Source organism: Nocardioides sp. LS1 (assembly GCF_003865225.1).
GTDB lineage: Bacteria > Actinomycetota > Actinomycetes > Propionibacteriales > Nocardioidaceae > Nocardioides > Nocardioides ginsengisegetis.
In genome coordinates this window covers 1,176,795-1,234,465 of sequence record NZ_BIFF01000002.1, presented here as the reverse complement: position 1 = coordinate 1,234,465, position 57,671 = coordinate 1,176,795, and the positions used below count along the sequence as shown (strand labels likewise).

The window sequence follows — 57,671 nt, the reverse complement described above, 5'->3', positions numbered from 1 at the left end:
CCGTGTTTGAGAGGACCATGAACTCGCTCGCCACCTCGCGGCGGTTGGCAGAGTAGTGAAGGCTGAACTCGAGCGACGTGCGGTCGCGATACAGGTCCTTGATGAAATCGGCGATGTCGTAGGTGAGTACCCAGTTGGCGTCAGCCAAGGCATTCAGCCACTGGGCGAGCGAACGATGCTGGGCGTCATTGAACGAGTTCAGGTAGAGCGCGCTGCCCTTCTCGTAGTACGGCGGATCGACGTACCCGAAAACGTTCTCCTTTGGCAGCCAGTCGCGGAGGCGACGCACACCATCTTGGTGAGTCACCAAGATCCTGGACCGGTGCTTGCCGACGGTCTCGATTCGCTTTCTCAGGGTCTCCTTGTTGAAGCGGGCATCGAGCTTGTACGTCCCCTCCTGCTTCAGGCCGCCGATCATGCCTCCGCGCAGAACGCCGGATCGGTTGGTCCGGTTGAGGAAAAAGGTTGCGAATCCAAGGTCTAGCTTGTCGAGTCCCGGTTCGTCGCGACGCCGATAGATCTCACGTTGTCGCTTCCACTCCTCGACTGTGAGAGGCACCGAGTCGAAGCGGTCCAGAAACTCCTCGTGCCGGTGGAGCATGGAGTCCCACAACGAGTAGACCGAGTAGTCGAAATCGTTGATGACTACACGGCCGACGACGCCTCGATACAGTAAGTCGAGTCCGGCCCCGGCGCCGCCGGCGTACGGCTCGACGTAGGTGGGCTTGACCAGCCCGAGAGACTTGATCGTGTCCTCAAAGAAGCCCGCGAGTGACGCCTTGCCCCCGGGGTATCGAAGCGGACTCGGATTGGAGCGTCGTCGAGCTAGGACATCGATCAAGGCACACCTCCGCTCCGCTTCGCTGGACGGAGACACGATACCGGCGTCCTCCGACGGTTTGCCGAGAGTTCCCGTTGCCGGAAGCGGACTGTCGGCCGGTGGGTGGGCGAGGCCACGCGCGACACGCCAGGTGGGCCGCACTGGGGCCGCAGACAAACGAGAAGCGCCCCTGACGCGGGAAGACGTTGGAAGGTGTCTTCGCAGTTCAGGGGCCGATTGAGGAACCTAGCCGTTGGCCATCACCCACCATGGTCGTCAGGTCCTCGCGGACGCGGTCGACCAGGAACGCCGGATGGACCACGCCGAAAACGTCCCTTAGCAACGTGACCAAGATGCCGGCGGTCTGGTCGGCGTAGGCGGGATCGACGGCCATCCATTAGTTGGTGTGCTCGTCGTCGGGTCGGCGCCAGCCTCGGCGCGGAGCAGGCGGCGCTCGTCCTTCCTGATACAAAATTGGGGGTTGACAACGCGGTTGCTCGACACCTCGGCGACAATGTCGTCACCGGTCCAGCCGATCTAGACGTGGGGACCGGTCGCTATCTCGTGCCGTTAGGGGACGTCCACTTCACGGAGGATGTGATCGTCATCGGCGTGGGAGAAGACCCGGTCCGCCAGTCCGGCGCGGAAGTCCTTCCACGCCTTCGCGGCACTCGCCGTCACAGTGTCTCGACCACTCATTTCACGCCGCCCTTCTCTCGTCACACCAGGAGGGCAAGGCTGGGGTCCGAATCAACTCCCTCTCCCTTTCATGCCGTGACCGGGCGAGTGAGCGCGCTGCGTCAGGTTGACGGGCTATAGCGCACGACGTACTCCCCGCTGGTGACCAGCGGGTCTAGGGATACCCCCGGGTCGATGTGACGGAACCGATCAGGTGCTCGCACTAGCGGCGCCCAGGTCCCATTCTCGTTACCGATGGTAGGCGTCGCAGCCGGGAGGTGAGGGGTGGCGTCAGTAGAGAGCCCAGCGCACCGCGTCCTCCAGTTGGGGGGTGTCTCGGAGGGCGGCCAGCGACTCCACCGCTTCGAGGGTGTCCGACCTGGCCAAGTTCGGCTCGTGCTGCGTGACGGCTTCCTGGACGCTGATGCCTGCGCGAATGTAGGTGGTGACGCGAGCGATCGGGACGCCGCTTCCGAGCCACGCCCAAACGGCGACCGCCGCCCGCTCGGAACTGGCATCGATGTGATCCGGGTGGTCGCCCGGCCGCAGGGAAAGCTGGGCGACGGCATGCGTGTAGGCGGCCACAGTCCGAAAGTCATCGGCCGTTCGACCCGTGTCCCACAGTCGCTGGGCAAGACCGGGATCCACGCCGCGTGCGAGCGCGTCGAAGAGGTGAGATTGGGGCACAGACGCGTTCAAGGCGTCGACGTATCGAACGACGAGGTCGCGGACTTCGTCCGTGTACTCGAGGCTCCACGGGTGGAATCGTTCTGCCAAGGCCGTCGGCACACAGGGGAAACGTTCGTCCACTTCCTCCGGCGGCAGGCCTGCCTCGACAAGCAGCTCGTGGACGAGTTCAAGCTCAAGCATCAGCGTGGTCGGTTCGAATCGAGGTCATGGCCTTGATCCTCTCGAATCCAGAACGCCCTGTCGCGCAAACCCCGGGGCTAACACACCTTGTCGGTTGTGACCGCTACGCTGACAGCGCTACACGAGTTGGGTGACTGGACATGTGCCGGTCGGGTGCCAAGACGGGCCCTCACCATGCTGCGCGACAAGCAGCCAGAACCTTCGGGGGACGGCCACGCGGCGCAGAGGTGGACCTACGATCGGCACCAACCCCTGGGTCCGGACCGATCGACCCCACGCTGTCCTGGACAGGCCGCAGCACGACGGGGTTCTCCGGTGAGTGCGTTGCGTAGCCGACACGCCTGTAGTCCACAGACAGGTTGACCTTCCGTTTCGACGGGATTCGATCACGGCCCTTCCGTACCCGGTGGGGCGCCCGCCCTTCCGGACCCACTAACGCAGGGCACCACGTCCGTGCGTTCGCAGAAGGGCAACACCAATGACTTCCTTCCCGACCGACCTGACCCAGCTGGCCGAGCAGCCCAGGCCGAGCATGACCAACCCATTCATGATTCCCGTGGCCACCAATGCCGCGGTACGAGCGCGTGTGGCGAGGGCAGTAGGCCCCGACATCGTCGGCACCGAACACCTCGCCGCCACGGGAGTGACGCTGCGCGACCTGTCATCGAAGGAGCTTGGTGAGGTCTCGATCACGCGCCTGGCGCCAGCACCGGTTCCGTTCCCGAGAATCAACCGGCTCGAGGCCACAGCCCTGAAGGTGTTCTCCAAGGTCCCCGACCTCGCGAACTACCCCTCCGGAGCGATCCGGTCCCTGGTACGCACCGCCCACGACCCGGTCCAGCTCATGGCAAGAATCGCTGATTCTGTCGATCTGGAATCGACCGTCGATGGGGAGGTGGTAACCATCTCGACTAGGACCCGGGCCAATGGGCTGTTGTTCCTTCACCAGCCTCGTAAGAAGGGTCAGGGGCGCGTCTACGACGTCCAGGATCCCAGGATTGACTCGTTGCCGGACGGCACCACGACCTTGGTCTATCGGAACCCGCAGCACTTGCACGACCAGCAGCGCGAAATCATCACCCGATCTCTGCCGGGAGGCATCAAGGCCGAGCGGCATGTTCAGATTGCCGAGAGTGGCGTGCGCCGCAAGGTTTTGGCCGAGATGGTGCTGATCACCTTCACCGACGGCAGCCCGGACCAATGGGTGCTGATGGTCCGTGACGGCATGACCCGCACCTCGGTCGCCCTCGCCTTCCAGCTGGGCCTGCTTGGTTCGCAGTCCGAGAAGTCCGCGGCTGAGGCCTCTCAGAAGATTGCCGACTACCTGGTGCCCGTGGAGAAGGTGCGGAGGGCTCGCTCGTCGAAGGCAATCGTGGAGTGGAGCGCCGTTGGCCACGATGCGCTGGCCAAGAGGTACGCCGGCATGTGCGACCCGCTCGAAGGCCCCTCAGCACAGGCGATGTTGCTTCAGCAGTTCGCGACTATCCCGGTGACCGTTGTGCTGCGCGCCTTTAACGGGGACCGCCTGGGACGGGTCCGGGATGCGATGAAGTCGTTGGTCGCCGACCAGCACACCGGCACTGAGAAGTGGCACGAGGACGACGAGGCCATCTACAACGTCGAGCGTGCCTTGGAGATGCTCGCCGAGATCGGTGCGCTCGATCCTGGTGAAGCCGACCTGTGGCTGGGGCGGCGTCCGATGAGTGACGTCGACGTGCTCTTCCCGCCGCCCACGGACGCGGACCCGGCCCGGGTCGGAGTCCGGTTCCTGGTGCAGCTGTTCGCGCGGCTGTTGAGCCCGGAGGTGTACGAGGCGCTCAAGCGCTGTCTGCGCCGCACCTCCGGCGGCCGGTTCACCTACGCCCGGGTGGTGGAGTCTCTTGCTCCACTAGCCAACCAGCACTGGGTGGGCCGCAAGCCGCTTGGCCGGCTGTGGAGTTATGGCGGCGGCGCCGCCCTCGAGGGGACTCTTCGGGGCGTTGGTCTGGCGCTGCGGGCGCCCATCGACTACCTCGACCTCGTGGAAGACGCCGTGGCTGGGGACGAGCACGCCCGTACCGAGCTCGCTTTGGCCGGAGGAGGGGCGATGCTGGCTGACGGTGTACTCACGACTCGCGTCGTAGGTGGGTCCGGCGGGTCAAAGGCGCTGCCGTTCCGGGGGGCCGTGCCCGAGCTGTTCCGACTGCTGTGCTCTACCCGAGAGGGCCTCGTCCAGCTTGCGGTCGCGGCGAACGCCTTCGACCCGGCCCAACCCGCGTCGTCGGCCCGCCTTCCTAAGGGCGACCTGAACAACTCGGCGGGTGGCTTCGTGGAGCGAGACACTGCCGGCGTGCGGGTGGCAGTGCTGGAGGAGGACGTCGCTGCCCTCGCCGCGGCCGCGACCGCAGCCGAGAACGCCGAGGGGGCCCGCTCCGCCGAGTCCGCTGCGCCCACGGAGTCCGAGCCGAGCGCCGAGGACTTGCTTGCGTCGGCGGCGAGCGAGATGCCGAGGAGGGTGCGGGATCTGCTCCACTTCGCCGACGAGGTGCTTCGGTTGCGTGAGGCAGTTGGGCATCGCGACGCGGTCTTCTCCGAAATCGACGCAGAAGCGATGACCTCGATGCTGGCAACGGTGAACAGCCGTATCGGAAAGCTGTCGTGAGCGCGCCGGCGACCTGGCAGGTTCCCGGCCTCGACCTCGAGGTTGATCGACTCCTGCAGGACTGGGTGACATGGCTGCGTCTGAGTAGTACCCCGCACCGTGACGGTGATCTGGGCGACGCGGTCCGAGTCTGGGCGATGTGCCGCGGCAACCTGTTGGAGCGTCGCCAGTGGCCACGTGAGGCTGGCCCGCGCGTGTACATGCCGATCGATGTGGGCGGACCGGCGTACGTGGGCCAGACCGTGCAGCCGCTTGCAGCACGGATGGCCGCCCACTTCGGGAACTTGCGCTCCCCCGCGCAGCGAGAGAAGGCGTTGTCGTGGGTCGGGGTCGTATCGGTGACGTTCAGCAACCTGCGCCACGGTGACCTCGGACGGCTGGAGCGTTCAGCGGCCGAGTGGGTGCTCCCATTGCACCGACGCGTCGGCCGTTCGTGGCCGCGCTGCTGAGCTATCGGCGCCTGGCGGCATCGACCCCGTGGCAGCTCGCTATCCGCGGGGTCGATGCGGCGGCACTTCCGGGACGGTAGGGCCAACGGATCAAACGACACAGCCGTCACTAGCTCGTCCGTGGCCGAGTGACAAAGGCACCCGGGTGAAGAGTGACGACACAGGGACTGGGTCCGGGGCCGCTCATAGGCCGAGTCGGGCGGCAACGTTGTCGCGCAGAATCTGCTCGCGACGCTCGTGGCGAGCCAGGCCGCTGAGTGTGGCGAAGTCGGCCTGAGCTGCGACTCGATACAAGGGCGAGTCGTCACGTATAGCCGTTCGGATGAAACCTGTGCGCAGGCTTACGAATCCGTACTTCCCGTGGAGCCCGGCCCCCGCACAAGCAAGGCGCACCGCCAGTCTGAGGCCTTCCCGAGATAGCCGCACCGGTGTCACGACGCTTCCCTGAAGATGAACAAAGGCAGGCCGGTCCGGGCCGACGAGCCCTGCTTGGGCCAAGACGTTCGTCCATTCCTGCCATGCTCGCACCGGGCATAGCCAGGGCCGGTCGTCACGCGGCAGGGCCGCAGGGCTGCGTCGTCCCGGCACGGCGATCAGCAGGCCGCTCGGCGCGGCCGCCACGGCCGCCTGGTCGAGGTTGAAGGCCTCGGTTGCACGCAGTGCGGCACCATAACCCAGAAGTAAGAGCGTGCGGTCTCGGATCTGCCTGGCTGCGGGTTCGAGGACGCTCTCGATCGCCGCGAGCAGCTCGGATTCTTGAGCTTTGGGCCGAAGCCAACTGCCAGTCTCCAGGGTTGGCAGGAGGGTGAGCCAGCTCCGCAGCCGTTCGACGTCCCACAGGTTGCCGGTCTTCCCGAAGAGGAGACCGGTGGAACCAGTGGCCAGTCGTGCTTGCCGCAACAGGGCAACGGGACAGACGCGTTCGTCGGGGCCGGCGCTAATGACGAGCGGCCGACCCGGCACCACTCCGGCCCGGCGGTTCGTGCGCGGTGGCGGCCGCACGACCGCACAGTTGCGTTTGATGGCGACATCGGCCCACCGCAGCTGGGCGAGAGCCGTGGCTGAAAGGTTGGTGGCATTGGTGAGGGCAATTGCGGCAGCCGCTAGCCGTTGGTCTGGCGTGGGCTCGGACAGTGTGCGGATGACGATGTGAAGGTCCTCTTGGTGCAGGGGGTCGACCTGCGGATGCACCATCCCCAGCTCCGCCGATCGGTAGAGGCCGCGAAGGAGACGGGATACCTCTGCTCGTTGAGACCAGGGGGGCCGCCCCGCCAGACGTTCCACGAGGTCGAGGGCCGCCAGCCGGCGTCGGATGGACCGTCCCGATTCCCCGCACTCCAAGAGCCAGGTCAGATATAGCGCTACCGCGTCGGGCCCGGCCTCGACACCAAGCCGTGTCTGTAGTTGGCGGAGCCGTCCAGCCTCCATTCGGGCGGCGTTCAGCCTTCGCTCGCTGAGAATCGCTGCAACTCCGGGTGGAGCTTCCAAGTAGTCGCTGCCGTCGCGTCCGGCGGTCTCGAGGCCGTCCATGGCTGATCCCCTCAGCTCGGATCACAGGCCAACTCGGGCAGCTGGGTTCCGGCGGAATGGGTTGTCGTCGCGTATGTAGACGGCCAGGGTGTCGAGCGTGGCGTGCCGGCTCTGACGGGCAATCGCTTCGAGTGGGATGTCTAGGTCGGCTGCGGTGCTGATGAAGCCGGAGCGGAGGCTTCGTCCACCCCAACGCCCCGTGATACCCGCCTGATTTGCCCGCAGCTGAATCATCATGGTCAAACCTTCTGGTGACAGGGCCCGCCGGTCCATGCGTCCGGTTCGACTAAGCGCGCAGAACACGGGCCACTCGTCGATCGCGCAACTGTCATCCGGGGTTTCGGCGTCAGGGTCGCTGTTCCGCGAGGTATCCACGAGCCCACCGCTGAGCTGCAAGATGCAGCGTTCTCGCCACCGCTCGAGGGCCGCAACCGGGCAGGTCAGCTCATTGCGCCCACGAGGGATGCCCACCACGCAGCCTCGGCCCGCAAGGTCGGTCTTTGACCTGCGAAGAGTGAGGATCGCGCCGTCTGCTGAGACCGCGATATCGGTCCACATCAATCCGGTGAGTTCGTTGCGACGGAAAGCGCCAGCAAAGCCGATCAGGATCATCGCTCGATCCCGGAGGACCACGCTCGGCGGGCCCTCGAGAAGCCGGATCGCCACCTCGGTCTTGGCCTTTTCGGGGCCCGGACTCAAGGCTTCGAGACGCGTCTTGCGCACCTGAAATACGCCCTTCGGGGTGAGTGGCTCTGATCCTGTCCTGCTCGACGTGGGAGTGGGCGTGAACACTGGCCGTGAGTCGTTGAGAGCTGGTCCGTCTGTGTAGCGGCGGAGCGCCGCGAGGGCGGCGAGGGCCGATTCGCCAACCGGCTGTCTTACGTCGGCTGTGATCTGTCGCGTTGGTCGCCCGGATCCAGCGCCACGAACCTCGACAAGGATGGACCTCTGACGGAGGTGGATGTCGGCCCACAAGAGTCTGGAGATCTCACCGTCACCTAGGCCCAGTGCGTGCATGCAAAGCAAAGCCCGGTCGCGAAGGGTGCGGAAGTCCGTGGTCTCCGCCTCGAGCGCTTTGCAGACTGTGCGGAGACCGTCTATGCGCAACGCAGATATTTGGGGACGTGCCGGTGGTCGCGGCACTTGGCGACTCAGCCCCCGCAAGAACATGCCCATCGCCGGATGCTGACCCGGCGACGGGAAACCGGCTTCTAGGTGCACACGGTTGATCGCGGCCATCCAACCGCGGAGCGTGCTGAGCGCGAAGCCGCCTTCCTTGGTCGCGGCCGCCAAATACAGCATCACAGTCTCGGCCTCGGCAGGCAGTGAACCGAGGTCGTGCTCCTGGCACCAGCGTTCGAACAGGCGCCAGCGGCGGGCGTAAGCCGCCCTGGTGTGCTCCGTCACCGACGCCGCATAGAGATTCGCGGTGCGCTCGAGTAGTGCGGTGAGCTCGTCAACCGGGCCCTTTTCAATGGAGTCGGGCAAATCTGATGACTCGAGTTCCTCACGCCCCGCGCCTAGGAAGGCGCGAAGGCGAGCGCGGTGGAGGCGCTCGCCGACGCCATTGCTTGGTTGAGCCTTCAAAGGCATGGACGGCCGCTATCCGTCGCCATCCCATCAGCATGAGCCTGCCGGACCTGGGGGGCAACCGATCAGAGCGGACCTTCGGCCCATGGGACGAGTGACTCCCCCGTCGGCGCAGCTGCGTCGGCGTCACGAGAACATGCGCCAATCCGTGGACGGATCCGCTGGAGCTCACTGTTCGAGGCCAAGGGACTGGTGGGCCAGGTCCGCCAGTAGCCCGAAACCCCTCGTGGTGGAGGCACTTGAGTGTCAGTGACCCACTGACGGTGGGCCAGACGAAGCCCACTCCCGCGCGACCACTTCGCCGAGTCGTGTCAAGGTGTCCGGCGCGCCTCCGTCGGACAGCCAGCCGAGCGGCGTCGCACCGTCAAGTTCGGGAGCCGGGGTGTGCAACAGCACCGCCACCGCCCACGGGTCGAACCCCCGTAGAGCGCGGAGGAACGGCAGTAGCGCAGGCTTGACCTCTACATCATCGCCGCCGCCGCCGACTTTCTGGAACTGATCTACCGGGTACACGAGGACCCCATCATTCGTCGGCAGCGCCAGAATCGTTCCGGAATCCCGCCGCGACGCAACCGTCTCAGCCGAGACACCCAGTGCCGCGACGGCCCTGGCCTCGGACCAGAACGGCCCGACCACTTCCGCCATCTCATGCACCTGTCCACCGGTCACACCGTCCTCCTTTCACAACCCAGACACTCGGAGCAAGCCGCCTGACGCGACGACTCGGGCCACCCAGGTCATCCCGGCACACCGGGTGCCCGGCTTCGTCGCGATCGTTCAGCGAACGCATTGAGGACTTGTTCGTGGCTGGACGTGCGACCGGCGTCGACATCACGCAAAGCGTCGCGCAGGTCTCGGGCCAGGTTTGGGTCGGAGAGGACGTCGATTGTCTCCATGAGAGGCCGTCATAGTCGTCGGTGCTCATCAAGACAGCGGCAGGTTTCCCATGCCGGGCAATCGCCAATGGTGACCCTGTGGCGACGACTTCGTCGACGAAGGACCCGAGTCGCCGTCGGACCTCCGTGAGCGGCCTCATGTCCATCGCCAGGTTCTCCTCAGCGCTGTTCGGAGCCGCATCAGCGGCTCGGTCACATGGTTGTACAGGTGCTCCTGCCAGCGAGGATCAGACCGGACCGGACCTCTCTGGGCCGGGCTGGGTCGAGGGCCTGCCAACCCTCCTCGCGACCGCCCGACAGGTGTTCGGGCCACCTGTCAACGCCGATCGGAACCACCCGCTCGTCGACAGTATTGATCGCCCAGCCGGGGAGCGGAAGGTGTCCAGCAACGCAGCCGATCGTCCGATAGGGACGCCATGAGAATTCCGCATTCGTTCCGGTCTGCCGCGGCACTTCGCTGCGCCGGGCTTGTCCCTGCCCTCGTCGTTGCTCTCCCTGGTTCCTCCGGGACTTCGATGGCGCGATTTACCGCGCCGGCTCGCGGGTCAGGGCCTATGCATGGGGAACGAGGGGGTGCCTCATAGGGAACGGGACTCAAGCGCGGTCTGGAACCCGTTGATGACCTGCACTGATGGGTTTCGTCGAAACCCCGCCGGAGTCATCAAGACCGTTGAGCTTCGTCCGTCGGATGCCTCTCTCTGTGCATGAGCATGCCCCTTGTTCGGCATACATCCCGACAAGCACGCACTGCACTTGACGTCAAGTATAAGTGATGCAAATCACATTGCGCCCTGACGGCGGGTCGTCGTTCCATTACCTTCACGCGGACTGGCCCGACTGACCAGCAGTCCTACCGCAAGCGAGGAGAACTCCGTGTCAACGACGGCGTCAACCGATGGCCCACCGATCGGCTTCGAGGCATCTCAGCTCGCCATGCTTGCCCGTGCCTGGCACAGCTTGTCCGACCACGGCCGGGACGGTGCATTGTTCGGTGCGCCAATCTGCAATTGCAGCATCCTTGCGACCCGCATCGCGCGGCTCCTCGACTGGGTCACCAGGGACGCCGTCGTCGAACCGACCGGTCTCGGTGCCGTCATCACGAATCCGGTCACCCAGGAGGTGTTCGTGCGTGCCGGCCACCCGGCCTACCCCTGGGCAGGGCCGCTCAACCCCCCTGAGCAGTGGGAGAATCCGGCCACCGGGGAATGGTTTCAATTCCAGGACCTCGCACGCCCACGGCTGATACAAGCCGCGGGCTGGGATCCGCCAACCGCCACCGGGCCAGCATCGACCTCGGAGCCGTCGAGCCGGGGCCGGGGCCGGGGCCGGGGCCGTTCCAGCTGGCCAGGGGCGATCTCATGACGTGCGCGGAGAGCACCGACGTGCCCTGGACCGTCAACGGGCTCACCGCCCTCGGATTCGCAGCGACCGACGCGAAACGCCTGGCTTCCCTACTACCACCCATCGAAGCGGGAATCCTGGTCGACATCGAGCGCGGTCACGCACTCGGCGGGTGGCCGGCGGACCCGAACCCCGCGGCCGCCCTCATCTGGTTCACCCACGACCTCGGGGCACGGCAAGCCCGCGACCTGGCCCGGATGGGACGCGGCGTGCTCGACCTCGTCGTCATCCTCGACGCAGTGAGAGCGACCCTGCCTGGGAGGATCTGGGACCGGGCCGCCATCGACGTCGCCCGCGAATGGGCCTCGGAGCGCATCGTCGCTCGCAGCCTTATCGCTGACTACATCGCGGCTGGCGTCCGCTGCGAGGAGGCCGCCCGGTTCGAGGCCGCACCAGCAACGCGCCCCAGCATGGCGCAGCTCCGACTACTCGCCGCCCTCCGCAAGTAATGCGCGTGAGCAACCCTCATCGACGTCGTGAGGCGACAAATGAGCCAATCGTGTGGACCTGCTGTACGCCCGATCGCGATCCGACGCGGCAAGCGAGGACGCGGCCGGATCAGCCCCCCGGGGGCAGGCACTAGCGAGGAGGTCCCGGTCATCATCCACGAACGCGACCAGCATCCCCGCGACGCCACTTCAGTGTGTTTCTGGCTCGGGGGTGGCTGGCGCCCACGGGAGGCTGGGAGGCGCGCCGTCCTTCACCACATCGCACACCGCTCTGCTGGACGGAACGGAGATGTAGGCAGGCCATCGCTGGCGCGAGGGATCGACCGGCCCTTCTGAGCCGTTGGGGCACTCGGCATGGTCGAGCCCGTGGCTCCAAAGGAACGTCGCCCGCTCCGTTGCAGGGTCACGTGAGACTGACGTGGATCAGCAAGTCTCGGAGCGTGCTCGCGTAGAGCAACGTGGCGTCCCTTAAGGCCCCACCTGAAGAAAGCAGTCAAGCTGAAGGGGCCAGCCTCTCGGCTGACATCGGCGGGCGCGATCGCACCCGTGCGACATGTGAAGCCCGCCACAAGCATGCACCCTACCGGTCAGTACGCAGGAAGGTGGCGGGCTGTTGCCCCATCCGGTGCGGCATGGGGTCTAGAGACCTCGATCTCGGGATCAGACCATCTCTTCTCCCCCAGGGCAGGACCGCTCGTGACACATGCCCGACCACACTTCCAGGCGTCGGACGAATGCACCGACGGCGAGCACTTCTACTGCATCTTCTATCGAACGGCGCTGACAAGCGAAGGAGTGTGTGGGTGCCCGTGCCACCGGTAGCAGCCCTCGCTGGTGAACAGAGAGGCGTGTGAGTGTGCGAGATCTTCTGGGTGTAAGTCACGCCGACTTTCATGGCGGTTCACGGCTACGCGCCCTCATCGACACCTGCAGCGTGCGACACCCCCGACCTCCAGCGCAGAGATCCTGCACCACCGCCACGACGAGGCCATCATCCACTTCATGTCCGAGACCGTGATCCGAGCGACATAGCTCGCCATCTTCGATGGGGCGCGCGTCGCATCGACGTGGAGCCAACTGGGTGAATTGAGAACTGAGCCCCCGTACCGCGGTAGGGGACCGCCGGGCTCCTCCACCTTGATCACGTCGGGCTCCGAGGCGCTGCAGTGGTGAGTCGCCGAAAGGGCCGGCTAGGTGTACCGATGTCATCTCGAGGATTCGGACCCCTAGTCAAGCAGCCGCGAGGCCAACTCTCCGAGACCGTTCCTGGTGCCAAGTTGCGAGTCAGAATAGTCGGAGTATTGACAATCGAACATGCGACAGTCGTATACTTCAGCGTCGCCACTCGCTCTTCTGGAGGGAACGTCATGACCAGCTTGACCGAAGAGGTCGGCGTCGCCGTGGCGCCCGCACTGGTCGTGGAGAATCTCTCCAAGACCTTTTATTCACAACGAGTGCTGTCTGAGGCTTCGCTTACGATTCAGCCGGGCGAGATACGGGCGCTCGCAGGTGCGAACGGCTCTGGCAAGTCGACGCTCGTAAAGATCCTGGCCGGTGTTTACGTGCCTGATGATGGCGGCTCGATCACGGTGGCTGGCGAGACTGTCACGGTTGACCACCAAGGTGCGACCACGGACGCGCTTCGGTTCGTGCATCAGGACTTGGGGCTGGTCGCGAGCCTCAATGCGGTCGACAACGTCGCACTCGGCCACGGTTATCGCTCATTCAGGCATGGAGTGCTTCACCTTCGCGAAGAGGCGGGTGAGGTCCGCCGGGCGCTTGCCGAGCTCGGTTACGACATCGACGTGAGTCGCCCAGTCGGCGAACTGACGATGTGCGAACAGACCTCGGTCGCGATTGCCCGAGCGCTATCTCCGCGGCGGGCGAAGGCGCGACTCCTCGTGCTTGACGAGCCAACTGCGAATCTCCCAGCAGCGGACGTCGACCGTCTGTTCGCCCTTGTGCGCCGCGTTCAGGCCGCCGGTGTGGCGGTGCTGTTCATTTCGCACCACTTGGACGAGGTCTTTGGTTTGGCGGACTCGGTCACCGTGCTGCGAGATGGTCAGGTTGTGGCTACGCGTCCGGTGAAAGAACTCGATGAGGCCAAGCTCATTCACCTCATGCTCGGTCGCGAAGTTGCTGCCCTCCAGCAGAATCCGAATCCGGTGGCACGCCTGACCGAGCCGGTACTGACCGTGCGTGAAGTCACGGGCAAGATCATCTCGGGTCTGAATATCGACCTTCACCCCGGAGAAATCGTCGGCGTGGCAGGCATCTCGGGATCCGGGCGCGAGGAGGTGGCAGGGCTGCTTTTCGGCTCGCTCCAACGCACTGGGGAGGTGTCACTCGCCGGCAAGCGGATTCCGGGCGGCCGCCCTGAGCAGGCGATCATCTCGGGTCTTGGGCTCGTTCCTGCTGACCGCCGCACGAATGCGTCATTCATGGAAGCGACGCTTCGCGAGAACGTATGCATGATCGACCACCGACCGCACGTCTCGCGCGGCCTTCTGCGCCTGGGGCGCGAACGGGCGACGGCACGAACCTGGCTGGACCGGCTTGGTGTGCGGCCTCGGAATACAGAGGCTCGTATGGGTGAACTCAGCGGCGGAAATCAGCAGCGAGTCGTGCTCGCAAGATGGCTGCGCACGGCACCTCGTGTACTGATCCTCGATGAGCCCACACAGGGCGTGGACGTCGGTGCGAAAGCCGAGATTCATCGGTTCCTCCGTGAAGCCGCGGAGCATGGAATGGCGGTCCTCGTGGTCTCGACCGACAACGACGAACTGGCACACCTGTGCCAGCGCGTCCTCATCTTGCGCGACGGCCGAGTCGCAGACGAACTTCTAGCGCCACACATCGATGTGGATCTACTGGTCGTTGGCACGGTCGGATCGCAGCGGATCAAGCCCAAACTCGCGAATGGAAGCGTGTGACATGACCATGACCTCCGACTCGGTCGAGCAGCAGCCGTCGCCCGCCAAGGCGCAGCCCGACAACGATCCTCGCCGCAGACGAAAGTTCAACGCCGGCTTCGATCGGTTCAGCGGTATCTGGATCTTGGGCCTTCTCGTCGTGCTGTTCGGGATCTGGGTGCCCGACACGTTCTTACAGACCTCCACCCCGCAGACGATCCTGGCAGACCAGTCCGTAACGGGCATCCTCTGTTTCGGTCTGATCCTCTCCGTCGCGACCGGAGCCTTCGATCTTTCGATCGCCAGCACGATGGGCCTGTCATCCTGCGTTGTGATTCTCCTGCAGCAGGATGGGTGGAATCCGGTGCTCGCGTCGGTTGTAGCCATCTTGTGCGGAGCCCTCGTCGGGCTCGTCAATGGGCTTGTCGTGGTGAAGCTCGGGATCGACTCCTTCATTGCGACCCTGGGTATGAGCAGCGTCCTTGTGGCCGCTACCTACTGGGTGACCGACGGGCTCGTGTTATTCGAAGGAATCTCCCCAGGCTTCACTGATTTCGGCACGCAGAGGTGGATGGGCATCTCCCTCCCCGTGTTCTACATGATCGTCATTGGTGCGGTGATCTGGCTGTTCCTCGACTTTCGACCGGCCGGGCGGATGTTGTACGCCGTCGGGCGTAACCCCCAGGCGGCGCGACTTGCGGGAGTCCGGGTCGACCGCGTCATCTTCCTTACTCTGATCGCCAGCGCCACGATCGCGGGTTTTGCCGGCGTGGTGCTCGCGGCCAAACTCGGGGTCGGCAATCCCACCAGTGGCCCGCCCTACCTGCTCCCTGTCTTCACTGCGGTGTTTCTCGGCGCCACTCAAATCGATCGCGGCGGTCGAGCGAATGTGCTCGGAACGCTCGTCGCGATCTATCTCCTCGCAACCGGGGTCAAGGGCCTTCAGCTCGCCGGCGCACCTTCGTACGTGAACGATTTGTTCAACGGTGTCTCCCTGATCGTCGCCCTCGCCCTTGCGCTTAGGAAGCGCCGGGTCGCCTAGGGAGACAACTACCGGCCTCGCCATCGCGAACTCTCGTCGGCCGTGCGCCGTCCATGTACTCCAGGGACTTCCCTCACGAGGTGGACCCTCGACTCCTGCAGGCACGAGCTGGAGGAGATGGACGAGCTCAAGGCGTCCGACAAGGCCGAAGACCTCCTGGGCGGGACGGTCCGGAGGTTCTCCAGCTTTGAGGACGGTGCTGACTCTTGACGGACAGGCATGGCAACCCCATACTTATAAGAATTACATAAGCATCTAGTATTGAAATCATCACTACCCATCTCTCGGTTTCATCAGAGGAGCACGTGGCTATGAAGAAGTTGTTGACAGTCGTGCTGTTGCTAATGGCCACAGCGATCACGGGGTGCGGCACTGACAAGAACGCGACGCCTCAGGCGGGCAGTGGCTCGACCGACAACGGTGTCGCGGAAGCCAAGGCGTTTCTTTCGGACTACCTGAAGCCGCCCACGAGCGTTGGGGTAACTCAGCCGTTGTCGGAGAAGCCGCCAACAGAGCAGACGGTCGTCGGGCTCGAGGGGCCATTCGGGACGAGCAAGGTCGTGGCGGCGGGCTGGAAGGCCGCCACTGAAGCCTTGGGATGGACGTATAAGGGCATCGACATCGGAACGGATCCGGAAGGCATCCAGAAGGCGTTCAGCTCCGCGCTGTCGCTCAACCCCGCGCCCGACGCGATCATCGCCGCCGGGTCCCCCAAGTCCAGCTTCTCTGCGCAGCTTGCCGAGGCGAAGAGCAGAGGCATCGCCGTCATCTCAAACTCGACACTGGACGAGGCGGGAACCGGTGATGGACTCACCGCGACCGTCGGTGGAGCTCCGGACTCCGAGCTTGCCGGCAAGATACTCGCCGCCGAGGTCGTCGCCGACAGCGACGCCAACGCACACGTCGCGCTCTTCACGCTGCCCGCGTACCCCGTGCTGGGCGGATTCACTGACAGCTTCCAGGCGAACCTCAGTGCCTGGTGCCCGAACTGCAGCGTGACCGTCGTTGAGCAGCAGGCCACGGACATCGGCACGAAGACCCCATCCAGTGTGGTGAGCACGTTCCAGGCGGACCAGGAGCTCGACTACGCCGTCTTCGCGCTCGGGGACATGACGATCGGTGTTTCGCCCGCGCTCAAGGCGTCTGGCTTGGCTGATCGGGTCAAGATTCTTGGCCAGTTGGCTTCAGCGCCGAACATCGCGAGCGTCGCTGCGGGAACCGAATATGCGTGGACGGCCTTCCCCGCTCCGTCCTTCGGCTGGACGTCGGTGGACGCGATCGCGCGGCACTCGGTTGGCGACGACCCCAAGGTCGACACCGACGCTGTGTACGCGACGATGCTCCTCACAAAGGACTCGGTCGCGGACCTGGCGCAGGACACGGACGGTAACTTCATCGGGGTTGTCGACTACGAGGATCAGTGGAAGAAGCTTTGGCTCATTGACCAGTAGCCAGAGCGTGACCAAGCATTGACCCACGGCGCCCGCCGGACTCCGGTTCGGCGGGCGCCGCCCACCTTTGCGGATCTTGAGGAGACGGGTGCTCCATCGACGGATATCTACCGTGGTGACTCAGGCCGACGCGATGACCTGCAAGCTGCTACACGACTTGGTTCCATCGACATTCTTCACCTGGCGTCCGCTATCGACCTCGTTGTCTGACCAACCATGAAACGGAGAACGACGATGCCCACCAACGAACCCGACCACTCCGCGGTCGTCGATGCGATGATCGCCGCGGCCGGCCTCAGCCCATCGGTCACCGAGCGAGAGGGTTTGATCGCCACCTACGGGGGGTTCAAGCCTCTCGTCGAAGCCCTCTACGCAGTGCCCGAGGCTCGCTACGAGGTCCCGGCTCTCGTCTTCCAGGCCGCGCCCAAGCTGACGCCGTGGAGGGCGTGATGAGCGACGCGATCACCTTGACCGACACCGCAACCGCGTTGCGCGACGGGTCGACGACGAGTGTCGCATTGACCCAGCGAGCGCTCGCCCGCGCCGATGTGCTCGACGACCAGCTCGGCGTCTATCTGGCCCGCTTCGACGAGTACGCGCTGGAGCGAGCAGCCCTCGCCGATGAGGAGCTTGCCGCCGGCATCGACCGCGGACTGATGCAGGGGATCCCCATCGGGGTCAAGGACATCGTGGCGATGGCCGAAGGACCCACGACCGCCCAGTCGCTCGTGCTCGACCCCGAATGGGGCGAAGGTCGCGACGCGATCGTCGTCGAACGGCTTAAGGCTGCTGGCGCGGTCATCACCGGGAAGTTGACGACGATGGAGTTCGCCTGTGGGATCCCTGACTTCGACAAGCCGTTCCCGATCCCGCGCAACCCGTGGAACCTCGAACGCTACGCCGGGGGCTCGTCATCAGGATCCGGCTCCGGTGTGGCCTCGAGTCTGATGCTCGGGGCGGTGGGCACCGATACGGCCGGATCGATCCGCCTACCGGCGATGTTCTGCGGCGTGTCAGGGCTGAAGCCGACGTTCGGGCGAGTACCGACCGCTGGCTGTACACCGATGGGCTACTCGATGGACCACGTCGGGCCGCTCGCCCGATCGGCACGCGACTGTGGCGCGTTCCTCCAGGTCATCGCCGGAGGCGACGAGCGCGATCCCTACGCCGTGGATCTACCCGTGCCAGACTTCCTGGCCAGTGCCCACGGCTCCCTTGTTGGGGTGCGTGTTGGCGTGGCGCGTAGCCTCTTCAGTCCGGGTGACGACCCAGCTGTCCGCCCGGCGTTCGAGGCCGCCGCCGATGCGCTCGAGACTCTCGGGGCCACGGTCGTGGACGTCGCCCTCCCTCTCTACGACGAGATGAGCGGGGCAGCGTTCCTGATCCAGGCATGCGAGGGCCTGGCTTACCACCTGCCGGACCTTCGGAGCCGGTGGACGGACTACTTCGCCGGGTCCCGCGAGATCCTCGGGATCGGGGCACTCTTCTCGGGCGCCGACTACGTGCAGGCCCAACGCGTGCGACGTGTCGCACAACGCGAGCTCTCGGCACTGTTCAACGCCGTCGACCTGATCGCCACTCCTGGCGCATCCCAGGGTGCGACGTCGCTCGCGCGGATGGAGGAGGAGGGTGCCGCCAGCCTGATCGGCGTTCTCCACACCGCTTATTGGAGCGCGGTTGGCAACCCGGCGCTCGTCGTCCCGATGGGATTCAACGCCGACGGGTTGCCGCTGTCGCTGCAACTCGCAGCGCGGCCATTCGAGGAGGCGCTTCTGGTCCAAGCGGGCGACGCCTACCAGCAGGCCACCGACTGGCACCTCGCCGTGCCGCCGCTCGCAACGATATCGCCCGCCCTATGACCCACGGAGGATGTTCTCGCACTCACCCGATCCGACGGAGCCGATGGCTTGGGTGCCGTCGGCGGTACCGAGCGCCACTGCTTCAAGTGGTGACGGACGGTGTCGACATTCCGGTTCTCTGATCCATGCGGGAACCTTGTGTCTGGCCGATAACTCGAGCGGCGAGTCAATCGCAAAACTCGCGGTGCCCAAACACGCGGATGAGGTGAACGGCAGCGTCTTGGTCGCCCGCCGCTATCTCATCGCCGGAACTGCCAATACCAGCGGCTCAGGGGCTACCAAGCGTAAAGCTTCGAGGGACTCAAGGACTGATCCGGCACCCCGCACAACCCGCCGAAGGCGGCCCATGCCGAGGTCGTCGAGATGATTCCCGTGGCTGCGTCAGCGCGACCGCTGGGGACCAGTCAAGATCGCGATGTACCTGGAGCGGTGTCACCAGATCAAGATCAGCCCCGGATTCTGGCGGGTCCCGCATCGCGCCGCCTGAATCGACTTCCTAGTTCCCCGCCCTACGCGCCGCGAAACCTGGTGGAAGCGTTACGAGAGCAGCGTCCTGGGCACAAGCTGCAGGTCGACGTGAAGGTCATCGAGTTACTCGGCCACGGGACCCGCAGGAAGGTGGTATTACGAGGACCCGGCCAAGGAGGAGTGCCTCGGCTCCTCGTGGTTCGCGCGTACCCGCGCAGCGCCCGGTCGATCGCCCTCGCCTCCATCGACCCCGGGCTGTCCCGGCTGCCGTTCCCCGTCGACCAGGTTCAGTCCGACAACGGCCGAGAGTTCGGATCGTCGTTCAGTTGGCACCCTCTCGACAAGAGCAGGGGCCCCCATCCGAATCAGGCCACGATCACCGCGCCTCGATGTCCCCGGCCGGGACGTTGGAAGCGGTGGCTGGTCGTTGACGTGAAGAGAACCTCCGAGTGAGGTCTGGCTTGCCTAAGGCCCGACATCGACCCGGGGGTTCCAAGTCTCACGCACGTTGGTGCGCCCTGGCCGAATTCCGCCGCCACCCTTGACATTGGCTGAATTGTCAGTCATCCTAATCCTTACAAAGATGCCAAGTATTGATGCTTGGCTGCTCCTGTGAAATAGCTATTTCACAGGTCAGATTGAAGGGGAGAGCGTGACCGACACCTACCGCTCGGCTTGGAAGGACGACGAAGTCCGAGCCTTTGGCAAGGTCGCCGCCAAGTTCATCGATGCAGAAGTGATGGCGCACCGCGAGACATGGGAGCGTCAGCACCAAGTCGACCGCGACGTCTGGCGGAAGGCCGCCGACCTCGGTCTACTCTGCTGCTCGATCCCGGAAGAGTACGGCGGCGGCGGCGGGACGATCGCCCACGACCTTGCTGTTTCCGAGGCTCAGGGCGCCGCGGGCGACTGGAACTGGGGCGCCATGGTCCACAGCGGCATCGTCGCCCACTACCTGCTCGCGTACGGCACCGAGGAGCAGAAGCAGACTTGGCTGCCGGCCATGTCGACCGGTGAGGTGGTGGGCGCGATCGCCATGACCGAGCCCGGGACCGGCTCCGACCTGCAGGCGGTGCGCACCAGGGCGGTGGCCAATGGCGCGGACCTGATCATCGACGGCGCCAAGACGTTCATCTCGAACGCACAGACCGCCGATCTCGTCATCGTTGTGGCGAAGAGCGATCCCGCCGCAGGGTCCCAAGGCATCTCGCTCGTACTGGTCGACACTCGTGACGCTGCCGGGTTCACCCGTGGCAGGACGCTCGACAAGGTTGGTCAGCACGGAGCCGACACGGCAGAACTGTTCTTCGAAGGCGTCCGCGTCCCCGGGACAAATATACTCGGTGGAGTACCGGGCCGTGGGTTCGGTCAGCTGATGACCCAGTTGGCCCAGGAGCGGTTGTTCATCGGCGCCATGGCGGTGGCATCCATGGAGACGGCGTTGCGGGACACCGTCGCCTACACCAAGCAGCGACAAGCATTCGGCCAGAGCATCTTCGATTTCCAGAACAGCAAGTTCGTTCTGGCAGAGGTCTCGACCACCACTCACATCGCCCGGGTGTTCCTAGACTCCTGCATCGAGCGGCACCTCGCCGGACGGCTCGATGCGACGACGGCGGCCATGGCGAAGTGGTGGCTCACCGAGCAGCAGACGCAGGTCATCGACCGCTGCCTGCAGCTCCACGGCGGTTACGGCTATGTCCGCGAGTACCGCATCGCGCGCATGTACCAGGACGCGCGAGCTCAAAGGATCTACGGCGGCGCGAACGAGATCATGAAGGACCTGATCGCGCGCGCCTTATGAGGCCGGACTTCTGTTCCAAGACCAGGGAGAATGAGATGAAGAGTGGTCCTCTCACCGGACTGCGTGTGCTGGAGTTGGCCGGGATCGGCCCCGGCCCGCTGGCATGCATGATTCTGGCTGACCTCGGCGCCGACGTGATCCGTGTGGAACGCCGAGGCGCCGAATCCGAACCGTCAGACCAGACACTGCGTGGGCGCAGGATCATCAGCGCAGACTTGAAGGATCCCGCCGAGTTGAACAGTGTCCTCGACCTGGTCACGGATGCGGACGTCTTGATCGAGGGATACCGGCCCCGTGTCGCGGAACGGCTGGGGCTCGGCCCGGAGCAATGCCTCGCGCGCAACCCCCGACTCGTGTACGGCCGCATGACGGGCTGGGGGCAAACCGGCAGCCTCGCCAGCTCAGCAGGACACGACATCAACTACATCTCGATCACCGGCGTGCTGGAGAACATAGGACGTGCCGACGACCGGCCGGTGCCGCCGTTGAACATGATCGGTGACTACGGCGGCGGGGCGATGTTCCTCATCGCCGGCGTGTTGGCTGCCTTGTTCGAACGACAGACATCCGGGCGCGGCCAGACCGTCGATGCCGCCATGTGCGACGGGACGGCGGTCCTGGCGCAGCTGATGTGGTCGATGCGCGGTACGAATGAGTGGTCCGACCGCCGGGGTTCGAACCTGCTCGACGGCTCCCAGCCGTACTACGACACCTACGTGTGCGCCGACGGCCGCTGCATGGCCGTGGGATGTATCGAGCCCGAGTTCTTCGCCCTCACCGTGAAACTCCTCGGTCTAGATCCGTGCGCCCTCCCGGACCAGCAAGATCACACTCGTAGGGACGAGCTCCGGGAGGCGTTCGCCGCCGTTTTCAGGACCAGGACCATGGCGGAGTGGAGCGAGATCTTCCTGGGCACCGATGCCTGCGTCACTCCGGTCTTGACCTACGCCGAGGCTCTGGAAAACCAGCACTTCCGCGACCGCGCGACCTTCACCAGCATCGATGGCGTGGATCAACCGCGTCCTGCGCCTCGCTTTTCGCGTACCCCGTGGTCAGAGCCAATACGTGCTCAACGAATCGAAGGCGCAGCTTGGCTTCCGATCTGATCTTGCTCGCGCGCCGATCAAGGTGTCGGCGTCAGTGCACACGAGCTGTCGAATTAACGAAACTCGAGGAATCAAGATGACTGAGAACGTAGTGGTTGCCGGCGTGGGGATGATCCCGTTCACCAAACCAGGGAAGAGTGAGCCGTACGACCTGATGGGCGCCGCCGCAGCGCGAAAGGCGCTGTCCGACGCAGGCATCGGCTACGGCGACGTGCAACAGGCGTACGTCGGATATGTCTTCGGAGACTCCACCTCGGGGCAGAAGGCGTTGTACCACCTCGGACAGACCGGGATTCCGGTGTTCAACGTCAACAACAACTGTTCGTCCGGTTCGTCAGCCCTGTACCTCGCTCGCCAGGCGGTCGAGAGCGGCGCCGTCGATGTCGCCCTCGCCCTCGGGTTTGAGCAGATGGTGCCGGGAGCCATCGAGGCGATGTGGACCGACCGCCAGCCGGCGATCGAAGCCTTCGAGAACGTGCGGGACAAGGTGCGTGGAGTGCCGGAGGTGGGCACTCCGAATGCAGCCACCTTCTTCGGCGCGGCGGGGCAGCAGTACGTCGACGACCGCGGGATCGATCCGGCGGTCTACGCCCACATCACCGTCAAGTCGCGACGGCACGCGGCCAACAACCCGTATGCGGTGTTCCGTGATCCGATCAGTCTCGAGGAAGTTCTCGGTTCGCCCCGAATCTACGGCCCGTTGACGCGGTTCCAGTGCTGCCCACCCACGTGCGGTGCGGCAGCCGCTGTCCTGGTCTCGCGTGAGTACGCGAAGCGGCATGGGCTCCGGTCGGACGTCGTCATCGCTGGGCAGGCTCTGACCACGGACTCCGCGAGCACGTTTGACGGCGACATGATCCGTCTCGTCGGCTACGACATGGCCGCGCAGGCAGCGAGCGAGGTCTATGCACAGAGCGGTATCGGCCCCGAAGATGTGCGGGTAGCGGAACTGCACGACTGCTTCACGACCAACGAGTTCATCACCTACGAGGCGCTCGGACTCACCCCTGCTGGTACCGCGGAGAAGTTCGTCCTCGATGGCGACAACACCTATGGCGGACGTGTGGTTACCAACCCGTCGGGGGGTCTCATTTCGAAGGGCCACCCGCTGGGTGCGACCGGGTTGGCCCAGTGCGCCGAACTCGTGTGGCAGCTCCGGGGTCAGGCCGATGCGCGTCAGGTCGAGGGTGTTGACGTCGCGCTCCAGCACAACCTCGGACTCGGCGGTGCCTGTGTCGTGACCATGTACCAGAAAGTGGATGCCTGAGATGGCCTTGGATGCTTCCCTGATCGGCTCTAGACGAGCCGGCGGCAGTCTGCTCGTGACGCGGAGCCGGCTTCGTCACTTTGCCAAGGCAACGGCGCAGACCGATCCCGTATTTTTGGACGTGGATGCTGCTCGACGCGCCGGGTATCCCGACCTGCCGATTCCACCGAGCTTCTACTTCGGCGTTGACCTTGAAGCGCCTGACTCCATCGAGCACCTGACCGATCTCGGTATAGATGTGCGGGCAGTGCTCCACGGCGGGGTGGAGTTCACCTACCACGCCCCGGCGTACGCGGGCGACGAGCTGACCTCGTCCTCGGTGGTCACCGACGTCTTCGACAAGAAGGGCGGAGCGTTGACGTTCTTAGTCACCGAGGTCCCGATCGTGAATCAGCACGGCACCACGGTGGTCACGATGCGCAACACCCTGGTCGTACGACAGCTCACTGGAGCTACGGCATGACCGCGGCGCTGACGCCGGGTACGGAGATCGGACCATTGGCAGTGGACCCGATCTCGCGTACGACGCTGGCCCTATTCGCTGGCGCTTCGGGGGATCACAATCCCATTCACCTCGACATCGACGTTGCGAAGTCCGGGGGTCTCGACGACGTGTTCGCGCACGGCATGCTCTCGATGGCGTATCTCGGCCGCCTGCTCACCGACAACTTCGAAGTAGAGAAGCTGCGCAGCTACCAGGTGCGGTTCGCAGCTATCACACCCGTCTACGGAAAGCCGACGTGCCGCGGGATGGTCCGGTCGATCCGGGAGGACGACGGGCGACGGCTGGCGACACTCGACCTCACCGTCACATTGGACGACGGCACGACGACTCTCATCGGCGAGGCCGTTGTCGAGGTCGACTGCGATTAGAAGTCACCGTTCCGAACATCACCGAACGCGAGCGACAAGGACATCGCACCGAGTGCAGAGGAAGAGTCATGGGAAAGCTTGACGGAAAATCAGCGATCGTCACTGGCGGCGGACGCGGCATCGGCAGGGCCGTCGCTCTGCTGCTGGCTGCAGAAGGCGCGAAGGTGGTCGTTAACGACCTTGACCAGGAACCAGCCGACCAGGTCGTGGAGGAGATTAGGAAGAACGGCGGCGAAGCTGTCGCCTGTCCCGGAAGTGTGACGAGCGAAGGATTTGCCGAGCGTTTCGTCCAGACAGCGGTCGAGAACTACGGCGGTATCGACATCATCATCAACAACGCCGGCTATACCTGGGACTCGGTCATCCAGAAGATGACCGATGAACAGTGGTACGCGATTGTCGACCTGCACCTGAAGGCACCCTTCGACATTCTTCGTGCGGCGCAACCAGTCATCAGCTCTGCGGTCAAGAAGGAGAGGTCAGAAGGCCGCGTCGTGCACCGCAAGGTCGTCAACATCTCGTCCGTTGCGGGCGTCTTCGGCAATGCCGGCCAGGCCAACTACTCAGCCGCGAAGGCCGGCATCATCGGACTGACGAAGACACTCGCCAAGGAGTGGGGCCGGTACAACGTCAACGTGAACTGTGTGGCCTTCGGATTTATCCTGACGCGATTGACCGAGGCGACGGCAGACCAACAGTCCACGATCGACATCGAGGGCCGTGAGATCAAGGTCGGCGTCAATCCGCAGGTTCTCGCGGCGGTGAAGGCCACTATTCCACTCGGTCGCCCGGGTACCCCGGACGAGGCGGCGGGCTCGGTGGTCATGTTGACCTATCCCGAAGCGGACTACGTTTCCGGCCAACTCATTGTGACCGGAGGCGGCCTCGAGGGCTGACGTGCCGATGCGACGTCGTTCGTGGCACCGCATCCCGAATTAGTCCACTGTCAGAGTATTTCCGCGGCCATGACCGTCGATGCACTGCACGTCGACATGGCCGTCTTCCTAGATTGGAACGACGTCAATGCCTCATCAAGTGCCGGTCGTCGACTACCTCGTGCTGGACGGCGAACCGCATCTGTCTGCCCGGCAGTGCCGCGGCTGTGATGCCGTCTACTTCGACCGCCGCAATGCCTGCGCCAAGTGCTTCACGACCGAATTCACCCCTCGTCGTCTGGCCAACACCGGTTGCGTCCGAGCGTTCACCTTCGTGCATCGGGTCAAGCGGCCCTTCGTCTCGGCGATCGTGGATCTTGACGGAGGCGGTGTCGTCAAGGCGAACCTGCTCGGCTTCGGGGCGCCGGAGGATGTCGCCCCGTTCGTTCGTGTCGAGCTCACCACCTTCGTGGTCGGGACCGACGACGAAGGGTCCAACGCGATCGCGTTTGGGTACAAGCGGGCGGAGGAAGCAGCATGAGCTCGGGTGACATCTGGATCATCGGCGCGACAATGACGCCGTTCGGACGGTTCGCCGACAAGGACCTCATCGACCTCGCGGCCGAGGCGGCGCTCGGGGCGCTCTCAGATGCGCAGATGTCGATGGGCGAGGTCGGGGTGCTCGCGCTCGGCAATGTCTATGAGGCCAACTCCCACAACGGGCAACGCCTACAGAAGCAGATCGGTCAGACCGGCATCCCCGTGTTCAACGTCGTCAACGCGTGCGCCACCGGAGCCACGGCCGTCCGTGTCGCGATGCTCTCGATCGCCGCAGGTGAAGCCGATATCGGCCTGGCTGTGGGGGTCGAGAAAATGGGGAAGATGGGAATGCTCGGTGGTTCTTCGCAACCGCGCGAGGAGAAGAAAGTCTATGCGGCCAAGGGTCGATACGGCTCCGTGCTGCGTACCGAGGGGGTCCTCGGCACGGGCCTGATGCCCGGAGTCTTTGCCCAGGCTGGTATGGAGTACGCGTTCCAGCACGGTGTCACCCCGACGCAGTTCGCAAAGGTGGCTCAGAAGAACCACGCACACTCGGTGCTCAATCCGCTGGCCCAGTACCGCAAGGAGTTCTCTCTCGACGAGATCCTGCAGGCTGAGGTCATCAGCTACCCGAACACCTTGCCGATGTGTTGTCCCACCGGCGACGGCGCCGCGGCGGTCGTTCTCGTATCCGATGCGAAGTTGAAGACGCTCGACCCCGACGTGCGCCGTCGGGCGGTCAAGATCAGTGCTTCCGTCCTGACCTCCGATCCGTGGTCCGAGGCCGACCAGGTCCAGCCGGACGTGAACACTCTTACCCGGCTCGCGGTCGACCAGGCCTACGAGCGGGCCGGCATCGGCCCCCAAGATCTGGACCTCGTCGAGCTGCACGACTGCTTCGCGACCGCCGAGCTGCTCCACTACGACAACCTTCGGCTCTGCGAGCCGGGCGGTGCCGGGGAGTTCATCGACTCCGGCGCGCCGTGGCGGGACGGGAAGATCCCGGTCAACGTGTCCGGAGGCCTGCTGTCCAAGGGGCACCCCCTGGGTGCCACCGGCATCGCGAACCTCTTCGAGGTCACCGCGCACCTGCGCGGCGAGGCGGGAGAGCGGCAGATTGAGGGAGCACGGGTCGGACTGACCCACGTCATCGGCCTGACCTCTGCCTGTGCGGTTCACATCCTCGAGGCTCCGGCCCGGTCATGATGTGACCTGTGAGTGATCTGTTGCGTGGTGTCCGCGTTCTCGAGCTGGGCGCGCTGCTCAACGGCAGCACGGTCGGCACCCTGCTCGGGGATCTCGGCGCCGATGTGGTCAAGATCGAGAGCCCCTTCCTGGGCGATTACATCCGCGACATCAGTGGCGTTGTGTCTCTCCACAACAGTCCGCCACACATCCAGGTGAACAAGCACAAGCGGAGTCTGACTCTCAACCTGCGCGACGAGCGCGGTCGGGAGCTGTTCTGGAGGCTGCACGAGACTGCTGATGTCTTCGTCGACGGGAATCTCGCTGGCGTTGCTGACCGCCTCGGAGTCGGGTACGAGGAGCAGCGGCGGCGCAAGCGAGGCATCGTTTACTGCCAGTACACCGGGTACGGCGCACAAGGGCCCTACGCGACCATCCCCACCCACGGGTTGATGATGGAAGCGCTCGCCGGGGCGCAGCCGACGGTCGTCGATGCCGATGGAGCAGCACGGGTGCTGGTCGGTCCAGCGGTTCCGCCGCCGATCCAACGGGATATGCGAAGTGGTGGGGAGGCCACTGCGGCTGGAGCGATCCACGCGGCGTTCCATGTTGCCGCTGCCCTGGTTCAGCGTGACCGGACAGGCGAGGGCGCTTACATCGACGTGTCCGCCGCGGCCGCGGTCGTCGCCAACGGGTGGATCGCCGCGACGTTTACCCTGAACGATCACCTGGTGACCGACCGGGCAGATCTGCCGAACCCGGACGCCACCGGGCTGGATTGGGTCAAGTACCGGTTCTACGCCGCCGCCGACGCCAAGGTAGTTCTCTTCGCCTGCGTTGAGCACAAGTTCTGGGATAGGTTCTGCGAGCTGGTGGACCGGCCCGACCTGGTCCAGCGCAAGAGCTCAACTCCTGCCGTCGATTTTGCGAACGGCGACACCTGGCTGCGCCACCAGCTACAGGAGATCATCGTGCAGCGTGACGCGGCGTACTGGGTCGATCTCGCGGCACGCGAAGATCTGCCGATCGGTCCGGCTCCGCGCACGATCTCCGAGGTTGCCGATGATCCCCAGATGCGACAGCTCGGGATCTTTCACAAGGCACCGGACCCGGCCGGCAACGACTGGACCTATATCGGCGAGCCGGCGATCGTCGCGGGGCAGCCGTACCGGGTCCAGCGTCCAGCGCCGGCGCACGGCGAGCACACGACCGACCTGTTGACCGGGCTCGGCGTCACAGCGACAGAGTTGGCTCAGCTACGAGCCGCAGGGGTCATCTGAAGGCCAACCATCAGCATCAGAAGTGGACGCCCCTCAGTCGATGCCTGTATCCAGCCCCATGAGTGGTCGCAACCACGCGGAGATGCGACCGATGGCTTCATCGGCCTCAGCCAGCCGACCCGCCCTCAGCTGGAAGACGTGCTGCATCCCGGGGACCACGTCGACCGTCACGTCGATGCCCGACTGACGCGCCGACTCGGCGACCCGAATGCTGTCGTCCACCAAGATCTCCGCCCCGCCGACCTGGAGATATAGGGAACAGAGGCCTCGGTAATCGCCATGAACTGGGGCGGCCCACGGGTCACGCGGGTCCCCATCCGCAAGGAACGTCGCAGCGAGACTTCGTAGCGTGCCAACAGTGATCAGCCGGTCGGCCCCCGTATTCGTGTCGACGCTTGCGCCAAGCACCTCGAGATCCGTCCAAGGTGACAGCGCGAAGCCCGCCACGGGCTGAGGCAACCCCTCGTCGCGTGCTCTCAACAAGGTGGCCAGCGCCAGGCCTCCCCCGGCTGAATCGCCCGCGACGGCGAACCGATCGGGGCCTACTCCCGCAGCGAGAACCGCTCGGTAAACGGCCATGCTGTCGTTGAGGGGGCCGGGATGGGGCACCTCCGGTGCCCGGCTGTAGTCGACAAGGAACACCCGGCAGCCGATTGCCCTGGCCAGATGGCCCCCCAATCGGCGATGAGATGCCGCGGACCCGGCTACGTAGCCTCCGCCATGCAGGTACTGCACGACCCGCTGGGGGTCGCCGCTCTCGCTATCAGCCCAGAGCCCTGGGACGTCGCCCATGACTGCCGGCGTCCAGGTCACGCCAGCTGGTTCAGCAGCGAAGGAGATGGCTGCCTCGGCCCCCTCGCGGTGCTGCTCGACGGTCGGGTGCGACCCAGCAGCGGGTAGGTTGCTCAGTTCTTGCGCGGCCATCTCTGATTGTCCTTCCGGCCGTTGATGTGAATGCTGAAGCTGGTCCCACCGGCTTCCGGTTAGGCGGTCGTTCCAGCCTTGCTCATCTCGTGGCGGCCGACGACCATGCGCAGCACCTCCGAGGTCCCTTCACCGATGGTGAAGGCGTGGGCATCGCGGGCGTGCATCTCCACGGCGCACTCGTCGGTGTAGCCGATGCCACCGTGCAAATGGAGGGCCTGGGCCGTGGCCTCGACGGCCAGCTCGGACGCGTAGACCTTGGCCATGGCCGACTCGGACTGGCACTGGATACCGGCATCCACCAGGGCGGCGGCGCGTTCCGTGAGCAGCCGGGCGGCATCCAGCCGTATCCGGATGTCGGCCACCTGGGACAGGATCACGTCGTTTTCGGATAAGAGGCGGCCGAACGTGGAGCGGCCGACCAGGAAGCGGGTGGCCGAGGCCAGCGATGCCTCGGTCATGCCCAGGCAGATCGCGGCCACTCCGATTCGGCCGAACTCGACCATGTCCATCATCTGGTAGAACCCGCGGCCCGACTCTCCGAGCATCCGGCCCTGCGGGATCCGACACGACTCGAGCTTGAACCAGCCCACACCGGCCGCCCTCAGGCCGAGGGTCCGGTACGTGCGCTGGTAGTTGAAGCCCGGGTCGTCCCGGTGCACGATGAACAGGCTGATGCCCTGACGGCGGACCGCAACATCATCCTGCTCGGACCGGGCGCTCACCACGATGAATGCGGCGTTGGCGGCATTGTCGATCATTCGCTTGGCCCCATCGAGGAGCCAGTGGTCGCCGTTGGGAATGGCGGTGGTGCGGATCCCGGCTGCGTCCGAGCCCCCGTGGGGTTCGGTGAAGGCCACGGCCCCAAGGCGGGTGCCGTCGACAAGGCCGGGGAGCAGTTCCTCTCGTTGTTCCGCGTCGCCGTAGCGGGAAATGAGCCGCCCGCTGAGGTTGGCCCACGTGGCGGCCACGGCGGCCGTCGGCCAGACCTTCGCCAACTCCTCCTGTTGGGCTGCGAAAGCCCGCAGTCCCTGTCCCTCGCCCCCGAACTCGACGGGGAGCGTGCGACCGAAGCACCCGACAGCGGCCATCGCCGCGCGGACCTCGTCCGGGAACACGCAGTCCAATTCACCACGCCCTACGTGGGGCGCGATGTCCCTCGTCGCCATCTCCCGGATGGCCAGCCGGAGCCGTTCGATGTCGTGGTCCCACCCCGCCGGGCGTGGATGTCCGGGTACGGCGGCTCCGTTGTGGTCGGTGTTGCGAAGGTCCATACAACGCAGGTTAGTCGATTCCCTCTAGAAGGTCTAATGTCCGATCGTATGGACTCGGATGAAATTTGTCACCCAGGTTCGCGGTCGACGCGAGCCCTTTCAGCCGATAAAGTCGCAGTGCCGATTATTGACAACACGCGTTAAGTGGTCTCCGGACCAGCGACTGAGGACGCAAGAGGAGGGGCGATGGCCGAGCCGAGAGCGAAGTCGACGGGAGAGGTCCCGGGATCCGGGGGGCGGGGAAAGCCTTTCGACTTCTGGGTCGAGACCGGCAAAGTCCGGGAGTTCGCCTGGGCGACCGGGACGAAGGATCCGGCCTACGCGGAGGCGCAGCCGTTCTCCCCACCGACGTACTTGATGGCAGCCAACCTCTGGCAGACGGCCGAGAATGCACCCTGGGGCGAGTCGCCGCCGGACTTCCGACGCCTGCTTCATGGTGAACAGGAGTTTGTGTTCCACGGACCTCCGCCGAGAGCAGGCGACCATCTTGTCGGAGAAGCGCGCATCGACAAGCGGTACTCGAAGGCGGGAAAGCGCGGAGGAATGATGACCTTCACCGAGACTGTGACGGAGTACCGGGACGCGGACACGAACGAACTCGTGGCCGAGGTCCGGGCCACCCTGATCGAGACGAGCAAGGCGGCCACGGCATGAGCCGATCGGGACGGATCTCGTGGGCCGATGCGGTCATCGGCCAGGCCCTTGCTGAAAGGGTCACCCGGCCACTGGCCATCACCGACTTCGTGCGTTACCAAGGAGCATCGGGGGACATGAACCCCATCCATCACGACGTCGAGTTCGCGCAGAAGGCCGGATATCCCCAGCCATTCGCTGTCGGCATGCGCCAGGCCGGAGTGATGGCCGGCTACAGCGCCGAGTTGTTTGGCCCCGAGAACGTACGCAGGTTCAAGGTTCAGTTCCGCGAACAGGCCTGGCCCGGCGACGTCATCACGTACAAGGCAACCGTGGCCGACAAGCGCGTCAAGTCAGGTGTTCGGCTGGTCGACCTCGAATTGGTCGCCGAACGGCAGACCGGGGGCGTCCACCTCAAGGGTTGGGCAACCTTCGTCGTTCCGGAGGAAATGGGGGCCTGACGCCGGGACCAGTCAGGAGTGGTCTTCGGCCAGGTCGCCGAGTCGGGCTCGCACCGGCCGGAGGAGGTTCACCAGCTGCTTGGCGTCGGCCTTGGTGAGGCCGGGCAGTCCGAACGTGATCTCATCCAGCGCGTCGGTGGCGCTGGTGACGAGAGCTTTGCCTGCAGGCGTGATCTTGGCGTAGGTCGCCCGCCGGTCCGTCGGATGCGGCTCTCGAACCAATAGGCCCTGGTTCTCGAGGCGATCGGTCATCAGGGTGACCGTGGTGGGGTGGACCATGATCCGGCTGGCGATGTGACTGAGCAGCAAAGCGCCGTTGTCGCTCAAGTGGACCGACAGTAGAAGAAAGTATGAGTTGACCTTCAGGTCGTACTCCTTCAAAACGCTGGCCATGGCGTCGGTCATCAGTTCATGGATCCGGACGATCGACGTGACGGCCAAGAAGCGGTCGGTGTCACCCATGCCCTGTTTGGTCCACCAGTGTTCAACCCAGTCGACCGGGTCCGGGCTCCGGCCCTTGCTCGGCCGACGCGCCGGTGCGGGCGCCTGGTCCACGGGTGTCTTCCTGCCAGCCACTGAGTCCTCGTTGCTCTCGGTGTCGATGGCGAGCACTCCCGCCGATCGACTCATTGCTGAACCGTTCTTGCAGTCGCCACGCCAAGTCCAGCACGAAGACGGCTGAAGTATTCTAATACATGAATGTCTAGCCTGAGCCTACTGCGGGGCCGGTGTCGGTGCGGGGGTGGGACAAGGAGGTCGAGACCATCACGGACTCGCTGAGCATCATGTCGGTGAGGACAGGCCATCGAGTCGGCTGGGTTCTGGATCTGCCGGCTGGTGGTGAACCACCGGGACTGACTGACGTTGGATCAACCCGGTCGAATCGGCCACCGCGGGAAGCCGGAACGTCGAAGGACCAGAAGGCCACTGGCGCACAGGACTTCGAGGACCTACCCGTGAACTGACTGGCTTGTGTCAGCTGATACGACACCGGTTCATTCCTGTGGCCCAGGTCCTGGCCCTCGGCGTGGATGGCGTCGGACGACGCGTCCCGGTTGGTCGAAGATGGCTAGTGTGCAGGGTCAGTCACGGCGCCGGCGAGAGCCTGACGGGCGTGTTCCATCATGTCCTGGGGCTGCGCCGCCAGCTGCGCCGCGATCGACATCGCCGTGGGGTACAGGTCCGCTGCACGGCTCACATGGTCGACGAGGCCCGCCGCGAGAGCGGAAGGCGCCGGCACGAGATCCCCGAGAAGGGACATGCGCCGGGCGAAGCCGATCCCAGTCCGATCCACCAACGCGGCATAGCTGGTCCGGCGCATCTTGCTGCCCGTCGCCACGTGAGGCAACTGGAACCTGGCGTCGTCGGCCGCCACTATCAGGTCGCAGTGAAGGGCTAGTTCCAGCCCTCCGCCGATCACTGCCCCTTGAACGCAAGCCACCGTCGGCACTTGGACGGCTCTGACCGTGATCATCAGCTCCTTGATCTCAGCCAGGTGCTGTCGCCGGCCCGTCGGCGACAGCTCGAGAAACGAGTCGTGGTCGCCGCCGGAGCAGAAGTTCCGTCCTTCAGAGTGGACCACGAGCGCCCTTCCCTTGGCCTCTGAAATGGCACGGGTGACACTCAACACCATGGCTGGGGTCAAGGCGTTAGAGCGGGACGGGTCGCACATGCGTACAACGGCAACGTCGCCGACCTGGTCTGCTACAACCATCGGCCGAGGCGGTTCTTCAGGGCTCATGCGCATCTCCAGTCCCGCAGGGCGAATGAAGTTCTCGCCTCCATCTTTGCTAGTATAGAGATGTTAGCGAATCGAAGGTCCCTGAAGTCGGGTTCGCATGAATGCCACCTGTGAGATCCGCAACCTCGCGAGCCTTTCGCTGTTCTCGGGGTGGCGCCTGCCCGGACGCCTGCAGGCTCGGGAGCAGTCCTTGACAGAACCCACTGGCCGACCGAACTGTCTTCCCTCAATCTCAACCCAACGAGGAAGCTCTCATCAGCCGCGATCCATGCTCATCGGTCAAGTGCCGGACTGCCGATTTGCGAGGACCGCCAAAAAGGTTAGGCGTGGCTCGCGTCCTACAACCGTCAGGGAGGGCTCGGAGGCACCTAAACCAGCGCCTGGAAACTTCGGCGGGCCCGGGCGCAGGCCGCGTCGACGATCTCGTTCACGTCCACGCGGCTGATGTACGTGTCGCGGATGGCCTCGTTGTGGCGGCGGACGGCCCGCTCGGCGCCAGACGCATCGCCGGCTTCCATGCGGGCGATGATCTTGGCGTGGGCGTTGACCACGACCTGGCGGTCCGCTCGGGTGTAGGCCTCACCGCGCGCAGCCATGACCTCTTCAACCGCTTCTTCCTGGGCCGACCAGAGGGCGACCAGGCTGCGCACGATCAACTCGGTGGTCCTATTCCCGGACGAGGTAACGAGCAGGTCGTGGAACTCTCTGGCTTTTACGAGGAAGTGGGGGTCGTCGTCCAGCAGAGCCCGTGTCTCCTCGAGGTTCTGACGCAGCTTGGGAAGAACCTGGTCCTTGTCGGCGCTCTCGACACACATTGCCGCGCATTGCGGCTCGAGGCGGACGACCGCGTCGCCTAGGTCGGACAATCGGACCTTGGTGGCCTGGAGGGCCAGGCCGAGCGAGTAGGCAGCGGAACTGGCGTCGGGTCGGAGCATCTGGGAACCACCGACGTTGCCCCGGCGAACGGTGATCAAGCCCTCTGTCTCGAGGATCCGGAGCGCTTCGCGTACTGACGGGTAGCTGACCTGGAATTCGGCAACGAGCTCATCCTGTTTGGGCAGGACCGCGCCCTCGTCGGCATTGAGGATGCGCGTCCGTAGCTCGGCTGCGATCGACTCCGCGATCCTGATCTGCTGGAGAGGCTTGCGAAGGCGAGCACCGTTGGCCCGAATCATGTTCTGCTCGTCCATGTCAATCACTTCCCGAAAATGGGGTCGATATGGCTTGGGCTACGTCGAGGTCTCACACTCGCAACTCTATACCTTCAAAGGTTGTACTTGCGGGCACTCTGGCCAGCCACCAAGGACTCGGGGTTCGAGAAGGCCTCTGGGGACGACCGACCCCGGGCGGATCCTTCCCTATGTGCAGGAGGAGCCCCGCGTTGACGCGGCAGTTCGGATCGATTTCCGGCCGCCTCCCTGCCTTGTGCGCAACTGTCGCCAACTGATCCTCTTGTCTATCAATGCATTACTTGTTAGGATTGCAGTATGAAAAGGATGGGCCTTTGCCTTACTGTGACCCACGTCGCTGAACACGTTCTCGGTCTTCCGAGGTCCTGCTGATGACTGGGCCACTCGAAGGCGTCCGAGTGCTCGAGGTGGGCAATTACGTCAGTAGCCCGTACGCAGGGCAGATGCTCGTCGACCTCGGAGCTGAGGTCATCAAGGTCGAGGCCCCGCCCGAGGGCGATCTCTTCCGGCACTTCGGGCGACCACCGACACCGATCAGCCCGCTGTTCGCCAACTGCAACAGGGGAAAGCGCAGCATCTCCCTGGACCTCAAGGCACCGGGATCGGTGGAGCGGTTGCTCGGAGTGGTAGCCACGAGCGACATCTGGATCAGCAACTGGCGTACCGGGGTCGCCGATCGGCTCGGTCTGGGGGACGAGGTCCTGGAGGCCGCCAACGAGCGGTTGATTCGGATCTACGTCACCGGTTACGGCCCCGAGGGGCCCAACGCCGACAACCCAGTCTTCGACCTGATCGTCCAGGCCGCCAGTGGACTGAGTCAGGCGACCGCCCGTGCCAACACTCCTCAGGCACAACCCGGCTTCCCGGTCGACAAGATCACCGCCATGATGGCCGCCCAGTCGGCTCTGGCTGCCCTCTATGCCCGTAGCCGTAGTGGCAGGGGGGAACGTATCGACATCTCAATGCTGGCGGCGGCTTCCTACGTGGACTTCATCGATCTGTTCGCCAACCGCACGTTCGTCGACGGGGCCCCTGAGGACCCGCTCAACCACCACGCTCTCTCCCCCCGGGTCCTTCAGGCCAAGGACGGGTGGATAGCAGTGGCCCCGGTCTCCGGGCAGGCCATCCGGCGGGCCTGCGAAGCGGTGGGGCATCCCGAATGGGCGACCGAAATCCGTCAGGCGCCAGGGCAGACCCAGTTGCTGTTGCGCTTCTTCGAGCTGTTCGAAACCGTGATCCCGACCCAGACGACGGCGCATTGGTTGGCGTTGTTCGCCGAGCAAGACGTTCCCGCTTCCCTGTGCCTGACCATGGACGAACACCTCGACGACCCGCAGGTCAGGGTCCAGGAGATCTACCGAATGACCCGGTGGCCGGAGATCGGTCAGGTGAGGACGGTCAGATATCCGGCCGAATTCGCCTCGGTGGGCCGCATCGGCTCGGTCGCCCCGCCGCCGGCGGTGGGCCAGGACAACGATGAATTTCTGATGGATCAGCCGTGACGCCCGAGGTCTCCGTTTCACCACCAGTCGCTTGGGGGGCCGAGCTGGTCGAGGAACTGGTGCTCGGGGCGCCTTGCCTCGTCTTCTCGAACCGGCATCGAAGTGTCACCGGGTTGTTCGCCGACGCCCGGCGGTTCCCCGATCGCCCTTATCTGGTCCAGGGCGGACGCAGGGTTACTTTTGCCGAACACGAGCGCCTCGTCGCAACCGCCGTGGGTCTCTTGCGGCGCAACGGGGTCAAGAAAGGGAGTCCGGTCCTCCTGTTCGGCGTCAACAGCGTCGAATGGGTGGTCGCCTACTGGGCCATCCTGGCCGCGGGCGCGGTGGTGGTTCTCGGAAACGCCTGGTGGAGCGAGGACGAGGTGGGCCACGCCGTCACCTCCATCGAGCCCGTTCTGGTCGTCGGCGACGAGGCCCGGTTGGCCCGGCTGCCCGCCGGACTTCCGGTCCTGTCCTTCTCTGCCCTGGCCGAGCTGCTCGGCGACGAGTCGAGCGATCCGTACGACGACGCCCCCGGGTCGGCCAGTGAAGACGATCCGGCCGTCGTGGTGTTCACGTCGGGTACGACGGGACTGCCCAAGGGTGCCGTTCTCTCCCATCGTGCCATCGTCTCGACCCTGCAAGCCCTCCTCGAACGGACGCGTCGGCTCCCCGCCGCGGACAGCCAACCCCCGGCTCCCAGCAGTTCCCTCCTGAGTTTGCCGATGTTCCACGTGGGAGGACTGCAGCAGATCATCACCCCGATGGTGACCGGTGGGTCGATCGTCTTCAGCGAGGGTCGCTTCGACCCACAGCGGATCGTGGCGCAGATACTCGCGGACGGGATTCGGGTCTGGTCCGCCGTTCCCACCATGGTGACCAGGGTGATGGACTACCTGGAGCAGAACGCGCACCCGCCTCTCGTCACCTTGCACACCCTCGGACTCGGCGGCGCCCCCGTCCCCCAGGAGCTCCGTGAGCGGGTACTCACCTGGTTCCCCTCTGTGACCCGGGGCTTAGCCGTGACCTACGGGCTGAGCGAAGCCTGCGGAGTGGTGGCCACGGGCGCCGGAGAGGAGGTCCGGGTACGGCCGGGGTGTGTCGGTCGCCCGCTGGCGACCTCGACGGTCTCCATCGCCGCCCCGGACGAGGCCGGAACCGGCGAGATTCTGGTCCGCAGCCCTTCACTGATGCTCGGATACTGGTCCCGACCCGAAGGCGCAGATTGGCCCGTGACATGGGACCCCGGCCCGATCGGCCCGGACCGGTGGCTGGCCACCGGCGACATCGGTCGGCTGGACCAGGACGGCTTCCTTTTTGTCACGGACCGCAGCAAGGACATCGTGATCCGCGGCGGTGAGAACATCGCCACCCCTCACGTCGAGGGGCGGTTGTCGTCCCACTCCGCCGTGGCGGAGGTGGCCGTGCTGGGCCTGCCGCACCCCAGCCTCGGCGAGGAACTCGGTGCGGTAGTCGTCCTGCATCCCGGCCAGGATGTCAGCGGTGAAGACCTTGGAGCCTTCGCCCGCGAAACGCTGGCCCACTTCGAGGTCCCGTCAAAGTGGTGGTTCCACCCCGGGCCTCTGCCCCAGAACGCCACCGGCAAGGTGCTGAAGCGGACCCTGCGGCACGAATGGGTCGAGCGGGGGCAGGCGTTGTGATCCGGTTCCATCCCAGCCGGCACTTAGCACCCCGTGAATTGCCCTTTCAATCCTTGCAAGTATAGTCATATTCGTGATACTGTTCCGCTATGAGCTTGCTTGAGGGACGTGTTGCGATCGTTACGGGTGCAGGTCGAGGAATTGGTCGGGAAGAAGCGATCGCCTTGGCTCGGGAAGGGGCCAAGGTCGTGGTCAACGACCTCGGCGGCGGCTGGCAGGGCACTGGTTCCGACAGTCGCCCCGCGGATGAGGTCGTCGAGGAGATCCGGAACTTCGGCGGGCAGGCGGTCGCCAACTTCGACAACGTGGCCGACGAGCAGGGCGCCAGTAACCTCATCCGCCAGGCCATCGACACGTACGGCGACCTGCACATCCTCATCAACAACGCCGGGATCCTCCGAGATGGAATGGTGTTCAGCGCGGACGTCGCCGAGTGGCGCCGGGTTGTCGACGTTCACGTCGTCGGCCACTTCCTGACCACTCGTGAAGCCACTGCGTACTTCAGGAACCAGAGCAAGGCTGGGGCGCAGGCCCGCCGGGCGATCGTCAACACCACAAGCGAGTCGGGCCTGTTCGGCAACGCCGGCCAGTCGAACTATGACGTGGCGAAGATGGGAATCGTCGGGCTCACCGTCGCCGCGGCGAAGGAAACGGCCAAGTACGGCGTGACGGTCAATGCCATCGCGCCGCGGGCGCGCACCAGATTGACGACGAGCACGTTCGAAGGCACTGCCCGAGCTAGCGAATTCGCCGATGCTGCCGTCGAGTTCGACGCCATGGACCCAGCCAATATCGCACCCTTCGCCGTCTTCCTGACTACCGACCACGCAGCTGATATCACCGGGCAAACCTTCATCGTCTACGGGGGGATTGTGGCTCACGTCCGTCTGCCCCACGTGTCCGACATGATCGTGAACGATGGTCGCTGGACCATGGAGGAGTTGGCGTCCCGTCGGGATGAACTGTTCAAGAAGGTCGGGCCATCGGCCTATGAAGGCCCTCGGGGCTACGCCAAGCTTCCCGCCCAGTAGACCCTCCGTCCTGGACGGAAAATTGACTTCGAAGAACCAGAGGTAGTCCGCATGAACAACGCATACGACCGTCTGCCTGAACGCGATACTCCCGTCCGCGCGCTGATGCGTAGCGCAACAGAGCACTCCGACCGTCTACTGCTCCGGACCAGCGACACGGAGTGGACACACGGCGCATTCGCTGCACGGGCGGGACGCATCGCGACCGGCCTTCAGGAGCTCGGGGTCCGCCCCGGCGACTTTGTCGCAACAATGCTGGATAACAGTGTGGACTGCGCCGCCACTTGGTTCGCAACGGCGGTTGCGGGTGCCGTACATGTACCGCTCAACACGGCCTTGCGTGGCGAGTTCCTTCGCCATCCCCTGCGTGCAACCGGGGCTCGCTTCCTGATCGCGGAGGGCGACTACCTGTCTCGGGTGCCCGGCGCAAGCGATGGCGGTCCGGAGGTATTGATCAGTCGCGGCCCTGTGCCCGTGGGCGGTCCTCGGCCTTCGGCGTATCTTGCGGAGCTTGAACGGGACCGCGAGCTCCCGCCCGTGGATGCGGATCCCTCCTCGCTGATGGGGGTGTGGTACACGGGTGGCACGACGGGCCCGTCCAAAGGGTCCATGTTGAGCGGAAACCAGGTGTGTGAAGCGGCCAAGAGCGCCCTCCGACTGACCAAGCGAACCGCTGATGACCACCTGTACACTCCCCTGCCCTACTTTCACTTCAATGCCACGGCAACAACCCTGGTGGCATCTGTGCTGATCGGCGGGAGCGCCACAGTGGCAGATCGTTTTTCTGTGTCTCGATTCTGGCCGGAAATCCTCGAGAGCCGAGCCACCATGGTCACCCTCCTCGGGTCGATGGTGCATCTCATTGCGCATATGGAGGACACCGAGGAGATGCGCCTGGCCCAAGGACAGCTACACACTGTCTGGGCCATTCCCTTCGCGCCTGAACTCATTGACATCTGGAAGAACCGCTTCGGGGTCAAGACGCCTGGTGGCGCCGCTTACGGCCAGACCGAGACAGGCTTCATTGCCTCGACCGTGCTCGGAGAGGACGTACCGGTCGGGGCGTCCGGCCGCGAGACAGACCTCTATGAACTGGCGATTCTGGACGACGAAGATCGGGCGCTGCCGGTAGGGACCGTAGGCGAGATCGCAGCGCGGCCACGCAAGCCTGATGTGATGTTCAAGGGCTACTGGGGACAGCCCGTCGAAACTATCGCGTGCTTTCGGAATCTCTGGCACCACACTGGAGACTTGGGGCGTATCGACGAAGACGGATGGCTGTACTTCGTTGACCGGAAGGCCGACTACTTGCGCCGTCGCGGAGAGAACATCTCCTCTCAAGAACTCGAGTCTGCGTTTCTCCTGCATCCTGAGATCCACGAGGTGACGGCCTACGCGGTGCCGAGCGAGCTGGCGGAGGACGACGTGAAGATCACCGTCGTGCTCGAGCACGGGTCATCGCTGACCGAGGAACGTCTCTGTCATTGGGCGTTTGAGAACGTGCCGCGATTCGCCGTCCCACGCTACATCGAGTTCGCGAATGACTTGCCCCGGAGCCCTACCGGCCGGGTTTTGAAGCGAGAGCTTCGGGACCAGCACAAAGTCGAACAGTGCTGGGACAGAGAGCGCGCCGGTCTGGATCTGCCTACTCGCTGACAGCTGGGACTACCTGCGTGTCTGCCAAGAACGTGTTGGCAGAGATGGGCGGCAAGAACAGCGCACCGTCTTGACCTACCGAAGAAGGACCTGATGGATTTCGAACTGACCGAAGACCAGCAAGCGCTGCGTGCGGGGGCGCGCGAACTGGCTCGAAGCTTCTCCGATGACTACTGGGCAGGCTGCGATGACCGCGGCGAGTTCCCGTGGGAGTTCTACAACAGGTTCGCGGAGAGCGGCTGGCTCGGCATCGCGATCCCTGAGGAGTACGGCGGCGGTGGCCTGGGTATCCTCGAGGCCTCGCTTCTGCTTGAAGAGGTCGCCGCTTCCGGAGCGGGCATGAACGGCTGCAGCACCATGCATCTGACGATCTTCGGCCTTAACACGATCACGAAGCACGGCAGCGAACAGCTCCGCAGGGAAGTCTTGCCCGCCGCGGCAGACGGCTCTCTGCACGTGTGCTTTGGGGTCACGGAGCCCGATGCGGGCACCGATACGACCGCGATCACGACGTTCGCGCGCAAGGTCAACGGCGGATATGTCATCAACGGTCGGAAGGTGTGGATCACCAAGGCAGGCCAGTCGCAGAAGATGGTCCTCATCACGCGCACCACGAAGCGCGCCGACGTTGAGCGGTCAACAGACGGCATGACCCTGTTCCTTATTGACATCGACTCCGACTACGTCAAGCTCAGCCCCATCCCGAAGCTCGGACGCAACGCGGTGAGTTCGTACGAGGTCGTCATCGACGACTACTTCGTGCCCGACAGCTGCCGAGTCGGCGAGGAAGGCAAAGGGTTCTCGTACCTGCTGGACGGCCTGAACCCCGAGCGCATCCTCCTCGCTCACGAAGCATTGGGCCTTGGGCGCGTCGCCATCGAGAAGGCCACTCGCTACGCCAAGGAGCGCGTTGTCTTCGGTCGCCCGATCGGGCAGAACCAGGGGGTCGCGTTCCCCTTGGCCGAGGCAACCACTCGGCTGGACGCGGCGGAGCTGATGGCTCGGAACGCTGCGTGGCGCTATGACAAGGGACTTTCGTGTGGCCGCGAGGCCAACATGGCGAAGTGGCTGTGCGCCGATGCCGGATTCACCGCCGCCGACCAGGCTATTCAGACACACGGCGGCATGGGGTACGCGAAGGAGTACCACGTAGAGCGCTACTTCCGGGAGGCCCGCATCCTGCGTCTCGCTCCGGTCTCCCAGGAGATGGCCATGAACTACGTGTCGAATCATGTTCTCGGTCTCCCCAAGTCCTACTGAGCCTGGATCAACGACAGCCGAAGGAGAGAGTCCGGTGCCCGCTCTGCCCATGGTTGTGCCACAGTCTGGCTTGCCGGAACGAGTCACGATATATGAGGTCGGCCCGCGTGATGGCCTCCAGAACGAGAAGACCCTTGTCAACACAGAAGTGAAAGCAGAGTTCGTGCGGCGGCTCCTCGCCGCAGGGCTTCCAATCGTCGAGGCGACGAGCTTTGTGCACCCAAGGTGGATCCCACAGCTTGCCGACGCCGCCGACCTCATGGGGCTCCTCGATGCTGCTGGACGAGACTGCCCCGTGCTCGTTCCGAACGAACGAGGCTTGGACCGGGCTCTGGAACTCGGAGTCAAGAAGATCGCAATCTTCGGCTCCGCGACCGACACCTTCGCGAAGAGGAACCTCAACTGCACCCTTGAAGAGCAGTTCGCGATGTTTGAGCCGGCCGTCAAGCGCGCCCGAGAAGCAGAACTCGACGTACGGGCCTACGTTTCCATGTGCTTCGGCGACCCCTGGGAAGGTGCCGTTCCTGTCCAGCAGGTCGTCTACGTGGGTAAGCGCCTGCTCGACATGGGCGCCAATCAGCTGAGCCTAGGCGACACCATCGGGGTGGGCACTCCGGGTCATGTCACGCACCTCATCGAGTCGTTTCTCGAAGCCGGTGTGGACGTCGCCCAGCTCGCCATGCACTTCCACGACACCTACGGACAGGCGCTCTCCAACACGTTCGCCGCCCTGCTCGGCGGCGTCAGCACCTTCGACGCCAGCGCCGGGGGGATCGGCGGCTGCCCGTTCGCCGAGAGCGCCACCGGGAACCTGGCCACGGAGGACCTCGTGTGGATGCTCCACGGGCTCGGAATCCAGACCGGGGTCGACCTCGGACAGGTGGTCGCCACCAGTTCCTGGATGGCCGAACACCTCGGCCGACCGAGTCCGTCCGCCCTGGTTCGCGCACTCACCCGAACGAGCTAGGAGACGGCATGAACAAGGTGATGGCCAGCGCGGCCGAGGCGGTCGCCGACATCGCGAGCGGATCCACGCTCTCGGTCGGCGGCTTCGGCCTCTGCGGGATTCCGTCGGTGCTGATCGAGGCGATCCTCGACAGCGGCGCGAGCGACCTCGAGGCGGTCTCGAACAACTGTGGCGTCGACGAGTGGGGGCTCGGCCGGCTGCTGATGGCCAAGCGGCTGCGCCGGATGATCTCCTCCTACGTGGGGGAGAACAAGGAGTTCGCGCGGCAGTACCTGCACGGTGAGCTGGAGGTCGAGCTCACCCCGCAGGGGACGCTGGCCGAGCGGATGCGGGCCGGCGGCTCGGGCATCCCGGCGTTCTTCACCGCGACCGGCGGCGGCACCCAGGTGGCCGAGGGCGGCCTGCCGTGGAAGTACGACGCCGACGGCAACGTGATCGTGTCCTCGCCGCCCAAGGAGACGCGTGACTTCGGGGGCCGTGAGTACGTCCTGGAGGAGGCCATCGTGGCCGACTTCGGACTGGTGCGGGCCTGGAAGGGCGACCGGCACGGCAACCTCGTCTACCGCGACTCCGCGCGCAACTTCAACCCGCTCGCCGCGATGTGCGGGCGGGTCACGATCGCGGAGGTCGAGGAGCTCGTCGAGCCCGGCGAGCTGGACCCCAACCACGTGCACACCCCCGGTGTCTTCGTGCAGCGGGTGGTCGCGCTGACCCCCGAGCAGGCCGCCGACAAGCGGATCGAGAAAAGGACGGTGCGCTGCAGATGACGGCACCTGGTTTCAACCCCCCAGTCTCCGAGGCGGTGTCGGCGGCCCCCTTCCTGCCGGTGCTGGCGCCGCCTCGGAAGCCACCCTCACTTCTTGTTTCGCTCGCCCTCGAGGCGATGCGGATAGTGCGATGGGTCGGCGATGTTCCGAGGAGCAGGCATGAGCTGGACGCGTGAGGAGATGGCCGCCCGGGCGGCCTCGGAGCTGAAGGACGGCTCCTACGTCAACCTCGGCATCGGGCTGCCGACACTGGTGCCCAACTACGTCGCCGACGACGTGGAGCTGGTGCTGCAGTCCGAGAACGGCATCCTCGGGGTCGGGGCCTACCCGCTGGAGGGTGAGGAGGACGCCGACCTGATCAACGCCGGCAAGGAGACCGTCACGCTGCGCCGTGGGGCGTCGTTCTTCGACTCCGCCACGTCGTTCGGGATGATCCGCGGCGGCAAGATCGACGCCGCGATCCTGGGCGCCATGCAGGTCTCGGCCGCCGGCGACATCGCCAACTGGATGATCCCCGGCAAGATGGTCAAGGGCATGGGCGGCGCGATGGACCTGGTCCACGGCGCCAAGCGGGTGATCGTGCTGATGGAGCACGTCGCCAAGGACGGCACCTACAAGATCGTCAACGAGTGCTCGCTGCCCTACACCGGCCGCGCGGTCGTCGAGCGGATCATCACCGACCTGGCGGTGATCGACGTACTCCCCGACGGCGGAGGCCTCAAGCTCGTCGAGCTGGCCCCCGGGGTGACCGAGGACGAGGTCCGGGAGAAGACCGAGCCCCGTGTAGTGAGCAGGGAGCAGGTCCATGGCTCAGCGTCGTAGTCGAACTGACTGGTTCATTACTGCCCCAGTGTTCTTATCTGGGAGCGTCGTCCACGCAAAGGAGATGGGGACGCTCACGACAGCTTGTGGACGATTGGCGCTCAGCTGGCCAAAACGCATGGACCTGCCCTTCGTCGGACATCGAGGAGAGGTCTGCAGCGAATGTGCCACCACAGTCGCCGCGCGAAGTTCGAAGGCTGCAACCAGGAGCGGGACATGAAAAGCCAGCAGACACCGATGGCGGCTACATCCACCTTCAATCCTCGGCAGAACGCCAAGAATACTGAAAGTCGACTGGAGAACGTCCGGTGACAGAAACGGTGAACGGCGTCCTGGAGCGCGCCCGCACGAAGGTCCTCGACGACGGCGAAGGGCTGTCGTACGACGAGCTGGTCGAGGTCCTCCAGCTCCCCGACGACCTGGTCCCCGAGCTGCTCGAGCTGGCCCACGGTGTCCGCATGAAGCACTGCGGCCCGGAGATCGAGGTCGAGGGCATCATCAGCCTCAAGACCGGTGGCTGCCCCGAGGACTGCCACTTCTGCAGCCAGTCCGGCCAGTTCACCTCGCCGGTCCGCTCGGTGTGGCTCGACATCCCGCAGCTGGTCAAGGCCGCTCAGGAGACCGCCGCCACCGGCGCCACCGAGTTCTGCATCGTCGCCGCCGTCCGCGGCCCCGACGAACGCCTGATGACGCAGGTCCGCGACGGCATCAAGGCCATCCAGGAAGCCGTCGACATCAACGTCGCCTGCTCGCTCGGCATGCTCACCCAGGAGCAGGTCGACGACCTCAAGGACATGGGCGTCCACCGCTACAACCACAACCTCGAGGCCGCGAAGTCCTACTTCCCCTCGGTCGTGACCACGCACTCCTACGAGGAGCGCTGGGAGACCTGCGAGATGGTCCGCGACTCCGGCATGGAGCTGTGCTGCGGCGGACTGGTCGGCATGGGCGAGACCCTCGAGCAGCGCGCCGAGCTCGCCTCCCAGCTGGCGTCGCTCGACCCGCACGAGGTCCCGCTCAACTTCCTCAACCCGCGTCCCGGCACCCCCTTCGGCGACCTGCCGATCATGGGCTCGGCCGACGCGCTCCGCACCATCGCGGCGTTCCGCCTCGCGATGCCCCGCACCGTGCTGCGCTACGCCGGCGGCCGCGAGCTCACCCTCGGTGACCTCGGCACCCGCGACGGCCTGCTCGGCGGCATCAACGCCGTCATCGTCGGCAACTACCTGACGACGCTCGGCCGCAACGCCGACGAGGACCTCACCCTCCTCTCGGACCTGAAGATGCCGATCAAGGAACTCGCGAAGACCCTCTAGTGAACGACTACTGCGGTCACTGCGGCGAACCCGTCGATGCCCGCGACCACACCGCCTGCGAGCGGCGGCTGGTCCGTCGAGTGCGGGCTGGTCCGGGAATGTATTACGTCTGACTGTCGCTAGAACGCCCACTGGAACATGGCGAGAACCAACGTCGCGTTTGCGATGGACAGCGCCAGAATGGCGGGCGCCCGCTTCCAGATTCCCTGAATCGGAAATCCCTTCTGGCCGTCAAGCAAGGCGAGACGCACGGCGGGATCGTGGCCCGATGGACTTCCGCGGGACCTGAGGAATCCTCGACGCCGTCGCTCTTGGGGAGCGCTGATCCTGGTCCGCTCGGCCATCCAAGAAGCCGTGTAGCAGTGGCGAACGAACGAACTCAGCCCCAGGACAAGGAACAGATTGGCGACGATGCCGACGAGGACGAACGCCGAGAGGACGGCAACGGCGGTGTTGGATCCTCTGGGGCCGACGACCATGAACGCGATGCTCAGCATCGCCACGGCGAAGTTTGCCGCGCCGAGAGTGGTCAGGTTGAGCAATGCCCGAAAGGCGCCCCAACCATGGTCGGGGTCGTCGTGTGAGTAGAGGAATGCCGCTGGGAAGTGACGCTTTTGGCGGGTCATTGCCCACGCAAACCTCACATGAAGGCGAGCGTGTAGCAGCGATGCGAGAGTGCCAGCACTCCCGACCGCGATCCACCACGCGGCAGGTAGGCGATGCCCGTGGCCAGCCCACCAACGGTCCTGCAACACCTCGGCTGTCATGTGAGAGGCACGCTCGGACAGGAACTGGCTGAGGGGGTACGAGGTCTCCACCTTCGAGTGGAACCAGACGCCCATGGCCAGGATGCCCCCCGAACCGAGCAGGAGGATTGCGAATCCGACCTTCGATTCGACCAGCCGAGTCCGGAAACGGACGAGTTTGTACTTGGGGTTCGTCAGACCATCCCGTGCCAGTGACTCGTCCAGGGCTTCGAGCGAACGCTGGTAACGGAAGTAGAGGTGAACAGACAACGCCGCAGAACTTCCCAGAAGCAGGCTGGGGACATCAACCGCGAGCGGAATTGCCGTGCAGGACCTTTGGTCGTCGACCGGTTGAAGCACTGCCGCCAGGAAGTTGCTGACTCCGCAAGTGCGCGACCAAGCGACGTGCTGCAGTGCTGCTGAGATGGCGGCTCCGAGAATCAGAGCGGCGGAAAGGAGCAGGCTCCGCCATCGGCTCATGCCAGGTGGCCCCAATCGCACAAGGCGGAGAGCGCCTCCCGGGGCTGCTCGATAGGGATGAAGTGGCCCGACCGAGAGAATTCGACGAAGGTGGCGTTCGGTTGAGCCAGTTCCAACGCTCGACGATCGGCCGCACTGACCAACTTGTCGTGACGACCGAAGCCTCCAAGGAGCGGGACCGCGATTCGGCGCCAGGTTTCCACAGTCTCGTAGTCAACGCCCGTGCGTTCCGCGTGGCGGAATGATGTGGGTCTGACGCCACGCGCGAGTGCGTCGAACAGAGACTGTTGCATCCTCAAGGGTGCGTAGAGCGAGTCCCTGAGGGCGAGCCGCAACAAGCCTGACTTGCTGCCTGCTCCCATCACCGGCGAGGCGAGTTGGCCAAGCGAGGAGATTGTTCGTAGGCCCGAGTACGACAGCCACGCTGCGGGCGATCGGGCTACAGACCTAAGCGGATGGTTCACGATGTCAACGATTGAGTGGTAAGCCCCGGAGAATGAGACCACGCCGCGACTTGGGTTGCGTGCGGCGATGTCGAGCGCAAGGAAACCCCCCATGGAATGGCCGACGAGCGTCACGTCGCTATACGTCTGAAGGTGCAGCGCTTCGCGGATGGCCAGGGCAACACCTTGCAGCGTCACTGGGCCGGGGAGTGGGTCGGATCCACCGAAGCCGGGGAGGTCGACGAAGACCCAGTTCGAGACGCTTCCGCCTGTCTCGGCCTGTGCGCGGAGCAGGGGAGTCCAGGTCTCCCAAGACATGCCGACGCCGTGGATGAACAGGTTGACTCGTGAGCCCTCGCGGCCGGGTGACGAGATGACTTGGAGTGATCCAAGGTGGGTCTTTCGAAGTTCTGCTTCTAGTCCGAAGTCTGCTGGATCTGTCGATAAGGGAAAGGGGGCGTACTTCGATCGGGTCACAGCCAGCCTCCCTCGTTGAGTGGCAAGAGAGTAGTGGCGCGCAGCCGCCCCGGAGGCCAATTGGGACAGGCGCTGGCCAGCGGAACACCGATCTGAGAGCGACCGTGAATATCGCTGGGCGCCTACGGCGGTCCCGGCCTGGCGGCTCTCAATCCGGCGCCAACGTCGACCCCGCACGGTGCAGCCGGAACGCTGAGGACTTCACCGCCCTCTGGCTCGAGGAGGTGCAGATCGACGACGTTCCTCGCAACTGGCTGCGCTGGGCCGCGAGTGTCACCCAGTTGGACAACAAGGTGACCGGCGGCAATCCGCGTCGACGAGCAGCACAGTGCCTACCTCCTCGACGCGGATGTCTTCGTTACCGCCGACCGCACCTACGCCAGGGTTCTGCAGCGCGTGCGTGAGGAGGCGCTCTTCATGATGGCAGACGTCAGGCAAGTCGCGGCCGTGGGTGAATTCCACAGCGCTCACCGGGTCGCCGAGACTCTCGCCCTATAGGTATTTATAGGCCCCAATAGGTGTTGGGCCGCAAGCCGTTGTTGCTGGGCAACGGTCTTGACCTGGCGACCGTGGCTGCTGGCCGGCTTTGAGGGGAGTCACTCATCTTCAAGCGCCTCGGCTACCTCAGCTGCCGAAATGGGTCGCCTCACGGTCACAGGAGGTAAGCCGCTGATGGGGCCGACTGTCACCTTGCCTGGCGGTTCACCGGGATCAGTCATGACCCAACTGTCACACCTCAGGGGCCCAAGTGTGGACTTGCGCTTCTGGGTTACGTCGCTCAGACCCAGCACCCGCTCGCGCCGAGGGTACGACGCTCGGACGACTCTGCGACCGGGGTGCTGCCAGGTCAGCCGCGGCTCGCGCGTGGGCGTAGGGCCAACGTGACGACGGTCGTCGTCTGGACGTCCAAGTCGTCGACCTGTCCGTCTGCCGCGGATCAATGGTGCTGCGAGACCACACCGCGTCTCGTGACCTCCAGGCAGAAAGGGCATGAACCATGTCCCAGCACCACAACCAGCCGGTGATCCCCACCGCGTCCACAGTGTTCGTCTTCCCGCCGATTCCGCTGGCCTCCGGCGACACCGTCTACGACCGCAACGGCGAAAAGCATCGGGTCGTGGCGGTGACCGTACGCATCGGCACCGAGGACTCGGACACGCCAATCGAGGTCGACCTGGAATCCCGGTTCGGCGGTTGGTGGGTCCCGACGCCGTGACGGCCTGACCGACGGCCATCAAGGCCCGTGGCTGCGGCGGCCCCTGGAGCATCCGGGGGCTGCCGCTTCTGTGCCTAAGGGCGTGCCGGAAACCGGCCGCGCACGACCCACCAAGGACGGGGTCAACTGCCGTGCAGGTGGCCGTCCAGGTTTCTGGACGTCGACCTGTCCGATCCGCGATCCACGATCGCCGTCATGAACCACCAGCGACCCGCAGCCCCGGCGACGTGGCACCTGAAGCCGATCCGTCGCGCTGTCACGCCTGGGGCCAGACCTGCCGATAACCCGCCTCGTCCGACCCAACCCGACCACGTCCACCAGGGAGCCACCATGACCGAGCAGCAGCGAGACAACAGTCAGGACGCCCCGAAGTCGCATCAGGGTTCCAAGACTGGCAGTCGGCTGAAACGACTCTCGGCCGCGGAGATCGCCCGTCGCGCCGAACGCCAGCGACCCGCAATTGCCCGAGCCGGTGAACGCGGACGCACTGCGCGGCCGGCGCGGACGGATGAGCAGCCGGAGCTGGAGACGCCGCCCGCGGTGGACGCACCCGAAGGGGCTGCGGTCGTCGTCACTCACCCGGCAGTGGCTCTCACGACGAAAGTCGACGGTGACGACAACGGTGCTGGTCCCTTGGCTTCCATTGCTCGCAGTGATGTCAAGACGGCCATGGTCTCCCGCGAGGCGTCGCAGACCGGGCCGCGGCAGATGACGATCTGGGAGACCGCCGAGGACGCCGAGGTTATCGAGGGCTGGGTGGCTGCGAGCACCCGGCGCGACCGCCTCGAAGACGAGGCGGACACCGAGGAGGCCGGAGACACCGAGGCCGGCGGCGGCGGCGCTGTCGCGGGCTGGCGCGTCGTCACCCCATGCTCCGAGGTGGACCCTGCCGTGCGGCGCACCCGGTTGCGCAACTTGACCACCCGCGACGACCTGCACCTGGTCCAGCAGGTCCGTGCGGCCGTGCTCGACCTCGTCCTCGAACACCCACACCAGTCAGGGGAGGCCGACCGTCGCCTCGTCGCCCTCGGGATCCGCTTCGGGGTCTGGACGCTGGCCAAGACCGCCGACGGCGAGTTCGACCCGTTCCGCGACCTGACCGAGGACCGCATCACCCGGTTCGTCCGTGACGCCGGGCCGCATCTGTCCCCGGGCAGCCGCGACTCCTATGCCGCAGCCCTGCGCCGTCTCGCGGCCGGACCGACAATCCGGCACCGCAGCAGCCGCCGCGAGGCTGCCGCGCCGCTGCCGCGGGCGGTTGAGGACGGACTGTGGGCGGCGGCCGATGCGTACGCGGTCACCTCGCGGCAACACACGGATGCCAAGACACTGCTGGCCCTGTCGTTCGGTGCAGGAGCGATGGCCGAGGAGATCAACATCGTCGCCCCCGAGGATGTGCTGGTCGGCCGCCATCACGGTGACATTCGCGTGAGTGTCCGGCTCGTCCGAGACAAGACCTGGGTGCGAGACGTCCCGGTGCTCCAGTCGCGCTACGCCGACTGGCTCGCCGCCCGAGCCACCCAAGTTGCCGGGCACGCCTACCTGTTCAAGCCGGACCGGGTGAGCCGCCGCAACGCGCTCAACTCAACCACCCGACGGCTGGCCGAGACCAACCGGGCCTTCGAGAGGTTCCGGCTCAACGCCGCCCGTAACACCTGGGCAGTCACCTGGCTGCGGGCCGGGGTTCCTTTCGCTGAGTGGGCCAACGCCGCTGGTGTCGGCCCCGGCACCCACCTGCCGACCGACCTCCTCGCCCACCTGCCAACCCCGGGACCAGACCAGGTCGAGGCCGCGTTCCGCTGCGCGGCCCTGCGCACCGACCCGACCGCTGACTAGCCCCCGAATCGGCATCCGGGCTGCCGATAACGACACAACCATCCGCTGCCGCCCCGCGTCAGCACCCGCGAACGACAGGAAGAACGCACATGACAATCCACGCTCCCGCAACGCACACGTTGAACCACCAGACCACCGAGCACCTGCTGAAGGCGCTCGCGGTCGTGGTTGAGGCCGACTTGGAAGGCATCATCACCCGGGCGCGCGAGACCCAGGGCACTGTGCTCCCGGAGAAGCGTCGCGGACCCCGCGCCAAGTTTGTCGCCTACACCGCCACTGCACTGGCGTGCACGATGTATGAGTTGAAGGCCAGCGCCCGGCCTGCCTCCCACAAGGAGATGCTGGACGCGCTGTGGCTGCGGTACACCGAGGCCGAACTGGGGCTCATCGGGCTGGAGGGCCTCCGCGACCCCGATCGCCTCGCGGCCATGACCCCGGACTACACCGGCATGAGCCCGGAAGACAAGCGCACCGCCATCACGAAGGCGCAGCGAGTCTACGAGGCCGAGTACCAGCGGCTCGTTGTCGCGTTCGACGGGATCTTCGCGCCGATCGATGACACTCCGATCAAGGCCAATCACCGCCGCAACGCTGACGACCCCGCCGCGAGGAATCGGCCAACGATCACGGAGGTCAAGAAGGCCGCGCAGCGAGCGGAGTTGAAGCCCAAGCGTGCTGCGAAACTAGAAGTCCTCGGGGCGCTGATCGCCGCAAGCCTGCGCGTCGAGAACCGTGACCGCCACGGCGACACCGACGTCTTCACCGGCATCCTGGCCGACTACCGGGGTCATGTTGCCGTCGACGAGACGCACATCATCGACGCCCTTGGCGACCTGCCCAAGGGGACCGCTCCAGGCAATTACTTGAGCCGACTCCACGGCCACACCCGCGACGGCGGCAAGAAGGGCTACCGCGCCGCCGTGGGGCTCACTCTCGCGCTCACCACCGCCGACCCCGGCCAGGACTACAACGTCCCCGAGCTGTGCCTCGGCGCCTCGATCCACCACCCCACCGGCGGTCTCGGCGACGCCGTGCGCGAGATCCTCCACGCCATTCAGAGCACTGGACTCAGCAAGTCCGGTGGCTCGAACCATGCCCAGTACTGGATCTTCGACGGCGGCTACACCGAGAACAAGGACCTGAATGTCGACCTCTCCGCCGCCGGACTCGGCATGGTCATGAAGTACGCCAAGGGACGCCGCGTCCTATTCGAGATCGGAGCGGTCAACAACCCCGACGGCACCAAGGCCGACGGCGTCTATCTCTTCAACGGAGTGCCGTTGTGCCCCGGAGCGAGCCGCCGTCGCCTCGAAGAACTCACCGAAACCTTCAAGAAGCCCGAGGAGGCCCGCATGACCGACCAACAGTTGCTCGCCCACGCCGAGACCATCGCCGAACTCGAACCGTTGCGGATGCGCACAAACGGCCGACCACAACTGGTGCCCCTGCGCAAGCGGGGCGGCCAGAGCAAGACCACCGCGCCGGCCGAGCCCGAGATGGTCATGAAGGTGACCGTCACCTGCCCCATGGTCTCCGGCACCGCCCGCTGCCCCGTGTTCGACGAGTTCAAGGACGAGAAGTACGCAAACCTCCCCGAGGTACCTGACGCCCCTATCCACCTGGACGACGTGCAGCGCCCCGCCTGCTGCCGTAACGCCAACGGCAACATGACCCTGAACGTCCCGCTCAAGGCGTTCAAGACCTGGCAGGACTTCATGGTCGGCTCGTTCGAGCACGCTGACTGGTACAGCGGACCCCGCTCCAACGACGAGCGCTACAACTCGCTGCTCAAGCGCGCCCACGGCGGAGCCGACCTCTCACGACGATCCATCGCGCCCCGAAAGGCGGCCTTCCACGCACTGACTCTCGCCGTCTCGATCGCCGTCACCAACCGTCGGGCCCTTCAGACCTTCGAGGCCGGCATCAACACCCGCGGCGGCACCAAGCCTGTGCCGCCCGGCAAGCAGAACAAGGCACGCCGTAAGGCCAGGCTCGCGGCGGCCCGGGCGACGGGGCGGACTCAACGCGTCGCCGCCTGATCGCGCAACCCATCGAAGGCGCCCACCCCTCTGGGGTCGGGCGCTTTTCGGCGTTTCAGCTAGCTACGGGCCCGAGCACGATCGAGCAATCGAATCGTGGGAGTTCTCGACCGTGATTTCGACCGGATCGGTTGTCGCCGATCAGAGCGATCCAATAGGCGGATCGCTCCATTGACCACCACCGCGCCCCCGGGCTGCGAGAGGGCCGTCTGCGAGGTCGAGCTACGTCGTTTCATGCCTCTGACCTGCGGAAACGAATCATGGGAGAAGCCACGGCGAATCTTGGGAGCATCTTCCGACTCACCGAGACGACCTGCAAACATCAACCGGTCACCACCACCCGGGAAGATTCCCGGGACGACAGACCGGGTACCCCGAGCACGGGGCGCCCGGTCTTTGTCGTTCCCGGGCTGTCCCGGACGACCCACTGTCCCGCCCGCGGCTGCACCGCGACGGCGCCGGACGGGCCTGGCACGAGCTGCCTACCCCGATTCGGGTAAGTACGGCCCGGTACCTCTGCACGTGCCCACGCTCCCAAGCACCCTCGGCCTACTGCCGTACCTCGGTGGTGTGTTGCGGTGCTGATTTCAGCCCGCAACTCGGGGGGACAACACGGGGGCTGCTGCCATGGCCGGTCACAGGGGCAATTCTTCACATTTGGTCACGAGGGGTGGAGGCAAGGCGATCAGCCTGGCGCTGGCCGCCCTGATCGTGCTGTCCAGCCAAGGTACGGCGTTCGCCGACGTGTCCACGCCGTCCAGCCCGGACCCCTCGGTGACCAGCTCACCGACCGCGGAGCCGACGCCGGACCCGACGCCGACGCCCACCCCCGAGCCGACGCCCGAGCCGACGCCCACGCCCACGCCGACGCCGACGCCCCAGCCGAGCCCCTCCCCTGACCCGGCACCCGAGGTACGCAACGACTACATCGTGGAGTTCGTGTCGGGCACCACGACCGCGCAGCAGCAGGACGACCTTGCCGCTGTGGGCGCGATCAGCACTGACGCGGTCCCGGCCCTTCAGCTGTACTCCGCCTCCCTCACCGATGCAGGTGTCGCCACCCTCCGGGCTAACCAGGACGTCGTGCGAGTCGAGGTCGACAAGGTCCGAGAGGTGCAGGGCACTCCGAACGACCCGTCGTACGACAGCCAGTGGGCGTTGTCGAAGATCGGCTGGGACTCTGTCTACGGCACCGTCCAGCCGGCCGGATCGGCCACCGTGGCTGTGCTGGACACCGGTGTCGACCCGACCGACGACCTGACCGGCAAGCTCGTCGCCGGTGCTTCCATGATCGACGGGGTCGCCGACACCGGGGACCCCAACGGCCATGGCACCGCGATGGCCTCGATCGTCGCCGCCGGCACGGACAATGGCGTCGCCATCGCGGGCGTCGGCTTCCAGGGTGTGTCCGTCATGCCGGTCAAGGTGCTCGGCGCCGACGGCACCGGCCACGACTCCGACATCGTGCGCGGGGTGGTGTACGCCGCAGACCACGGCGCCGATGTGATCCTGATGTCCTTCTCGAACCCCGGTCGCAGCGCCGCGCTCCAGAGCGCCGCCGACTACGCGTGGTCGAAGGGCGCGGTCCTTGTCGCCGCCACCGGCAACGACGGTTCCACGGCCGACACCTTCCCGGCCGGTCTCGCCAAGGTGGTCGGCGTCTCCGCCACCACGCGCGACGACTCGCTCTGGTCCGGCTCGAACTCCGGCGCCGACACCTTCCTCGGCGCCCCCGGAGTGGACATCGCCACCGGCTACGGCTCCGTGAGCGGTACGTCGGCCTCCGCCGCGATCGTGGCAGCCTCCGCTGCCCTGGTGAATGCCAACGACCCCACCGCCTCGAACGGCGTTGTCGTCGGCCGGCTGGCCCGCACCGCCGATGTGGCTGGCACGGCCTCCGACACCGGCAACGGCCGACTCAACCTGGCGCGCGCCCTCGGTGACAGCTCGACCGATGCAGTCGTGCCGCAAGGCGTCACTGGCAACGGGGGCCCGATCGTGGGGCCGTACGTCGCCGCGAACAAGAACCTGACACTCACGTTCGCCGGGTCAGGCGGAGGGACCATCGCCTTCTCGAACCCCGTTCCTTCAGGGACGTTCGGTCCATGTACCTCGACCTGCTCGGTCTCGCTGGACAACAACCAGCAAGGCACCCTGACGGTCACCCCGAATGCAGGTTCGACCTTCACCGGCTGGAGCGGTTCATTCGGGTCGGGCGGTACGACGACATGTACCGGGACCACCAACCCGTGCAACTTCAGCATGAGCAACAACGCCCAGGGGCTCACCGCCACCTTCTCGTCGTCGTGCACGGCTGCAGCCGTGACGACCCAACCCACGGCTCAATCCATCACCTACGGCGCCAATATTTCGTTCTCAGCTGCCGCGTCCGGCAACCCCGCTCCCACGATGCAGTGGCAGGTCAGCACCAACGGTGGCGGAGCGTGGAGCGACATCAGCGGAGCCACCGCCAGTCCGCTGAACCTGAGCCAGCCCAAGGTTTCCCAGAGCGGAAATCTCTATCGAGCAGTCTTCACGAACTCGTGCTCGGGCACGCAGACGGCGACGACGAACCCGGCTGCGCTCACGGTTGCGGCGAAGTCGATCGTTGGGTCCTTCACTGCCAGCAACAAGGGTTACGACGGTTCCACGTCCGCATCGGTTCTGACCCGCTCGCTCACTGGTGTGGTCGGTGCTGACGTTGTCTCGCTCACCGGGGGCTCGGCGACGTTCGGCAACGCGAACGTGGGTTCCGGCAAGACGGTGACCCTGACAGGCGCCAGCCTGAGCGGCACGGACGCCCTCAACTACACCCTGGGGTCGGTCTCGACCACGACTGCGAACATCACAGCGCGTGCGATCACGGTGACGGCGGCGGCGAGCACCAAGGCGTACGACGGGACGACGACGTCGTCGGGGACGCCGACCATCACGTCGGGTTCCCTGGCGTCCGGCGACACGGGGAACTTCTCCCAGTTGTACGCAAGCAAGGTGGTTGGTACCGGCAAGACTCTGACCCCGTCCGGCTCAGTCGCTGACGGCAACTCTGGTGGCAACTACACGGTCACGTTCGTGAACAGCACGGCCGGTGTGATCACCGCCAGGGCGATCACCGTGACCGCGGCGGCGGACACGAAGGGCTACGACGGGACGACCAGCTCGTCGAAGACACCAACGATCACGTCGGGCTCGCTGGTGGCCGGCGACACATCGAACTTCTCCCAGTCGTACGCGAGTGCGGGTGTTGGCACGGGCAAGACCCTGGTTCCGTCGGGCTCGGTCAGCGACGGCAACTCGGGTGGCAACTACACGGTCACCTTCGTGAACAGCACGGCCGGTGTGATCACCGCGCGGGCGATCACGGTGACAGCTGCGGCGAATACCAAGACGTACGACGGGACGACCAGCTCGACGGGGACGCCGACGATCACGTCGGGTTCCCTCGCGCCCGGCGACACGGGGAACTTCACCGAGTCCTTCGCAACCAAGAACGTCGGCACGGGCAAGATCCTGACACCGTCGGGCTCGGTCAGCGACGGCAACTCGGGTGGCAACTACACGGTCACCTTCGTGAACAGCACGGCCGGTGTGATCACGGCGCGGGCGATCACGGTGACAGCTGCGGCGAACACCAAGACCTACGACGGGACCACCAGCTCGACGGGGACGCCGACGATCACGTCGGGTTCCCTCGCCCCCGGCGACACCGGGAACTTCTCCCAGTCCTTCACCAACCCGAACGCCGGCACGGGCAAGACCCTGGTTCCGTCGGGCTCGGTCAGCGACGGCAACTCGGGTGGCAACTACACAGTCACCTTCGTGAACAGCACGGCCGGTGTGATCACCGCCCGGGCGATCACGGTGACCGCGGCGGCGAACACCAAGACATACGACGGGACCACCAGCTCGACGGGGACCCCGACGATCACGTCGGGTTCCCTGGCCCCTGGCGACACCGGGAACTTCACCGAGTCCTTCACCAACCCGAACGCCGGCACGGGCAAGACCCTGGTTCCGTCGGGCTCGGTCAGCGACGGCAACTCGGGTGGCAACTACACGGTGAACTTCGTGAACAGCACGGCCGGTGTGATCACGGCGCGGGCGATCACGGTGACCGCAGACGAGATCACGCAGGTGTATGGCGGCTCAGCGCAACCGCTGACCTTTGCGGTCTCGTCGGGGGCCCTGGCGCCAGGTGACTCGTTCTCCGGATCATTGACTCGTGCCAGCGGCTCGAACGTGGGCACCTATGCGATCACGCAGGGCAGCCTGACGTTGGGCAGCAACTACGCGATCACCTACGCCGGGGCGAGCTACACGATCACGGCGCGGGCCATCACGGTGACCGCGGACTCCCAGACGAAGGTCTACGGACAGGTGGACCCCCAGCTGACCTACTCCGTGACCAGCGGAACGCTACAGCCGGGCGACGGGTTCACCGGCTCTCCGACTCGGGCCCCAGGTGAGTCGGTCTCGGGCGGACCGTACGCCATCACCAAGGGCTCCTTGAGCGCTGGCGACAACTACGCACTGAACTTCATCAACGCCACGTTGACCATCGACAAGGCGCTGCTGGCGCTCTCGGCGGACAACAAGTCGAAGACCTACGGCGATGACAACCCGACCCTGACGTTCTCGGTGGCCGGCCTGGTCAACGGCGACACCCGGGCCACCGCGTTGACCGGCGACCCGACCCTGGCCACCACCGCGACCAAGTCCTNNNGGACAACAAGTCGAAGACCTACGGCGATGACAACCCGACCCTGACGTTCTCGGTGGCCGGCCTGGTCAACGGCGACACCCGGGCCACCGCGTTGACCGGCGACCCGACCCTGGCCACCACCGCGACCAAGTCCAGCCCGGCCGGCAGCTACCCGATCACCCTGACCGGGGGCACCAGCGCGAACTACACCCTGACCCGTGACGACGCCACGTTGACCATCGACAAGGCGCGAAGCCACGTAGACGTCGAGGCGACTGACAGCGCGTTCTCAGAGCAGCCGGTGGTGGTGACCCTGACGGCAACGGTCTCCAACGCCTCGACCCCCGCAGCCATTGACGGCGGCACGGTGACCTTCCAGGTCAAGAACGCTGGGGGCAACGTGGGGGCTCCGGTGACCGACTCGTCGGTGGAGACGGGTGTGGCGAGTGTGGACTACACGTTGCCGGCCGGGACGGCTGTGGGTGAGTACACGATCGTGGCGACCTATTCGGGGACCGGCAACTTCGATGGGTCGATGGACAACTCGAAGAAGTTGACGGTG

General features: G+C 65.4%; 47 protein-coding genes (2 of these 47 cut by a window edge). 33 read left to right on the top strand and 14 right to left on the bottom strand.

Annotated features, from left to right (window positions below; translation table 11 throughout):
* The 3 genes from EJF31_RS10800 to EJF31_RS10795 all read right to left on the bottom strand — a co-directional run.
* Positions 1 to 877 carry the 5' portion of a DNA adenine methylase gene (locus tag EJF31_RS10800; RefSeq protein ID WP_221767524.1) on the bottom strand. The gene continues 29 nt to the left of window position 1, outside the view, so only the first 877 of its 906 coding nucleotides appear in the window; its start codon is at positions 875 to 877; its stop codon lies beyond the left edge, outside the window.
* Positions 878 to 1,046: 169 nt separating this feature from the next.
* Positions 1,047 to 1,214: a hypothetical protein gene (locus tag EJF31_RS21840; protein WP_185736207.1), complete on the bottom strand. Its 168-nt coding sequence runs from the start codon at positions 1,212 to 1,214 to the stop codon at positions 1,047 to 1,049.
* 575 nt (positions 1,215 to 1,789) lie between these two features.
* A complete protein-coding gene (locus tag EJF31_RS10795; protein WP_125037045.1) occupies positions 1,790 to 2,368 on the bottom strand; it encodes a hypothetical protein in 579 nt (192 codons plus the stop codon).
* Positions 2,369 to 2,846: 478 nt separating this feature from the next.
* On the opposite strand from EJF31_RS10795, the gene EJF31_RS10790 reads away from it, so the two are divergent.
* Together EJF31_RS10790 and EJF31_RS10785 are read left to right on the top strand one after the other, a co-directional pair.
* Complete coding sequence (locus tag EJF31_RS10790; protein WP_125037044.1) at positions 2,847 to 5,009, top strand: hypothetical protein; 2,163 nt, start codon at positions 2,847 to 2,849, stop codon at positions 5,007 to 5,009.
* Positions 5,006 to 5,458: a hypothetical protein gene (locus EJF31_RS10785; RefSeq protein ID WP_125037043.1), complete on the top strand. Its 453-nt coding sequence runs from the start codon at positions 5,006 to 5,008 to the stop codon at positions 5,456 to 5,458. The genes EJF31_RS10790 and EJF31_RS10785 overlap by 4 nt, the downstream gene beginning before the upstream one ends.
* 183 nt (positions 5,459 to 5,641) lie before the next feature.
* On the opposite strand, the gene EJF31_RS10780 is transcribed toward EJF31_RS10785, so the two are convergent.
* The 4 genes from EJF31_RS10780 to EJF31_RS22550 all read right to left on the bottom strand — a co-directional run bounded on the left by EJF31_RS10780 (position 5,642) and on the right by EJF31_RS22550 (position 9,614).
* Entirely contained in the window at positions 5,642 to 6,652 is a 1,011-nt protein-coding gene (locus EJF31_RS10780) for a hypothetical protein (RefSeq protein WP_125037042.1), read from the bottom strand.
* Between the two features lie 357 nt (positions 6,653 to 7,009).
* Entirely contained in the window at positions 7,010 to 8,581 is a 1,572-nt protein-coding gene (locus EJF31_RS10775) for a tyrosine-type recombinase/integrase (RefSeq protein WP_125037041.1), read from the bottom strand.
* A gap of 243 nt (positions 8,582 to 8,824) precedes the next feature.
* Complete coding sequence (locus EJF31_RS10770; protein WP_125037040.1) at positions 8,825 to 9,247, bottom strand: hypothetical protein; 423 nt, start codon at positions 9,245 to 9,247, stop codon at positions 8,825 to 8,827.
* Positions 9,225 to 9,614 carry a type II toxin-antitoxin system Phd/YefM family antitoxin gene (locus EJF31_RS22550; protein ID WP_373994718.1) on the bottom strand — a complete coding sequence of 130 codons (390 nt, stop codon included), beginning with the start codon at positions 9,612 to 9,614 and terminating at the stop codon, positions 9,225 to 9,227. Before EJF31_RS22550 ends, EJF31_RS10770 begins: the two co-directional genes overlap by 23 nt.
* A gap of 1,218 nt (positions 9,615 to 10,832) precedes the next feature.
* Between EJF31_RS22550 and EJF31_RS10760 the strand changes: the two genes are divergently transcribed.
* From EJF31_RS10760 to EJF31_RS10690, 15 genes are all read left to right on the top strand, one after another.
* A complete protein-coding gene (locus tag EJF31_RS10760; protein ID WP_125037038.1) occupies positions 10,833 to 11,324 on the top strand; it encodes a hypothetical protein in 492 nt (163 codons plus the stop codon).
* Between the two features lie 1,367 nt (positions 11,325 to 12,691).
* The gene (locus EJF31_RS10755; RefSeq protein WP_185736206.1) at positions 12,692 to 14,257 is read left to right on the top strand and encodes a sugar ABC transporter ATP-binding protein; all 1,566 of its coding nucleotides are present in this window, start codon (positions 12,692 to 12,694) and stop codon (positions 14,255 to 14,257) included.
* 1 nt (position 14,258) lies between these two features.
* On the top strand, positions 14,259 to 15,278 hold the full coding sequence (locus EJF31_RS10750; protein WP_221767523.1) for an ABC transporter permease: 1,020 nt from the start codon (positions 14,259 to 14,261) through the stop codon (positions 15,276 to 15,278).
* 311 nt (positions 15,279 to 15,589) lie between these two features.
* On the top strand, positions 15,590 to 16,729 hold the full coding sequence (locus EJF31_RS10745; RefSeq protein ID WP_125037036.1) for a substrate-binding domain-containing protein: 1,140 nt from the start codon (positions 15,590 to 15,592) through the stop codon (positions 16,727 to 16,729).
* Positions 16,730 to 16,963: 234 nt separating this feature from the next.
* A complete protein-coding gene (locus EJF31_RS10740; protein WP_125037035.1) occupies positions 16,964 to 17,179 on the top strand; it encodes a hypothetical protein in 216 nt (71 codons plus the stop codon).
* The gene (locus tag EJF31_RS10735; protein WP_125037034.1) at positions 17,179 to 18,588 is read left to right on the top strand and encodes an amidase; all 1,410 of its coding nucleotides are present in this window, start codon (positions 17,179 to 17,181) and stop codon (positions 18,586 to 18,588) included. The genes EJF31_RS10740 and EJF31_RS10735 overlap by 1 nt, the downstream gene beginning before the upstream one ends.
* Positions 18,589 to 19,708: 1,120 nt before the next feature.
* Positions 19,709 to 20,860 carry an acyl-CoA dehydrogenase family protein gene (locus EJF31_RS10730; protein WP_260430767.1) on the top strand — a complete coding sequence of 384 codons (1,152 nt, stop codon included), beginning with the start codon at positions 19,709 to 19,711 and terminating at the stop codon, positions 20,858 to 20,860.
* Positions 20,861 to 20,895: 35 nt separating this feature from the next.
* Positions 20,896 to 21,966 (top strand): CaiB/BaiF CoA-transferase family protein, encoded by a 1,071-nt coding sequence (locus EJF31_RS10725; protein ID WP_125037033.1) that lies wholly within the window; start codon positions 20,896 to 20,898, stop codon positions 21,964 to 21,966.
* A 76-nt stretch (positions 21,967 to 22,042) separates the two neighbouring features.
* Entirely contained in the window at positions 22,043 to 23,233 is a 1,191-nt protein-coding gene (locus tag EJF31_RS10720; RefSeq protein ID WP_125037032.1) for a lipid-transfer protein, read from the top strand.
* On the top strand, positions 23,226 to 23,696 hold the full coding sequence (locus EJF31_RS10715; RefSeq protein ID WP_221767522.1) for a MaoC family dehydratase N-terminal domain-containing protein: 471 nt from the start codon (positions 23,226 to 23,228) through the stop codon (positions 23,694 to 23,696). Before EJF31_RS10720 ends, EJF31_RS10715 begins: the two co-directional genes overlap by 8 nt.
* A complete protein-coding gene (locus tag EJF31_RS10710; RefSeq protein WP_125037031.1) occupies positions 23,693 to 24,106 on the top strand; it encodes a MaoC/PaaZ C-terminal domain-containing protein in 414 nt (137 codons plus the stop codon). Before EJF31_RS10715 ends, EJF31_RS10710 begins: the two co-directional genes overlap by 4 nt.
* Positions 24,107 to 24,174: 68 nt before the next feature.
* On the top strand, positions 24,175 to 25,002 hold the full coding sequence (locus tag EJF31_RS10705; protein WP_125037030.1) for an SDR family NAD(P)-dependent oxidoreductase: 828 nt from the start codon (positions 24,175 to 24,177) through the stop codon (positions 25,000 to 25,002).
* 139 nt (positions 25,003 to 25,141) lie between these two features.
* Complete coding sequence (locus tag EJF31_RS10700) at positions 25,142 to 25,522, top strand: Zn-ribbon domain-containing OB-fold protein (RefSeq protein WP_221767521.1); 381 nt, start codon at positions 25,142 to 25,144, stop codon at positions 25,520 to 25,522.
* Positions 25,519 to 26,727 carry a thiolase family protein gene (locus EJF31_RS10695; protein WP_125037028.1) on the top strand — a complete coding sequence of 403 codons (1,209 nt, stop codon included), beginning with the start codon at positions 25,519 to 25,521 and terminating at the stop codon, positions 26,725 to 26,727. Before EJF31_RS10700 ends, EJF31_RS10695 begins: the two co-directional genes overlap by 4 nt.
* An 8-nt stretch (positions 26,728 to 26,735) precedes the next feature.
* Positions 26,736 to 27,986 (top strand): CaiB/BaiF CoA-transferase family protein, encoded by a 1,251-nt coding sequence (locus tag EJF31_RS10690; RefSeq protein WP_125037027.1) that lies wholly within the window; start codon positions 26,736 to 26,738, stop codon positions 27,984 to 27,986.
* Between the two features lie 33 nt (positions 27,987 to 28,019).
* Here the strand turns inward: EJF31_RS10690 and EJF31_RS10685 are convergent, their stop codons facing one another.
* Positions 28,020 to 28,778: an alpha/beta hydrolase gene (locus EJF31_RS10685; RefSeq protein ID WP_260430851.1), complete on the bottom strand. Its 759-nt coding sequence runs from the start codon at positions 28,776 to 28,778 to the stop codon at positions 28,020 to 28,022.
* Positions 28,779 to 28,969: 191 nt separating this feature from the next.
* Positions 28,970 to 30,184 carry an acyl-CoA dehydrogenase family protein gene (locus tag EJF31_RS10680; RefSeq protein ID WP_125037025.1) on the bottom strand — a complete coding sequence of 405 codons (1,215 nt, stop codon included), beginning with the start codon at positions 30,182 to 30,184 and terminating at the stop codon, positions 28,970 to 28,972.
* 186 nt (positions 30,185 to 30,370) lie between these two features.
* On the opposite strand from EJF31_RS10680, the gene EJF31_RS10675 reads away from it, so the two are divergent.
* A complete protein-coding gene (locus EJF31_RS10675) occupies positions 30,371 to 30,838 on the top strand; it encodes a MaoC family dehydratase N-terminal domain-containing protein (protein WP_125037024.1) in 468 nt (155 codons plus the stop codon).
* On the top strand, positions 30,835 to 31,278 hold the full coding sequence (locus tag EJF31_RS10670) for a MaoC/PaaZ C-terminal domain-containing protein (protein ID WP_125037023.1): 444 nt from the start codon (positions 30,835 to 30,837) through the stop codon (positions 31,276 to 31,278). Before EJF31_RS10675 ends, EJF31_RS10670 begins: the two co-directional genes overlap by 4 nt.
* A gap of 12 nt (positions 31,279 to 31,290) precedes the next feature.
* Here EJF31_RS10670 and EJF31_RS10665 read toward each other — a convergent pair whose 3' ends face one another.
* The 3 genes from EJF31_RS10665 to EJF31_RS10655 form a co-directional block, all read right to left on the bottom strand.
* Positions 31,291 to 31,833, bottom strand: coding sequence for a MarR family winged helix-turn-helix transcriptional regulator (locus tag EJF31_RS10665; RefSeq protein ID WP_185736204.1), 543 nt, complete (start codon positions 31,831 to 31,833; stop codon positions 31,291 to 31,293).
* A 514-nt stretch (positions 31,834 to 32,347) separates the two neighbouring features.
* Positions 32,348 to 32,992 carry an enoyl-CoA hydratase/isomerase family protein gene (locus tag EJF31_RS10660; protein WP_260430850.1) on the bottom strand — a complete coding sequence of 215 codons (645 nt, stop codon included), beginning with the start codon at positions 32,990 to 32,992 and terminating at the stop codon, positions 32,348 to 32,350.
* Between the two features lie 395 nt (positions 32,993 to 33,387).
* The gene (locus EJF31_RS10655) at positions 33,388 to 34,209 is read right to left on the bottom strand and encodes a FadR/GntR family transcriptional regulator (RefSeq protein ID WP_125037020.1); all 822 of its coding nucleotides are present in this window, start codon (positions 34,207 to 34,209) and stop codon (positions 33,388 to 33,390) included.
* Between the two features lie 371 nt (positions 34,210 to 34,580).
* On the opposite strand from EJF31_RS10655, the gene EJF31_RS10650 reads away from it, so the two are divergent.
* The 9 genes from EJF31_RS10650 (at position 34,581) to bioB (ending at position 45,170) form a co-directional block, all read left to right on the top strand.
* Complete coding sequence (locus tag EJF31_RS10650) at positions 34,581 to 35,711, top strand: CaiB/BaiF CoA-transferase family protein (RefSeq protein ID WP_125037019.1); 1,131 nt, start codon at positions 34,581 to 34,583, stop codon at positions 35,709 to 35,711.
* A complete protein-coding gene (locus tag EJF31_RS10645; protein ID WP_125037018.1) occupies positions 35,708 to 37,351 on the top strand; it encodes a class I adenylate-forming enzyme family protein in 1,644 nt (547 codons plus the stop codon). Before EJF31_RS10650 ends, EJF31_RS10645 begins: the two co-directional genes overlap by 4 nt.
* An 89-nt stretch (positions 37,352 to 37,440) precedes the next feature.
* Positions 37,441 to 38,382, top strand: a complete 942-nt coding sequence (locus EJF31_RS10640; RefSeq protein ID WP_125037017.1) for an SDR family NAD(P)-dependent oxidoreductase — start codon at positions 37,441 to 37,443, stop codon at positions 38,380 to 38,382.
* 51 nt (positions 38,383 to 38,433) lie between these two features.
* Positions 38,434 to 40,038, top strand: coding sequence for an AMP-binding protein (locus tag EJF31_RS10635; RefSeq protein WP_125037016.1), 1,605 nt, complete (start codon positions 38,434 to 38,436; stop codon positions 40,036 to 40,038).
* A 93-nt stretch (positions 40,039 to 40,131) separates the two neighbouring features.
* The gene (locus tag EJF31_RS10630; RefSeq protein ID WP_125037015.1) at positions 40,132 to 41,298 is read left to right on the top strand and encodes an acyl-CoA dehydrogenase family protein; all 1,167 of its coding nucleotides are present in this window, start codon (positions 40,132 to 40,134) and stop codon (positions 41,296 to 41,298) included.
* 49 nt (positions 41,299 to 41,347) lie between these two features.
* Complete coding sequence (locus tag EJF31_RS10625; RefSeq protein WP_221767573.1) at positions 41,348 to 42,265, top strand: hydroxymethylglutaryl-CoA lyase; 918 nt, start codon at positions 41,348 to 41,350, stop codon at positions 42,263 to 42,265.
* Between the two features lie 8 nt (positions 42,266 to 42,273).
* A complete protein-coding gene (locus tag EJF31_RS10620) occupies positions 42,274 to 43,032 on the top strand; it encodes a CoA transferase subunit A (protein WP_125037013.1) in 759 nt (252 codons plus the stop codon).
* A 159-nt stretch (positions 43,033 to 43,191) separates the two neighbouring features.
* Positions 43,192 to 43,854, top strand: a complete 663-nt coding sequence (locus EJF31_RS10615; RefSeq protein ID WP_125037012.1) for a CoA transferase subunit B — start codon at positions 43,192 to 43,194, stop codon at positions 43,852 to 43,854.
* Positions 43,855 to 44,162: 308 nt separating this feature from the next.
* Positions 44,163 to 45,170: a biotin synthase BioB gene (gene bioB / locus EJF31_RS10610; RefSeq protein WP_260430765.1), complete on the top strand. Its 1,008-nt coding sequence runs from the start codon at positions 44,163 to 44,165 to the stop codon at positions 45,168 to 45,170.
* 119 nt (positions 45,171 to 45,289) lie between these two features.
* Here the strand turns inward: bioB and EJF31_RS10605 are convergent, their stop codons facing one another.
* Both EJF31_RS10605 and EJF31_RS10600 read right to left on the bottom strand, forming a co-directional pair.
* Positions 45,290 to 46,396 carry a hypothetical protein gene (locus tag EJF31_RS10605; protein WP_125037011.1) on the bottom strand — a complete coding sequence of 369 codons (1,107 nt, stop codon included), beginning with the start codon at positions 46,394 to 46,396 and terminating at the stop codon, positions 45,290 to 45,292.
* The gene (locus EJF31_RS10600) at positions 46,393 to 47,316 is read right to left on the bottom strand and encodes an alpha/beta fold hydrolase (RefSeq protein WP_125037010.1); all 924 of its coding nucleotides are present in this window, start codon (positions 47,314 to 47,316) and stop codon (positions 46,393 to 46,395) included. Before EJF31_RS10600 ends, EJF31_RS10605 begins: the two co-directional genes overlap by 4 nt.
* Before the next feature lie 997 nt (positions 47,317 to 48,313).
* Between EJF31_RS10600 and EJF31_RS10595 the strand changes: the two genes are divergently transcribed.
* The 5 genes from EJF31_RS10595 to EJF31_RS10575 all read left to right on the top strand — a co-directional run.
* Positions 48,314 to 48,532: a hypothetical protein gene (locus EJF31_RS10595; RefSeq protein WP_125037009.1), complete on the top strand. Its 219-nt coding sequence runs from the start codon at positions 48,314 to 48,316 to the stop codon at positions 48,530 to 48,532.
* Positions 48,533 to 48,862: 330 nt separating this feature from the next.
* On the top strand, positions 48,863 to 50,368 hold the full coding sequence (locus EJF31_RS10590) for a hypothetical protein (RefSeq protein WP_125037008.1): 1,506 nt from the start codon (positions 48,863 to 48,865) through the stop codon (positions 50,366 to 50,368).
* An 89-nt stretch (positions 50,369 to 50,457) separates the two neighbouring features.
* Positions 50,458 to 52,407: a hypothetical protein gene (locus tag EJF31_RS10585; RefSeq protein ID WP_125037007.1), complete on the top strand. Its 1,950-nt coding sequence runs from the start codon at positions 50,458 to 50,460 to the stop codon at positions 52,405 to 52,407.
* Positions 52,408 to 53,064: 657 nt separating this feature from the next.
* Positions 53,065 to 57,174, top strand: a complete 4,110-nt coding sequence (locus tag EJF31_RS10580; protein WP_185736201.1) for a YDG domain-containing protein — start codon at positions 53,065 to 53,067, stop codon at positions 57,172 to 57,174.
* 8 nt (positions 57,175 to 57,182) lie between these two features.
* Positions 57,183 to 57,671, top strand: partial view of an MBG domain-containing protein gene (locus tag EJF31_RS10575; protein ID WP_185736200.1) — the 5' portion only. The gene runs 132 nt beyond the window's last position; 489 of the gene's 621 nt are visible here — the first part of the coding sequence; its start codon is at positions 57,183 to 57,185; the stop codon falls past the right edge of the window.

What these genes read in the sequence shown, in the direction of transcription:
- EJF31_RS10635 (WP_125037016.1), top strand. Translation starts at nt 38,434, where the DNA reads ATGAACAACGCATACGACCGTCTGCCTGAACGCGATACTCCCGTCCGC.
- EJF31_RS10740 (WP_125037035.1), top strand. Translation starts at nt 16,964, where the DNA reads ATGCCCACCAACGAACCCGACCACTCCGCGGTCGTCGATGCGATGATC.
- EJF31_RS10625 (WP_221767573.1), top strand. Translation starts at nt 41,348, where the DNA reads ATGGTTGTGCCACAGTCTGGCTTGCCGGAACGAGTCACGATATATGAG.
- EJF31_RS10695 (WP_125037028.1), top strand. Translation starts at nt 25,519, where the DNA reads ATGAGCTCGGGTGACATCTGGATCATCGGCGCGACAATGACGCCGTTC.
- EJF31_RS10760 (WP_125037038.1), top strand. Translation starts at nt 10,833, where the DNA reads ATGACGTGCGCGGAGAGCACCGACGTGCCCTGGACCGTCAACGGGCTC.
- EJF31_RS10655 (WP_125037020.1), bottom strand. Translation starts at nt 34,209, where the DNA reads ATGGACGAGCAGAACATGATTCGGGCCAACGGTGCTCGCCTTCGCAAG.
- EJF31_RS10755 (WP_185736206.1), top strand. Translation starts at nt 12,692, where the DNA reads ATGACCAGCTTGACCGAAGAGGTCGGCGTCGCCGTGGCGCCCGCACTG.
- EJF31_RS10715 (WP_221767522.1), top strand. Translation starts at nt 23,226, where the DNA reads ATGCCTGAGATGGCCTTGGATGCTTCCCTGATCGGCTCTAGACGAGCC.
- EJF31_RS10745 (WP_125037036.1), top strand. Translation starts at nt 15,590, where the DNA reads ATGAAGAAGTTGTTGACAGTCGTGCTGTTGCTAATGGCCACAGCGATC.
- EJF31_RS10605 (WP_125037011.1), bottom strand. Translation starts at nt 46,396, where the DNA reads ATGAGCCGATGGCGGAGCCTGCTCCTTTCCGCCGCTCTGATTCTCGGA.
- EJF31_RS10735 (WP_125037034.1), top strand. Translation starts at nt 17,179, where the DNA reads ATGAGCGACGCGATCACCTTGACCGACACCGCAACCGCGTTGCGCGAC.
- EJF31_RS10720 (WP_125037032.1), top strand. Translation starts at nt 22,043, where the DNA reads ATGACTGAGAACGTAGTGGTTGCCGGCGTGGGGATGATCCCGTTCACC.
- EJF31_RS10790 (WP_125037044.1), top strand. Translation starts at nt 2,847, where the DNA reads ATGACTTCCTTCCCGACCGACCTGACCCAGCTGGCCGAGCAGCCCAGG.
- EJF31_RS10725 (WP_125037033.1), top strand. Translation starts at nt 20,896, where the DNA reads ATGAAGAGTGGTCCTCTCACCGGACTGCGTGTGCTGGAGTTGGCCGGG.
- EJF31_RS10780 (WP_125037042.1), bottom strand. Translation starts at nt 6,652, where the DNA reads ATGGTGCATCCGCAGGTCGACCCCCTGCACCAAGAGGACCTTCACATC.
- EJF31_RS10705 (WP_125037030.1), top strand. Translation starts at nt 24,175, where the DNA reads ATGGGAAAGCTTGACGGAAAATCAGCGATCGTCACTGGCGGCGGACGC.
- EJF31_RS10660 (WP_260430850.1), bottom strand. Translation starts at nt 32,992, where the DNA reads ATGGTTGTAGCAGACCAGGTCGGCGACGTTGCCGTTGTACGCATGTGC.
- EJF31_RS10595 (WP_125037009.1), top strand. Translation starts at nt 48,314, where the DNA reads ATGTCCCAGCACCACAACCAGCCGGTGATCCCCACCGCGTCCACAGTG.
- EJF31_RS10590 (WP_125037008.1), top strand. Translation starts at nt 48,863, where the DNA reads ATGACCGAGCAGCAGCGAGACAACAGTCAGGACGCCCCGAAGTCGCAT.
- EJF31_RS10685 (WP_260430851.1), bottom strand. Translation starts at nt 28,778, where the DNA reads ATGGGCGACGTCCCAGGGCTCTGGGCTGATAGCGAGAGCGGCGACCCC.
- EJF31_RS10710 (WP_125037031.1), top strand. Translation starts at nt 23,693, where the DNA reads ATGACCGCGGCGCTGACGCCGGGTACGGAGATCGGACCATTGGCAGTG.
- EJF31_RS10650 (WP_125037019.1), top strand. Translation starts at nt 34,581, where the DNA reads ATGACTGGGCCACTCGAAGGCGTCCGAGTGCTCGAGGTGGGCAATTAC.
- EJF31_RS10630 (WP_125037015.1), top strand. Translation starts at nt 40,132, where the DNA reads ATGGATTTCGAACTGACCGAAGACCAGCAAGCGCTGCGTGCGGGGGCG.
- EJF31_RS10640 (WP_125037017.1), top strand. Translation starts at nt 37,441, where the DNA reads ATGAGCTTGCTTGAGGGACGTGTTGCGATCGTTACGGGTGCAGGTCGA.
- EJF31_RS10620 (WP_125037013.1), top strand. Translation starts at nt 42,274, where the DNA reads ATGAACAAGGTGATGGCCAGCGCGGCCGAGGCGGTCGCCGACATCGCG.
- EJF31_RS10585 (WP_125037007.1), top strand. Translation starts at nt 50,458, where the DNA reads ATGACAATCCACGCTCCCGCAACGCACACGTTGAACCACCAGACCACC.
- EJF31_RS10615 (WP_125037012.1), top strand. Translation starts at nt 43,192, where the DNA reads ATGAGCTGGACGCGTGAGGAGATGGCCGCCCGGGCGGCCTCGGAGCTG.
- EJF31_RS10795 (WP_125037045.1), bottom strand. Translation starts at nt 2,368, where the DNA reads ATGCTTGAGCTTGAACTCGTCCACGAGCTGCTTGTCGAGGCAGGCCTG.
- EJF31_RS10775 (WP_125037041.1), bottom strand. Translation starts at nt 8,581, where the DNA reads ATGCCTTTGAAGGCTCAACCAAGCAATGGCGTCGGCGAGCGCCTCCAC.
- EJF31_RS10670 (WP_125037023.1), top strand. Translation starts at nt 30,835, where the DNA reads ATGAGCCGATCGGGACGGATCTCGTGGGCCGATGCGGTCATCGGCCAG.
- EJF31_RS22550 (WP_373994718.1), bottom strand. Translation starts at nt 9,614, where the DNA reads ATGAGGCCGCTCACGGAGGTCCGACGGCGACTCGGGTCCTTCGTCGAC.
- EJF31_RS10750 (WP_221767523.1), top strand. Translation starts at nt 14,259, where the DNA reads ATGACCATGACCTCCGACTCGGTCGAGCAGCAGCCGTCGCCCGCCAAG.
- EJF31_RS21840 (WP_185736207.1), bottom strand. Translation starts at nt 1,214, where the DNA reads ATGGCCGTCGATCCCGCCTACGCCGACCAGACCGCCGGCATCTTGGTC.
- EJF31_RS10680 (WP_125037025.1), bottom strand. Translation starts at nt 30,184, where the DNA reads ATGGACCTTCGCAACACCGACCACAACGGAGCCGCCGTACCCGGACAT.
- EJF31_RS10675 (WP_125037024.1), top strand. Translation starts at nt 30,371, where the DNA reads ATGGCCGAGCCGAGAGCGAAGTCGACGGGAGAGGTCCCGGGATCCGGG.